We start from the raw sequence: 57,671 nt of genomic DNA on the forward strand, positions 1-57,671 counted from the left end.
CCGTATCAGAAAGATTGATGATGTTATGAGTATAACCGGGAAGCATGATGACAGACTGTATTTTCTCTCCGCTCACCTCATAGTTAAGCACTTCGTCTGTTCCTTCCTTACGGAGTTGAATAAGACCACGCCCACTGACTACAATAAACTGTTCCCATTTGGTATTGTGCCAGTGTTCTCCCTTGGTTACACCCGGTTTGGAGATATTAATGCTTACTTGGCCGCAGTTCAAGGTATGTACTAGTTCTGTGAAACTGCCACGTTGATCTACATTCATTTTCAAGTCGAAGATCGCTTTTTCTTTTGGTAAGTAGCTCAAAAATGTACTGTACAGACGTTTGGCAAATGAATCAGCCGGAATTTCCGGAATCATCAGTGTCTTAGGCATTTCCGCGAATTGATGTAATAAACCCACGATTTCATCAAGCGTCACCTTATGGGTGACAGGACAATAGCAATATCTGCCGTCAGCCTCCGGATGTACATCAAGACCCTCGAACTCGCAATGATGCTCCTCTCCTTTCAGGGCATGAATCATTTCGTCCACAAGGTCATCAATGTAAAGCAGCTCAAGTTCTACACTCGGATCACTGACCTGTATAGGCAAGTCATTGGCAATGTTATTACAGAAAGTGGCTACAGCACTGTTATAGTTTGGACGGCACCACTTTCCGTAAAGGTTCGGAAAACGATAGACCAAAACTTTGACTCCTGTCTCTTTACCGTATTGTAGGAAAAGATCTTCACCCGCCTTTTTGCTACGTCCATATTCGCTGTTACCAAAACGACCGGTCAATGAGGCTTGCGCACTGGAGGAAAGCATAACGGGACAAGTGTTATGATATTTCTTCAAGGTATCAAACAATGTATTTGCAAAACCGAAGTTACCTTTCATGAATTCATCATTGTCTTTAGGGCGGTTTACCCCGGCAAGGTTGAATACGAAATCAGCTTCTTTGCACCAATTATCAAGTTGTTCCGGAGTAGAGTCAAGATCGTACTCAAATACGTCACTAATCTCCAGTTCACCATAACAACGAGCCTTACCGTCCTTGATGTTATTAAGTTGGGCGCAAAGATTCTTCCCTACAAAACCTTTGGCACCAGTTACTAATATCTTCATAATTTTATTACTGTACGAAGTTGCCCTCACCGCTCAACTCCTTCTTTATATAATCCAAAGCTGCAATCTTGGCTTTGGTTTCTTCCACGTTAAGAATTCGCGTATTGTTTGAATTGAACTCTGTAAGCGTGTTACGCTCTGTCTCACCCTCTTTGAAATACTTGTCGTAATTCAATCCGCGGTTATCTGCCGGTACACGATAGAAATTGCCCATATCCTCTGCTTTGGCGCATTCCTCATTGGTCAGCAATGTTTCATACATTTTCTCTCCATGACGAATGCCGATAACCTTAATATCTTCTTTCTTGCCGCCAAAGAGCTCACAGACAGCTTCCGCCTGAGTCCGGATGGTACAAGCCGGAGCTTTCTGAACGAGGATGTCACCATTCTGACCATGTTCGAAAGCAAACAATACGAGATCCACCGCTTCTTCCAATGACATGATGAAGCGCGTCATTTTAGGCTCAGTCAATGTTACAGGATTACCATTGCGGATCTGCTCTATCCAAAGAGGAATGACTGAACCACGAGAGCACATCACGTTGCCATAACGTGTACAACAAATCTTGGTCTTGCCGGAGTAACGGCTCTTTGCCACTGCTATCTTTTCCTCAACAGCTTTGGTGATACCCATAGCATTGATTGGATAGGCAGCCTTATCCGTGGAAAGGCAGATTACAGCACCAACACCCGCCTCAATAGCAGCCGTCAATACATTGTCAGTACCGATTACATTCGTCTTGACAGCTTCCATTGGGAAAAATTCGCAACTCGGAACCTGCTTCAAGGCAGCAGCATGGAAGATATAGTCTACTCCCGGCATAGCGTTCCTACAAGACTGGAGGTTGCGTACATCACCGATAAAGAATTTTATTTTATTTGCCACATCAGGATACTTAACCTGATATTCGTGGCGCATATCGTCCTGTTTCTTCTCGTCACGTGAAAATATACGAATTTCACCGATATCGGTACGAAGGAAACGATTCAAGACTGCATTACCGAAAGAACCTGTTCCACCGGTAATCATTAGGGTTTTACCCGCAAAAATGCTCATAGTTTTATTGTTTTATTTCTCCGTATTATAAAACTTTACATACCACTCTGCAAAGTTTCTTAGGCCATCTCTCAAACTTGTACCCGGTTTAAAAGCAAAATCCTGTTCCAATGAAGTAGTATCAGCATAAGTTACAGGCACATCACCCGGTTGCATAGGCACAAGTTCTTTATGGGAATCAAAATCATAATCTTTCGGAAGCACACCGGCACGGAGCAATTCTTCCTGAAGAATAGTAACAAATTCAAGCAGGTTCTCCGGATGACTGTTACCAATATTATATACTTTGTATGGTGGAATTGGAAGTCCGTCTTCCCCATTCTCTTTTTCCGGAGCGTGTTGTATAACACGTACTACTCCCTCCACAATATCATCCACATAGGTAAAATCACGTTTACAATTACCATAATTGAATATCTTGATAGTTTCGCCTTTTACAAGCTTGTTGGTAAACCCGAAATACGCCATATCCGGACGACCTGCAGGACCATAAACCGTAAAGAAACGCAAGCCTGTGGATGGAATATTATAAAGTTTTGAGTATGCGTGAGCCATCAACTCGTTACTCTTCTTTGTTGCTGCATAAAGGCTGACCGGGTTGTCAACCTTGTCATCAGTTGAATACGGAACTTTCTTGTTACTGCCATAGACTGATGATGAAGAAGCATAAACCAAGTGCTCCACCTCATAATGACGGCAGGCTTCAAGGATATTATAGAAACCGATAAGATTACTTTGGACATAGGCATCAGGATTGGTGATACTGTAACGGACACCTGCCTGGGCCGCAAAATTTACGACAACGGAAATTTTGTTTTCAGAGAAAATTCTTTCTATCGCATCCTTATCGGCAATCGAGGCACGGACAAAAGTCCAGTCACGGTCTAACGACTCTATTTCCTTGAGACGCTCATATTTGATATTGACATCGTAATAATCGGTGATGGAATCAATACCGATTACCCTGATATTTCGGAAATCATGGAAAAGGCGCATGACAAGGTTGCTCCCAATAAAACCGGCAACACCCGTTACAAGCACAGTCTTTCCGTCCAACTCTACATTATATGGCAACATGGTCAGTCCCTTCTAAAAATGTCACGTGTATAAACCTTGGCTTCCACATCTTCCAGACTGTTGTCAAAACGGTTGGCTATGATAGCCTTGCTCTGCACCTTGAATCCAGCAAGATCGTTAACAACCCTGCTGCCGAAAAATGTAGTCCCGTCCTCAAGCGTGGGTTCATAGATGATCACTTCCGCACCCTTCGCCTTGATACGTTTCATTATACCTTGAATGGCGGACTGGCGGAAATTGTCAGAGTTCGATTTCATGGTCAGGCGGTATACACCGATGACGCAAGTATGTTCCTTGGATGCGTCCCATTGTCCATTTCCTGTATAATAGCCTGCCTTGCGGAGCACTGCATCAGCTATATAATCCTTACGGGTTTTGTTTGATTCCACGATTGCGGACATCATGTTCTGAGGAACATCCTGATAGTTGGCAAGGAGTTGTTTGGTATCTTTCGGCAGGCAGTAACCGCCATAACCGAATGAAGGATTATTATAATGTGTCCCAATACGGGGGTCAAGGCCTACGCCCTCAATGATCGCTTTGCTGTCCAATCCCTTTATTTCAGCGTATGTATCAAGTTCGTTAAAGTAGCTGACACGGAGAGCCAGATAGGTGTTGGCGAAGAGCTTGACTGCTTCCGCTTCTTTTATGCCCATAAAGAGCGTGTCGATGTTTTCTTTGACAGCCCCTTCCTGCAAAAGGGCAGCAAATGTCCTAGCTGCTTCCTGTAACATAGTGACATCCGTGACAGACCGGATCGCCTTGTTTTCTTCAGCAAACTCCGGACCGTCAATGATCTTCGGATAACCTACGATGATACGGCTCGGATAGAGATTGTCATAAAGGGCCTTGCTTTCACGAAGGAACTCCGGTGAAAACAGCAGGTTGAACTTCTTGACTCCTTTCTGGGCATATTTTACATAAAGGTTACGGGTATAGCCCACCGGAATTGTCGATTTGATGACCATTACGGCATCGGGATTCACTTCAAGCACAAGATTGATAACTTCCTCCACACGACTCGTATCGAAATAATTCTTCACAGGATCGTAGTTTGTAGGAGCGGCTATTACCACAAAGTCGGCATCAGCATAGGCTGACCTCCCGTCCAAAGTGGCAACAAGATCAAGCGGCTTTTCAGCCAGATACTTCTCGATATAATCATCCTGGATAGGGGAAACCTTATTGTTCAGTTTCTCCACCTTTTCCGGGATTACATCCACGGCAGTTACATGATGATGTTGTGATAGCAGTGTTGCTATGCTCAGTCCCACATAGCCAGTTCCGGCTACTGCGACCCGAATCTCTTTGAAATCACGCATATTATGTTTGATTTGGTTTTATCAATAGCAGTTTATTTATCCTCCCGACTTATATGCTTCTCTCCATAACCATAGCCATAACCATAACGCTTGCCATAGCCATAATACTTGCCGTATTTACCATAACCATAATAATAGCCGTACTTCTTTTTCTGAAGATCCAAGCCGTTAATGGCGATACAGAGGTTAGGCAGTTTGTTGTTTTCCATAAGCTCATTGATCAAAGTAAACTCTGCCTTACGGGTATAATCAGCACGGCATACGTATACCGACAAATCAGCTGTGCGACCTATCAGCAAGGTATCAGTTACCATACCCACGGGGGCCGTATCCAGAATCACATAGTCAAAATTAGCCTTCAACGTTTCGATGGCTTTTTCCAAGCCGTCACGGGCCAATAATTCCGTTGGATTGGGAGGAACTGATCCGCCCGGAAGAATAAACAGATTCTTGTTTATATCGGAAGGCTGTACTAAATCCATCAGATTCTTTGTCGGATTGGTCAGAAACTGGGTAATACCATGTTCCTTTTGGGAAATATTAAAAACCTTATTCAATCCCGGTTTACGAATGTCAAGACCTACTATCACAACCTTTTTCCCTAACAAAGAAAGACTAATAGCCAAATTAGATGATACAAAAGACTTACCTTCACCACTGATGGTAGAAGTCACCAGAATCACATTCTTGCCATTTTCAAGCATAAACTGAAGATTGGTACGTACATTACGGAATGTCTCGCTCATCAAATTATTATGATTCTCAAATACAGCTATAGAACCGGACTTTTCATCCGCCAACGGGATATCGCCAATAACAGGAAGAGAAGTTAGTTTTTCAACATCAGCACGGCCCTCAATCTTGAATTTGGTCAAGCCAATCAGATAAATAATACCTACCGGAAATCCTACTCCTAATACCAAGGCGGCAAGATAGACCATCATCCTCTTAGGAGAAACCGGATTGTCGTCCGCTAACGCTTCATCAATAATCTTGGCATTATTTGCTGTAGCTGCCAAAGTGATGGCATTCTCTTCACGTTTTTGAAGTAACATCAAATAAAGACCGGCCTTAATTTCCTGCTGCCGGGCGATACTTACGAACTGGCGTTCCTGGGTCGGAGCGTCATTAATACGACGAGAATAGCGGTTCGCCTCACGGGCAAGGTCTTCTTTGGTTATCTGCAATCCTTTCAATGTAGCATCCAGCGTAGCCTGTACATTGCTCCGCATCGCACGGATACTAGTATCCAAATTTATGATCGTCGGATTATTCTCGGTTGATGTACGGAGCAAGCGCTTTCTTTCAACCAACATCTCATTATATCTGTCTATTGCACCAGCTGATGCTGCATCCTGTAATCCAATATTACTTGGCAAGACCTCATATTCATTACCTTGCATATAGCGTTGCAAATCCATCACCAAATTGATTTGAGTCTGGTTTTCCACACGTTTCTTTTCATATTCAGCATTACCGGTTAAGGCTATTTGCGCCTCACTGCTCAAATCTGTAATTCCGGCGCTACGCTTGAAGTTCTCCAAGTCTTGTTCGGTACTTCCAAGTTCCTTGGAAATAATGCCGATACGTTCGTCGATGAATTCTGCGGTTTTTTGGGCTACCTCATTCTTGTCATTATTGGCATTGATATTGTACATCTCAAGGAGTTTGTTGATGAAGTCCTTGCCACGCCGGGTATTTGAGTTCTTTAACGAAAGAACAGCTACAGAAGTAGTTTTTGATGTAGGGGCTATCGACAAAGATTTGATATATCCTTTGGCCACAGACATCGGCCGGTTTATAAAAGCTTTTATATGACGCTCCTTACTTTCCTCCTTAGCCTGATTGGTCGTCAATGTATCCTTGCTTTCAAAAAAGGCGACCGTCCCCTCATCGGTCGGAAAAACAGCAGGTAATTTATCGAATTGTTTCCGGTACTCTTTGTCTTTCACTGTTATCAACGCATCCATCCCACCATTAGGAAATAAAGTCATCTCCACTTCCATTGGTGCAGACAGTTTTTCCGCCTCCTGTGGAGTCAAGCTCACCACTACGGGCGAGGTACGGTAAAGTTCCCTATTAGGAAACTCATCTTCATCCTTATAAGTCACAAACAGTCCCAGATTATTGACCACTTCACGGGCAAGAGACTTTGATTTCAGCACCTCGATTTCATTGTCTACATTGTTCGACGAGGAAACGAAGCCGTCCAGTCCCATCTTTTCCAGTTCGGAGGACATGCTCGCACCACCGCCCTTCTTATCATCCTTGATTAAGACTGTGGCAGTTATATCATAGACAGGAGTGGCCAAACGCAGGTAGCCCCATGCGCAGGCGATACAGATTATTACAGAAACCACAAACCAAGGCCAATGGATCAGGTAACGGAAAAGGATTTCCTGAATATCCACCTGCTCTTCCGGTTGCTCACCCCGGTTCTCTCTTTTTTCCCCAATCATATCTATATTACTATTTGAAAATTGTTACTAATAAACTTGCCAATGATACCAGAATAGAAGTAGCGGAGAACCACAAGCTGGTACTGTTACCTATATCGGAGTTACGAGCTTTTGCTTTATTAGGAGTCACATAGACTATATCATTCTGCTGTAACCAATAATAAGGAGAAAGAATTGTCTCCGCCTTGTTTAAATCCAATGTCACAATTTCCTGTTTGCCATCAGCACCTTCACGAATCAGTTTTACATTGTCACGAACTCCCCAGACCGTCATGTCACCGGCCATGGCAAGAGCTTCCAACAAGTTGACTTTCTCATTGTTGATAGTAAATGTACCTGGACGGGCAACCTCACCTAATACAGAAATTTTATAGTTTACCATACGGACAGTAACTATCGGAGTCTCCTTTATGTAAGGTTTCAGTTTGTCTATTATCAGTTGTTCAGCTTCTCTTTTCGTCAGTCCACCTATTTTTAATTCACCCAGAACAGGAAAATTGATCTTGCCTTCATTATCTACCAGATAAGGTTGTAAAACAGGCTGGGTAGTCAATTGGGTGCTGGCAGTAGCCACATTGGCAGGAGTTGCCACCGTCAAGTTAAACGGAACTGCAAGTTCCGGACTAGTACATGACACTATGATAGTAAGTAAATCTTTAGGCATTATCTTGGCATCATATAAATTTTCCTGTTGATTGATATCCTTTACAACTCCCGCATCCTGCAAATAAGGTACTTTCTTATAAGACTGACAGGAAGCAAGCAGAAATGCCGCTATCAGGCAAGAAAACAGACTTTCATACAAGCTTCGTACATTCAAATGCGTGCGCAATGATTTATTCATATTAAATGATAATTTATTTATAGAATCTTTTGTTGATTATTTCCTATTTATTCTTTATCCAGTACTTCAAATCGCGGAGAATTTTTTGATTTGAACTCCGGAACTATTTTCTTCATCAACCGCACGGTATCCATGATCTTTACCGCACGCGACAACCTTTCAAACTCTGCATAAGTATCAAGAATATCAGTATATTCATACCGACGAACTTTGGCGATCATGATTTTCTTATTCTCTGTTGGGATCGTATTTTCTTTATCGCTCAAGACCTCTTCATAAAGCTTCTCACCCGGACGTAATCCCGTGAATTCTATTTTGATGTCTTCACCCGGACGATAGCCAGCCAATTCGATCATACGAGTCGCCAGATCAACGATCTTGACTGCTTTTCCCATCTCAAAAACAAAGATCTCATTGCCCTCACCCATTGTGGCGGCCTCCATTACCAAACGGCAAGCTTCGGGAATGGTCATGAAGAAACGAATAATATCGGGGTGAGTAACAGTCACCGGCCCACCATTCTCTATCTGTTCTTTAAAACGAGGAATGACAGAACCGTTACTACCCAATACATTACCAAAGCGGGTGGTGATAAATTTGGTATGACCTTTCACTTTTCCTTCACGGATAGCACATCCCAAACTTTGAACATAGATTTCAGCTAAACGCTTGGAACAGCCCATTACATTAGTAGGATTTACAGCTTTATCCGTAGACACCATAATCATCTTTTCAGCACCATATTCCACAGCCATATCAGCCACCTGACGAGAACCGGTCACATTGACAAGTACAGCTTCACAAGGATTTTCTTCCATCAAAGGCACATGTTTATAAGCAGCGGCATGAAAAACAATTTGAGGATGATACAATTCGAATACCATACGAACGCGTTCCTTCACACGCACATCACCAATCACCGGAACAAAATCTATATTTGGATATTTTTTCTCAAACTCAAGACGGACATTATGCAGAGGTGTTTCTGCAGAGTCGAACATGATAAGTTTCTGAATTCCCATCTGCACTAATTGACGGCAAAGTTCACTACCAATACTGCCTGCCGCACCAGTCACCAACACCACTTTTCCCCTGAATTCTTCTGCAACCTGACGAAGGTTGATATTAATTTCGGCACGACCCAACAAATCCTCAATCTTAATAGGACGTACCCACTGATGAAAGTTTCCATCAGAATCCGCTTCACTGATAGTAGGAGCTATCAATGTTTTAAGTTCATTGTTTTTACAATATTCCAAAAGTCGTTTTTCTTCCAGGCGGGTATCTTCATAACGGGCAAACAGAATCCCCTTAATTCCGCGCTTCCGCATGATATAATCAACATCCGATTCATTTTCAAAGTAATAAACGGGAAGATCTGCCAATCGGCGTCGGCTGTTATTTTTACCATATACATAAAAACCGGTTACTTTATAATGTGCACTATCCCTAAGACGTAACTTCAAGGCTACACTCTCTTCATTAGTACCATAAATAAGAATACGTGTGTTCTTTTTATTCACCCAATCCAATAAAAAATCATAGACGATTATCAATGATACACGGAAGGTCGTCAAGATCACTAAAGTCAATAAACCATCAAATAGAAGATAGGATATTTTATAATTATATGGCAATTGGGTCTCATATATAACTCCAAAAGAAATAATGACCAAACAGGCAATTTTAAATAAAACGGCACACATGATACGCCAAAGTTCACGTGCCTGTGAGAAACGAATTGTATTACGATAAGTATGGAATAATAAAGAGCCCGCAACACTTGCCACCAAAGAAACGCAAGCAAATTTACAAAGCATCCAGTCGGTCATTGGAACATGCGCCATATAATGAATTACCGCATAAGCGACCAACGAACATAATACAGAAATTGCCGTGTCAATACCTAAAATAACCCAATAACTGAAATAATTTTTGCGGGCATATTGCACTATGCCCTTCAATGTTTTTTCCATTATAGTATAAATGAATAAAATAATATTTCGAAATTTGATTTATCTGATTGATTATGATCAGTACAAGGACTATGACTACGATTTCCATGTTGGTGTAGCCCAACAGAGAATCCCTTCATCTTTCGATACGGACATACATTTCTACACTATATCTTTTGTAAAGATATAATTCATAATACTTTATGGATTTTTATTTTTGAGAGAGGTCATCGATAAATATATCCACTGTTTGGTTACCGATGTCAGATAGACTGCCTGCTATTTTACAGACTTTCATTACATTTTTGCAGTAAAATCCCCATACCCCTATAAAATAGATTGATTACTCAATCACGTAAATCCCCATTTTCAGATACCGGCTCTACACACCCAGCCGGTATATCTACACATGCACACCCTAACATTGTCAATCGAACAGCAACTTTCGATTTCCCATTCACATGTACTAATTCCCCTTCCAATCCTGCCAATGGTCCCTTGATTACCCGTATTTTCTCTCCCGGAGCCAATGGCGATGTACTCATGCTAATCGTCTCATCCGAGTAATCGAGCATAAACTTAAATCGCAACATTTGTTGATCAGGAATAACAGCCGGAGTACTCTCCCCACGTAATACCATGTAACGGCTGATAGAAGATAAAGTCAGGACTTCTTTTTGTTCTTGCAGATCAACGTGAACGAAAATCATCATCGGAAGCAGTACCCGGTCGACAATTTTACGGCGGTCGCTCCATTGATGGACTTCTTGTTGAATTGGAAGGAAATTTTCGATCCCCATTTTCGTAAGCCGCTCACCCGTTTTTTTCTCGTGACAAATACGTACGATTGCCACCAACCAACGTTTTGAGCGCGCTACGCTGCTGCCAATCACATCTGTTGGCAGAAGATTTCGATCGTCATTTTTCTTAATGATCATGTATTTTTACCCCTCATTTTTCCATACCCCTTAGGCAATGGATTGAATTCGGTGACAAAGATAGATAAAATTATAAATAGTAAACAAGAAAAAACGCTTTCTTTTTTTACATACAAATAGAAATATACAGTTAAGACTATCTTGGACGTGAAAAATCCGCTATCACATTGGTTCTATTTTACCACCCATATTTTGTACAACATCCCTAAACAAATCAGGCGCGGAAATTCCGCGCCTGATTTCTATTCTTTCGATTTACTTACCACTTATAATTGATACCGAAGCTAAGCAATTCTTTCAACTGGAAGAAGCTGTCTCCTTCAGTCGGTTTCGAGCTATCGTCAAAACGGGTATGTATATAGAGCTTGGTAGAAAGATAACGGTTCAAAACGAAGTTGAATGTATTTTCCCATTCTACACGTGCCCAATGATAGTTGGTCAGATAATTGAGACGAGACTCTAAAGTTACTGCAGAGATGATGGTCCAGTTCAATGTGGATTGCAACTGGGAACCAAAGTCGTTTTTAGAGCATTTTCCTTTGTCTAAGCCAAACTTTGTTTCGTCTACTTCAGAATTACCGATATAACGCAAGTTATAAGTCAACGGCGCCATAAACACAGAAAGATTAAATTTCTTCTTACTCAATTTATAATCCATACCGACACTGACCGCCAAATCTGCCGGAGACATGAAAGATGAAACCAATTCTTCGCTGTTAGCTTTATATCCGTTGAAAAACTGTGTCTTAAACTCGGACGAAATGGTATAATACCAATTCTTGAAAGCTCTCAAACCTAATTTATTATACAAACGAAATTGGTCTGTATTGAACAGATATTTATGGTATTCATCTGACGGAGTGGAAGTCATACCTACTTTAGCTTCCAGCTGGTTCTCAAACAGCACCTTTTCATTGTCATTATAGTTGGCAAAAATCTGAAAAGTGGCTAATCCGGAGAAGTTACTTTCACCTCCCTTATACCAGTTATCCGAAAGGTGGTTCTGGCTAATCTGCAACGATCCGTTACCTCCGGTCACCCACCAGTTCGGCCGACTAATCTTCATATTGGCTTTCCCTACATTATCATCCATATTTTCCGGTTGAAACAGATGAATAACGTTTGCTTTGGGAGATATTTTCGGCTTCACATCGTGACGGAATACATCACGACTCATGATGCGGTCTTCTGTAGTGACAACCAAGTTCGGACGTTCCAAATAAAGATCCATCAATGCACTGTTCACTATTTTCTCGGCACGCTGGGTTTTGGTAAATGCCAGGGTATCATAAGGCAGAAGTTCCGCTGTCAGTTGAGGAGTGGTGTCCCATTGCATAGGCTTCCATTCCAATTTCGAATATTGTGCCATCGGAGCATAATAATATGCCAATGGTGTGAACAGACGAAAATAATCGGGATCAGACGGAATATAACGTGGCGGCACAGACAGGTCGTTCAAATAATCTAATTGCGCGACATACTTATTATATAAATAAGAAACGGTATCCAGTTTCGGAGTCGGCCCCGACATATTCAGTTTGAGCATCAAATATTTCTGAAGCTCCGCCGAAAGCGTATCTGCTTTCACAACTCTGGCTTTTGCCACAACTGTTGAAGATTTAACCGTTTTGGCAGGTTTAATCACTTCAGGAGCAGGCTGCAGAGAGTCAGTCGGAAGTGGAGAGGGATCGACAGATTCCTGTGCAAAAAGCGATAACGATAAGATTGACAGAATAAACGCTGAACATAAAGTAGTAATTCTCATCATATTTGTCTATGGTTTAGGGTGCAAAGCTACATTATTTTGTTCAGAAATCATAGGATTCTTTCAAAATTGCATTTTTTAATAAAATTGTGGAGACGAAAGACTGTAATCTTCCTCTTTTTTTTATAATTTTGCGGTTTTTAAGTTCGTAAGAATACTACTAAGTAAACAATTATTAAAACAGTTATAGCTGTGGGAGAAACAAAGTATATTTTCGTCACCGGTGGTGTTGCCTCTTCTTTAGGAAAAGGGATCATCTCATCATCCATCGGTAAGTTGCTGCAAGCAAGAGGTTATAATGTAACCATCCAGAAGTTTGACCCGTATATCAACATCGACCCGGGAACATTGAACCCTTATGAGCACGGAGAGTGCTATGTAACCGTAGACGGACACGAAGCCGACCTCGACTTGGGACACTATGAGCGATTCCTGGGTATACAAACGACAAAGGCGAACAACATTACTACGGGACGTATCTACAAGAGCGTCATTGACAAGGAACGTCGTGGAGATTATCTGGGTAAAACGATCCAGGTGATTCCTCACATCACAGACGAGATCAAACGGAATGTAAAACTGCTTGGTAATAAATACAAGTTTGATTTTGTGATTACTGAAATCGGTGGTACGGTAGGTGACATCGAATCACTCCCCTACCTCGAAAGTATCCGTCAGTTGAAATGGGAACTCGGTAAGAACGCTCTTTGCGTACACTTGACCTATGTGCCTTATCTTGCTGCTGCCGGAGAATTGAAAACAAAACCGACGCAACATTCTGTAAAGGAACTCCAAAGTGTGGGTATTCAGCCGGATGTACTGGTACTGCGTGCCGAGCATCCGCTAAGTGACGGACTGCGTAAGAAAGTGGCACAATTCTGTAATGTAGACGATAAAGCCGTTGTGCAATCTATTGATGCGGAAACAATTTACGAAGTACCTATCCTGATGCAAGCGCAAGGGCTGGACAGCACTATCCTCGAAAAGATGGGACTGCCGGTAGGAGAAACTCCAGGACTCGGTCCATGGCGTAAATTCCTGGAACGTCGTCACGCTGCAGAGACTAAAGAACCGATCAATATTGCACTGGTTGGAAAATACGATTTGCAGGATGCTTACAAATCTATCCGTGAAGCTTTATCGCAAGCGGGTACTTACAATGACCGCAAAGTGGAAGTTCATTTCGTAAACAGCGAGAAACTGACAGACGAAAATGTATGTGAAGCTCTGAAAGGTATGGCGGGCGTAATGATTGGTCCGGGATTCGGTCAACGGGGTATCGACGGCAAGTTTGTCGCTATCAAATATACACGTACACATGACATCCCGACTTTCGGTATTTGTCTGGGTATGCAATGTATTGCTATTGAGTTTGCACGCAACGTACTGGGATACGCAGATGCCAACTCACGTGAAATGGATGAAAAGACTCCGCACAACGTGATTGATATCATGGAAGAGCAGAAAGCAATCACCAATATGGGTGGTACGATGCGTCTGGGCGCTTACGAATGTGTATTGCAGAAAGGTTCGAAAGCATATCAGGCTTACGGACAGGAACATATTCAGGAACGTCACCGCCATCGCTATGAGTTCAACAATGATTATAAAGACCGATATGAAGCTGCCGGCATGAAATGTGTAGGTATCAACCCGGAATCGGATCTGGTAGAAATCGTTGAAATCCCGACTTTGAAATGGTTTGTCGGTACACAGTTCCATCCGGAATATGGCAGTACGGTACTGAACCCTCATCCGTTGTTCGTTGCATTTGTGAAAGCTGCCATCGAAAACGAAAAAGCAACGGTGAACGGCTAACGATAAACGATACGTGGTAAACAACCGGTAGTTTGTAATTTATATAATTTGTAATTAAAATAAGAATGGATAAAAACACCATCACAGGTCTCGTTCTGATAGGTATATTATTGGTAGGATTCAGTTTTTTGAGCCGTCCAAGCGAGGAACAGATAGCTGCGCAAAAAAAATACTACGATTCTATTGCCGTGGTACAGCAGCAGGAGGAAGCGTTGAAGGCTAAAACGGAAGCTGCACTGGCTAACAGTCAAAAAGAGGTGGCATCGGCTGCCGATTCTTCTGCTTTGTTTTTCAGTGCCTTGCATGGAACCGACTCTAAAATCAGCATCCAGAATAATGTAGCGGAAATCACTTTCACAACCAAAGGCGGACGTGTCTATTCAGCCATGCTGAAAGATTATATGGCACAAGACAAAAAGACGCCGGTCATGTTGTTCGACGGTGACGATGCTTCGATGAACTTCAACTTTTACAACAAGGCAGGAGCCATCCAGACCAAAGATTATTTCTTTGAAGCTGTGAACAAGACGGACAGTAGTGTTACAATGCGTCTGGCTGCGGATAGCGCAAGCTATATCGATTTCATCTATACGCTGAAACCGGATAGCTACCTGATGAACTTTGAAATCAAAGCGACAGGCATGGAAGACAAGTTGGCTAGTACTAAGTATGTGGACATCGACTGGTCACAACGTGCCCGCCAACTGGAAAAAGGATTCACTTATGAGAATCGTCTGTCGGAACTGACTTATAAAGTAACAGGTGACAATGTAGACAACTTGTCTGCTGCCAAAGATGACAGTCAGGATTTGCCGGGACGCATTGATTGGGTAGCTTTCAAGAATCAGTTCTTCTCGTCTGTATTTATCGCTGAACAGGATTTCGACAAGGTTTCCGTTAAGTCAAAAATGGAACAACAGGGAAGCGGATATATCAAAGATTATTCTGCTGAAATGAATACTTTCTTTGATCCGTCAGGCAAGGAACCGACAGAGATGTACTTCTACTTCGGTCCGAACCACTTCAAGACGTTGAAGGCGCTGGATAAAGGACGTGACGAGAAATGGGAGCTTCACCGACTGGTTTACCTGGGTTGGCCGCTGATTCGCTGGATTAACCAGTTTATCACAATCAACGTATTCGACTGGTTGTCTGGTTGGGGATTGAGCATGGGTATCGTACTGTTGATTCTGACCATTATGGTGAAAGTGCTGGTTTATCCGGCTACCTGGAAAACGTACATGTCTTCTGCCAAGATGCGTGTATTGAAACCGAAAATTGACGAAATCAACAAGAAATATCCGAAACAGGAAGATGCAATGAAGAAACAGCAGGAGGTGATGGGCCTTTACAGCCAGTACGGGGTAAGCCCGATGGGCGGCTGTCTGCCGATGTTATTGCAGTTTCCTATCCTGATGGCTTTGTTTATGTTCGTGCCGAGTGCTATCGAGCTGCGTCAACAGAGTTTCTTGTGGGCGGACGACCTTTCTACTTATGATGCGTTCATCACATTCCCATTCCATATTCCGTTCCTGGGTAACCATCTTAGCTTGTTCTGCTTGCTGATGACAGTAACCAATATTCTGAACACAAAGTACACAATGTCTATGCAGGATACCGGAGCGCAGCCACAAATGGCGGCTATGAAATGGATGATGTATCTGATGCCGATTATGTTCTTGTTCGTCTTGAACGATTATCCGTCAGGTTTGAACTATTACTACTTCGTGTCAACGCTGATTAGTGTGGGTACTATGATTCTGCTTCGTAGAACGACTGACGAAACTAAATTGTTGGCTATTCTTGAAGCGAAAAAGAAAGACCCGAAACAAATGAAAAAGACCGGATTTGCTGCTCGCCTGGAGGCGATGCAAAAGCAACAAGAGCAATTGCAGCAGCAAAGACAGAATAAAAAATAAGGAGTAATTCCTGAATCATATTCTAAGAAAGCCGGACATCCTATTTTGGTTGCCCGGCTTTCTTTCTCTAAAAAATAAAATAAGATGAAAACTAAATATTCTTATAAACAAATCTGGACAATCTCCTACCCTATCCTAATCAGTCTGATTATGGAACAGATGATTGGTATGACGGACACTGCTTTTCTGGGACGTGTCGGAGAAATCGAATTAGGTGCTTCCGCCATTGCAGGTGTATATTACCTTGCCATTTTCATGATGGCATTCGGTTTCAGCATCGGTGCCCAGATATTAATTGCGCGTCGCAATGGAGAAGGAAACTACAAGGAAATCGGACCCATTTTTTATCAGGGCATATATTTCCTGCTTGCCATGGCAGTGATTTTATTCACGTTCTCCATCGTATTCTCACCATATATCCTCAAGAATATCATTTCGTCTCCTCACATTTACGATGCAGCCGAGAGTTATATTCACTGGCGTGTGTACGGGTTCTTCTTCTCTTTTATCATGGTCATGTTCCGCGCCTTCTTTGTAGGTACGACACAAACCAAGACGCTGACTTTGAACTCTATTGTGATGGTACTTTCGAATGTGGTATTCAATTATATCCTGATTTTCGGTAAATTCGGTCTCCCGCAATTGGGAATTGCCGGTGCTGCTATCGGCTCTTCGCTGGCTGAAATGGTATCGGTGATTTTCTTTATCATCTATACCTGGAAACGGATTGACTGCAGGAAGTATGCATTGAATATACTGCCTAAGTTCCAAGGGAAAACACTGAAACGAATACTGAATGTTTCTGTGTGGACAATGATTCAGAACTTCGTTTCTTTGTCTACCTGGTTTATGTTCTTTCTATTTGTGGAACATTTGGGAGAGCGCTCTTTGGCAATCGCGAACATTATCCGAAACGTGTCGGGAATCCCGTTTATGATTGCAATGGCATTTGCATCCACCTGTGGTTCATTGGTCAGCAATCTGATCGGTGCAGGTGAACAGGATTGTGTACGGGGTACTATCAGGCAGCACATTCGCATTGGATATATATTTGTATTGCCAATTCTGATATTCTTCTGTCTATTTCCGGATCTGATCCTACGTATTTATACAGATATGCCGGATTTGAGAGCAGCATCCGTGCCTTCACTGTGGGTATTGTGTTCTGCCTATCTGGTACTGGTGCCTGCCAATGTTTATTTCCAATCGGTATCAGGTACAGGGAATACGCGGACTGCACTGGCTATGGAACTTTGTGTATTGGCTATCTACGTCACATACTCTGCATATTTCATCATGTACCTGCGGATGGACGTCGCATTTGCCTGGACAACGGAATGCGTATATGGTATTTTCACCCTGATGTTCTGCTACTGGTATATGAAGAAAGGAAACTGGCAGAAAAAGAAGATTTAAATCCTTTTTTCACTATCTTCGCAAGAAAATAAACATTTTATAAAATATATGAGACAAGCTAATTTAATTATGATGTCGGCGGCAATGTTGTTAGCTGCCTGCGGAGGAACCAAAGACGCAGGCAAGACAGATCAGGTGCTTATCGAGAAATCGGATATTAAGATCGAAGGGAAGCGCATGACTCCCGAAGCACTTTGGGCTATGGGACGTATCGGCGGATTCGCTGTATCGCCCGACGGAAAGAAAATTGCGTATACGGTAGCGTATTACAGCGTACCGGAAAACAAAAGTAACCGCGAAGTTTTCGTAATGAACGCAGATGGAAGCGAAAATCAACAAATCACTCATACCCCGTATCAGGAAAATGAGGTGACTTGGATTAAGGGAGGCACCAAACTGGCATTCTTAAGTAATGACAACGGAAGCAGCCAGCTTTATGAAATGAATCCGGATGGTAGCGGGCGCAAGCAGCTGACCAACTACGACGGAGATATTGAAGGATATTCCATCTCACCGGATGGCAAAAAACTGCTGTTTATTTCACAAGTAAAGACGAAAGAAAGCACTGCTGATAAGTATCCGGACCTGCCGAAAGCTACCGGTATCATCGTTACCGACCTGATGTATAAACATTGGGATGAATGGGTGACGACCGCTCCGCATCCTTTTGTTGCCGACTTTGATGGTAACGGCATTTCCAATATCGTGGATATTCTGAACGACGAACCGTATGAAAGTCCGATGAAGCCTTGGGGTGGCATTGAGCAACTTGCCTGGAATATGACTTCGGACAAAGTGGCTTACACTTGCCGTAAAAAGACAGGACTGGAATATGCGATTTCTACCAACTCTGATATTTATATCTATGACTTGAATACTAAGAAAACAGAAAATATTACTGAAGAGAACAAAGGATATGATACCAACCCGCAATACTCACCGGACGGCAAGTATATTGCCTGGCAGAGCATGGAACGTGACGGATACGAAGCGGATTTGAACCGTCTGTTCATCATGAACCTGGAAACTGGCGAGAAGCGTTTTGTGAGTAAGACATTCGAATCGAATGTGGATGCTTTTGTCTGGGGAGCAGATGCTAAAGTGATCTATTTCACAGGTGTATGGCATGGAGAATCACAAATTTATGCGCTTGACCTGGCAAATGATTCGGTAAAGGCTATTACTTCAGGAATGTATGATTACGAAGGGGTAGCTCTTTTCGGAGATAAGCTGATTGCGAAACGTCATTCAATGAGTATGGGTGATGAGATTTACTCTGTGGCACTGGATGGTTCTACCACTCAACTGACACAGGAGAACAAACAAATCTATGACCAGTTGGAAATGGGTAAAGTGGAAGGTCGCTGGATGAAAACAACAGATGGTAAACAGATGTTGACATGGGTGATTTATCCTCCACAGTTTGATCCGAACAAGAAATATCCGACTTTGCTGTTCTGTGAAGGAGGTCCGCAAAGTCCGGTAAGCCAGTTCTGGTCTTATCGCTGGAACTTCCAGATTATGGCAGCTAATGATTATATCATCGTTGCTCCGAACCGTCGCGGTTTGCCGGGATTCGGTGTGGAATGGAACGAACAGATTAGCGGTGATTACGGTGGCCAGTGTATGAAGGATTACTTCACTGCGATCGATGAAATGGCAAAAGAGCCGTATGTGGACAAAGATCGTCTGGGATGCGTAGGTGCCAGCTTCGGAGGATTCTCCGTATATTGGTTGGCCGGACATCACGACAAACGGTTCAAAGCGTTCATTGCTCATGATGGTATCTTCAACATGGAAATGCAGTATCTGGAAACTGAAGAAAAATGGTTTGCCAACTGGGATATGGGAGGCGCATACTGGGAAAAACAGAATCCGGTGGCACAGCGTACGTTTGCCAACTCTCCTCACCTATTCGTAGAGAAATGGGATACTCCTATTCTCTGTATTCATGGAGAAAAAGACTACCGTATTCTGGCTAATCAGGCAATGGCTGCTTTTGATGCTGCCGTGATGCGTGGTGTTCCTGCAGAGTTGCTGATTTATCCGGATGAAAACCACTGGGTATTGAAGCCACAGAATGGAGTGTTATGGCAACGCACATTCTTTGAATGGTTGGATAAATGGGTAAAGAAAGCGCCGTCCAAATAAAAACGGTGCATATTCCTATAAAGTAAAAAGAAGGCTCTGTTCTCAATCTACTTGAGTTCAGAGCCTTCTCCATTACATTCAACCAAATCCGCTAATTTTTACCTCGAATAAATATTTTCAATTTCTACAATATACATCTTATGGAAACCTCCATGAGCACCACCATACCACTTTTCTATTGATTCTTTATCCAGAAAACATTCCGGTTTGATAGCGTCAGCATAAAGTTTCTTACATTCCAGGCTCAAACGTGCCTGCTCGAACAGGACATTACCTCTTTCTGTAAATACAGGTTTCAATCCGGTTTCTTTTACTTTATCTATATTACGTCCCGACTTGGAACCACAAACAGCGTGAATCTTCTTATTTTCTTCTCCTAAGAAAGAAAGTGTCAGGTGATCGTTCTCCTCCACAAACTCGTATGTATACCGTTCGGGACGGATAAAAACGAAAGCAACCGGTTTATTCCACAACCAGCCAATGCCACCCCAACTTGCTGTCATGGTGTTAAACTTCTCTTTTGTTCCCGCCGTTACGAGCATCCACTCTTTTCCGATTGCTTCGAAAAAGTTTTCTTTCAGGTCTTTTACTTCTAATTTCTTCATCTCTTTATTCGTATCTAAGTATTCTTATTTCTGTTTCCTCAATTTCACAATCTCTCCCAAATAAGGAATTTCCACAGAGATCTTCCGTTTCTTTGCCTCTGTTGCAAAGACTTTCGGGGGATCATGCAAAGGCTCGTCAGACAAATCGAATGTGCCATAATGCATGGGGATAGTAAGTCCTGCATGCATTTCTTCGGCAGCAGTCAAAGACTCGTGAGGCGATATATGATTGGGACGCATAAACCAGCGAGGTTTATATGCCCCGATACCCAACAAAGCGTAATCCGGTGCTCCGAACAGATCGGGAATCTCACGAAAGTGACTGGAATAACCTGTGTCACCACTGTAATAAAGGGAGATTCCATCTCCTTGCAGCATGAAGGCTCCCCACAATCGCTGGCCGCCATCGCGTACGGAACGTTTGCTCCAGTGTTGTGCCGGTAGAAAAGTAATCTTCAATCCCTCATCTTCCATTTGTTGATACCATCCGGCTTCAATCACCTTCATTTCAGGAAACCATCCCTGAATCAGTTCACCGGTTCCCAATCCACAAAAGAGTTTCATTTGCGGGTTATTCTTCAATAGGCGTGCTATACTCTGCTTGTCCAGATGATCGAAATGGTCATGGCTGACAAGTAGATAATCAATCCCTGTAAATATGTCAGGATTAGCGGGAAACTCGCTCTGTCTCTTCACAAAAGGAATACTGCCGAACACAGGATCGAACATGATTCGTTTACCTGCTAATTGCAGAAAGAAAGAATTATGTCCGAGCCATATCAGGGAATCTCCTACCACCGCATCCAATGAACGGAGATAACAAACTTTCGGATCCCATTTCACCGTTTTCTTCTCCTTGCGTTGGGGATTGGGCGAAAGACGCCATTTCAGTACACTCCCCATCCCCGGACGGAAGCGATGCTGCCGATTAAAAAAACGCCCGCGCACCATCGGATTTCCTCTCCAATAAGGGTTGACTGTCGCTAAACGTTCGTTTCTCCTAAAACATATATGTTCACCCATTTTTATTTCCTGAATACGTATTTACAAACTTACTAAAAATTTCTCGATTTACGATGAATTAGAGTAAACAAAAAATGTACCCCGGACACACTATCGGGGTACATTTACTTATAAAAGAATAAATATTATCCTTTTTTAATAGAATGAGACTTCGTTAAGAGCAGTGCAAGCCATACAAAGGCAGTTGCCAGCCAAGAGCTGAAAGATTAATAATCATGATGACTGCACCCAATATCCATAGAATCAATAGCGACCATTTCAAGCCTGTTCCCATCGGTGACCAATGGAATAATTGCCGCAAGATAGTATACAAGAAAGCTCCTAACGGAATACCGATGAGGGCAACTCCCGCAATCGTACCTAGCAGTGTCATCATTGGAGATACGGAAGCAACCGGCATCCAGTCGATGGCAGGCAGCATCTCGTAAAGCAGTGCTCCTCCGCTAACTGCCACGGCAATTGCTGCAAACACCAGTGCTACCAGTACAACGGCCAGTACGAACAAGACAGGGCAGCAGAGAATGACAAGAGCTACCAGAAATATTTTAAAGAGAACAGCAGCAATGGAAACAAATACATCGCCTATCTTTTGAAGAAAGGTACGAGGTTTGCCGGAATTCATATAGTTATTGACTCCGTCCGCTACGCGTTCGAAACCGTCTGTCACTGTTTTACCAATATTCTCAATGGTCACTGCCTCTCCACGCATACTCAATTTTTCTGCGGCAGTACGGGCTTCCGGAATAACAAGCCATCCAATAATATAAAGTATAATCATCGGGCAATAAGGAACAAATACCAGGATAATCATCAATATACGTACCAATGTGATGTCCCAACCGAAGTAAGCTGCCAATCCTGCCGCTACACCTCCCAACAATTTATTATCCGGATCACGGAACCAGCGGCGTTGAGCAGAGGTTTGTGTACTGCCTTGATTAGCGGATGATGTTTGTTCCGTTCTTTTCTGTGAGTCCATATCCTCATCAGCAATTCCAAAGTCTTCCGGTTTGCCGACGCGGGCGATGATTTCTTCTACATCCGAAACTGTGATGACCTGTTTCCCTTCATTTACTTTCTCGGCAAACAGTTCGGCAATACGCATTTCAATATCGTTTACGATCTCTTCCGCACCCTCCTGTTTACGAAAGTAATGTTTGAGGTTAGACAGATAATTGTCTAACAATCGGTAGGCATCATCATCTATATGATAGACAATTCCTCCTAAATTTATGGTCAATGTCTTTTTCATTTTTATTTCTTCTTTTTCGGATTATCTATTGGCAATATGATTCACTGTTTCATTGAGTTCTTTCCAGGAAATTTCAAGTTCTCCCAAAAAGACTTCTCCCTGTTCGGTCAATTTATAGTATTTGCGGGGAGGTCCTTGGGTAGATTCTACCCATTCATAACTTAGCAGGTCGTCATTTTTCAGACGGGTAAGCAATGGATACAAGGTGCCTTCCACTACGATCAGTTGGGCTTCTTTCAATTTTTGAATGATATCAGAAGCATAAGAGGGTTCCTTGTGTAGCAAAAGCATGATGCAATATTCAAGCATGCCTTTCCTCATCTGTGATTTTACATTGTCTACTTTCATTATTCACTTCTTTTAGATGCACAAATATATGCATTACTTTAGTACCTTGCATTGCAAAGTACTATAAATTAATAATAATTAAAACATTAGAGACTCTCCACCTTATTATAAAAAGAAATAATGGCTATATTTGTGCCCATTAAACCAAGAATAGATAATAGATATGTTTACAATTCGAAAAGCAACAGTAGCCGATTGCGAGCTTATTCATAAGATGGCAAAGGAGGTATTCCCCGCCACCTACAAGGAAATTTTATCTCCCGAACAATTGGATTATATGATGGACTGGATGTATGCTCCTTCCAATGTGCGCAAACAAATGGAGGAAGAAGGACATGTGTACTCCATTGCTTATAAGGAGAATGAACCATGCGGATACGTTTCCATTCAACAACAGGAAAAGGATGTATTCCATCTTCAGAAGATATATGTTCTCCCCCGTTTTCAGGGCACGCATTGCGGCAGTTTTTTATTCAAGGAAGCAATCAGGTGTATCAAAGAAATACACCCGGAACCTTGCTTGATGGAGCTCAACGTAAATCGTAATAATAAGGCTTTGCAGTTTTACGAGCACATGGGAATGAGAAAGTTGCGGGAAGGTGATTTCCCGATTGGTAACGGGTATTATATGAATGATTATATTATGGGACTGGATATTTGATATACAAAAATGCCCCGGAACATTTATGATACTTGTTCCGGGGCATTTTGTTTATTTAGTTAATGACAAGATTTTATTTCGCTACACGTTCCAGCCATTTCAACATGAAAATCATTGTAAACATTGAAATTGTACAAGCTACAACAAACACAGTCCATGTCATCCAAATAGGAATTGATTCGTACAGGATAGCACCAATCACTAGCAACTGATTACCCAGTGCTGTTGCTCCCAGCCATCCTCCTTGCATAATACCTTGATATTTAGGAGGAGCAACCTTAGATACAAATGAAATTCCCAATGGAGAGATATACAGTTCAGCTACTGTCAAGATCAGATAGGTCAGCATTAATAAAAATGGAGTAACTTTCACTGGTGAAGTTCCAACAGCTACAATATCCTCATGCAACGGCAAATTAGCAAAATAAGATCCGACTGCCATTACAATAAATGCCAATGCAGCAATTCCCATACCGATGGCAATCTTTTTAGGAGTAGAAGGCTCTTTACCACGTCTACGCTGACTTGCAAAAATAGCCATAATCACCGGAGTCAGGAACACTACAAAAAATGGATTTAACGATTGGAAGAGCTCTGCTGAAATAGGCATACCAAACAGATTCAGATCAGTATATTCTTTCGCAAAATAAGTCAAAGTCAGACCATTTTGATGGAATGAAAACCAAAAGAAAATAACAACACCAAATACAGCAAACAGAGCATACATACGTTGTTTTACTTCCTGTGCGCTCATTTCTACAACTGTAGAAGATGCTGAAGAAGCAACGGTCTTTTTGCTGGGATCCGGGAAGTTTTTCTTATTCAGCCAATAAATGGTTAAAGAAATAGCCATAGCAATAATAGCTACCCCGAATGCATAATGGAATCCAGTAGTAAAGACATTCAAATAATCTGAAGCGAAAGCCGTATAGTCTTGTACAGGAGCAGTAGAAGCTTTGGTAACTAAGGTATGATAAGTTTCAGTAGCTTCAGGCGACAAAGTACCTGCCAATTGACCATGACACAAAGCAGGAAGATCAGCATCATAATTATAACCGAAAGTAGATAACCACCAGTTACGCACGCCTACAGCTGCAAACGGAGCAAAAATAGCACCGATATTAATAAACATATAAAATAAAGAGAAACCGGAGTCACGCATGTTGGCATATTGAGGATTGTCATACATCTGTCCTACCAATGCCTGCAAATTTCCTTTAAATAATCCGTTTCCAAATGCAATAACAAACAAACTAGCACAAGTAATAACCAGATAGAGCATCTTGTTATCTACCGGAGTCTTAGATGGAATAGCCAATAATAAATAACCAACTGCCATTAACACAATTCCTGTGAAAATAGTTCCTTTGTAGTTCCTCGTCTTATCGGCAATAATACCTCCGACCAACGCCAAAATGTAAATAGAAAAATAAAAAGTTGAGTAAATAAATCCTGCTTCTTTTCCATTCATTCCAAACTTGGCTTGCAAGAAAAGCACAAGGATAGCCATCATAGTATAAAAGCCAAAACGCTCACCTAGATTGGCTAAAGCGGCTGCTATCAGTCCTTTAGGGTGTTTGTTAAACATAGAATATAAATTATTAAATTAATGATTTAATGGTCGATACCACATATATTTTGCAAATATATACTTTTTCTCGAGTTTTTGCACAATGATTTGTTAAACTACTCCTCAAATAAACGACAAATTTCCGCCCTGGATTCACGAATCAAATCTTCCGGAGCTATTTTTATCTGAAGTCCCCGTACACCGGCACTTACATAAATATACGGAAATTGTTGGCTGGTTTCATGAATATAAGTAGGAAAATGCTTTTTCATACCGATCGGCGAACAACCTCCCCGGATATATCCGGTAAGTGGCAGAAGTTCTTTTACGGGAATCAACTCACACTTCTTGTTACCCGAGGCTTTAGCTGCCAGTTTCAAATCAACTTCATGTTCTCCCGGAATGACACAGACAAAATATCCGCTTTTATCGCCGTGCAGAACAAGCGTTTTAAATACCTGCTCGATGTTCTCTCCTAAACTTGCTGCCACATGAACAGCACTCAAGTCGTTTTCATCTACTTCGTAGGGAATTAATTCATAGGCTATCTTAGCCTTATCTAACAGCCGTGCGGCATTTGTTTTATTGATTTTCATTTTCGTTGTATTTATAAGTTCTGTATCTGATAAATAAAGAATATGATATGATAAGTGCCAACTCATCGAAGATTGTCCGATAAGTTGGCACTCTATGATTTAAATTAGAGACCCAGCTCTTCGCGAAGAAACTTAGGTGTATATCCTTTAGGGCTCTTCGCAACTTCTTCCGGTGTTCCGTAACTAAGGAGTTCTCCCCCGCCCTTACCACCTTCAGGGCCCATATCGATAATATAATCCGCCATTTTAATCACATCCAGATTGTGCTCGATGACGATAACAGTATTACCTTTATCTACCAGCTTATTCAATACTCCCATCAATACACGGATATCTTCAAAATGAAGTCCGGTAGTCGGTTCGTCAAGGATATAAAGAGTTTTGCCCGTATCTCTTTTCGATAGCTCCGTTGCCAGTTTCACACGCTGGCTTTCTCCACCGGAAAGAGTGGTAGAAGATTGCCCCAGCTTTATATATCCGAGTCCGACATCCTGCAAGACTTTAATCTTATTCAAGATTTGCGGCACATTTTCAAAGAATTCCACAGCACGGTTGATCGTCATATCAAGTACATCGGCAATTGATTTTCCCTTGAAACGTACTTCCAGTGTTTCCCGGTTATAACGTTTACCGTGACAAACCTCACAAGGCACATATACATCAGGAAGGAAATTCATTTCAATCGTCTTATAACCATTTCCCGTACATGCTTCACAACGCCCACCTGCAACATTAAAGGAGAAACGTCCCGGTTTATAACCGCGAATCTTAGCTTCCGGCAGACCTACAAACAGGTTACGAATATCAGAAAACACACCGGTATAAGTCGCAGGATTGGAGCGTGGCGTACGTCCCAAAGGTGATTGATCCACATCTACTACCTTATCTATATTTTCCAACCCTTCAATCGAATCGTATTCCAAAGGATCTTGTAAAGAACGATAGAACTTCTGTGAAAGAATCGGTTGCAAAGTTTCGTTAATCAAGGTAGATTTTCCACTTCCTGATACACCAGTTACGCAAATCAGTTTACCTAACGGAAATTCAACATCTACATTCTTCAGGTTATTCCCCTTCGCTCCTTTCAGCCAGATAGATTTCCCATTTCCTTTTCTACGCTTGGCAGGGATTTCTATCTTCATCTTGCCATTCAGATATTGCGAAGTCATTGTATCTGTATTCAGCATTTCCTGCGGGGTTCCGGCAAAAACGACTTCGCCTCCGAGACGTCCGGCTTTCGGACCCATATCGATGACATAGTCGGCAGCCAGCATCATATCCTTATCATGTTCCACTACAATCACGGAGTTCCCCATGTCGCGGAGTTCTTTCAACGAGTTGATAAGACGCAGATTATCACGCTGATGCAGACCGATACTCGGCTCGTCGAGAATATAAAGTACATTCACTAATTGCGAACCAATCTGTGTAGCCAAGCGGATGCGCTGACTCTCACCACCGGAAAGACTAACAGAGCTACGATTCAATGCCAGATAATCCAGACCCACGTCCAGCAAGAACTTCAAACGTGTGCGAATCTCTTTCAGAATCTCCACCGATATTTTCTTCTGCTTATCGGACAGGAACTCATCCACCTTCATCAACCAGTCGTACAACTCGTTGATATCCATATTCGCCAACTCATTGATATTCTTATCATGGATACGAAAATGCAAAGCTTCTTTATTCAAACGAGCCCCTTTACATTCGGGACAAACCGTTGTTTTGGCAAATTGTTCCGCCCATTTCTGTGCTGTTGCAGAAGCATCCTTTTCCTGCAACATCTGAATATACTTCACCACTCCTTCGTAAGTAACAAAGTAATCGGAGGAAGTACCGATCAGCGAACTCTTGATTTTAATCCGTTCATCAGAACCGTACAAGACTTCATCAATCGCATCGTCCGGCAACTCCTTTATCGGAGTTTTCAGTGTTGCGTCGTACTTTTCAAGCAAAGCACCGATTTGCCAGAAAATCATCGCATTCTTATATTTTCCCAAAGGTGCTATCGCTCCTTCATAAATGGAAAGTTCACGATCGGGAATCACTTTGTCCACATCAATCTGATTGACTACTCCCAATCCCTTACACTTCGGACATGCCCCTTGCGGTGAATTGAATGAGAAGTTATGCGGAGCCGGTTCACGATAAGACAATCCGGTGACAGGACACATGAGCCGTTTACTATAATGACGGATACTTTCAGACTGGGCATCCAGAATCATCATCAACCCATCTCCCTGGCGCATAGCAGTTGCCACACTCTGTTTCAAGCGCCGGTCATCTTTCTCCGCTACCACTAATTTATCAATAACCACTTCTACATCGTGATTTTTATAGCGGTCGAGTTTCATGCCATGCGTTATTTCACGCACTTCACCATCCACCCGTACATACAGGTATCCTTTTTTACGTATTTGTTCGAAAAGTTCCCTGTAATGTCCCTTACGTGAACGAACTAGCGGAGCCAGCAGATATATTTTCTTTCCTTTATAATCTTTCAGAATCAAGTCCAGAATCTGCTCTTCGGTATATTTCACCATCTCCTCACCCGACAGATACGAATAAGCCACTCCCGCACGGGCATACAGCAAACGGAGATAATCATATATCTCCGTAGTCGTTCCTACGGTAGAACGGGGATTTTTATTCGTTGTTTTCTGTTCAATGGAGATAACCGGACTCAAACCAGTTATCTTATCGACATCCGGACGTTCCAGATTACCCAAGAAGTTACGGGCATACGCTGAAAAAGTTTCGATATAACGACGCTGTCCTTCGGCAAAAATCGTATCGAAGGCTAAAGAAGATTTTCCACTACCGCTCAATCCGGTGATAACAGTCAAACTGTTACGGGGAATTTCGGCATCAATATCCTTTAAATTGTGCACGCGCGCACCGTACACATTAATATATTCTGTTTCCTGCATATTCATATCCTTCCATAAATGTTGCAAAATTAATGTTTCCGCCCGAAATATGCTCCTAAAAAAGCACAATATTATTTTCTTAACTCAAATCTTATGAAGATATAGGGCATTATTTGTACCTTTGTTCCTTGATTTCAAGAACCAATAGTTATAATTTGATGAAACCGATAAACCGTATATTCTTATTTTTGCTTTTTATAAGCGTTTCATATGCTATCAGTTATGCACAAGAAAACCAATCATATTTCTTGCATACCATCGAAAAAGGACAAAGTTTATACTCCATCTCCAAGATGTATAATGTCACTACATCAGACATCATACGTCTGAATCCGGGCTGTGACGAAAAGATCTATGCCGGACAGACAATCAAAATTCCTACGGGAAAAGAGAGCCAGAAGGGAGAAACATTCCATACGATTCAAGCCGGAGAAACACTATACAAACTGACAACCATGTATAATGTATCCGCCAAAGATATTTGTGAAGCAAACCCCGGTTTGAGTGCCGAGAATTTCCGTATCGGACAGGTTATCCTGATTCCGCAGAAAAAAGAAGAGCAAACTGCTACTGCAACTCAAACGCCTACCGAACAGACCACCATTCAAGGTCCTGTTGTTCCGAAATGCAAGGATATGCATAAGGTAAAACGCAAAGAGACTATTTTTAGCGTGAGCCGTGAATATGGAATCAGCGAGCAGGAGTTAATTGCAGCTAACCCGGAACTGAAAAAAGGCATGAAAAAGGGACAATTCCTTTGCATCCCTTACCCGGCAGCAACAACCGTGCAACCTACGCAGAAAGAAGATCCTTATGCTATTCTTCCCAGCAATAGCGAGCTTTTCCGTAAAAGTAAAGAGACTCCCCAAAAGCTGTCTACCATTAAAGCTGCTTTATTGTTGCCTTTCCAGGAAGACAAACGCATGGTGGAATACTACGAAGGTTTCCTGATGGCAGTAGACAGTCTGAAACGTACAGGTATTTCTCTTGATCTATATGTATATGATTGCGGAAAAGACGTTTCTACATTAAATACAATTCTTACCAAGAACGAGATGAAAAGTATGAATATCATCTTCGGTCCGATGCATCAGAATCAAATAAAACCATTGTCCGACTTCGCAGAGAAGAACGACATACGCCTGGTGATTCCTTTCTCTCAAAAGGGAGAAGAGGTATTCAATAATCCTTCCGTCTATCAGATCAACACACCTCAATCTTACTTATATTCAGAAGTTTACGAACACTTCACCCGTCAATTTCCCAATGCAAACGTTATCTTCATAGAACCGGCGAGCGTTGATAAGGAGAAAGCGGAATTTATCAGTGGCTTAAAACAAGAGTTGAAAAGCAAAGGCATCTCTATGAAAACTGTTGGCGAAAGCGCAACGAAAGAAACGTTGAAAGCAGCACTCCGCAGTGATAAAGAAAACATCTTTATTCCGACATCAGGCAACAACATCTTACTGATTAAAATACTTCCTCAACTGACGCTGTTAGTCAGAGAGAACCCTGCAGAGAATATCCATCTGTTCGGCTATCCGGAATGGCAGACCTATACCAGAGATCATCTGGAAAACTTCTTTGAGTTGGATGTATATTTCTATTCTTCATTCTATACGAATACGTTGTTCCCGGCAGCTGTACAGTTTACCAATGCTTACCATAAATGGTATAGTAAAGACTTGGCAAGCAAATATCCTAATTATGCAATGCTGGGTTTTGACACCGGTTTCTTCTTCCTGAAAGGATTATCGCTTTATGGCTCGGAACTGGAAAACAATCTGCCTAAAATGAACCTGACTCCTATCCAGACGGGATTCAAATTCGAGCGCGTAAACAACTGGGGAGGATTTATTAATAAAAAGGTGTTCTTCATACGTTTCACTAAGAATTTTGAATTAGTAAAACTTGACTTCGAATAATACGAAAATGATAAAGATAAAACCATTTTTGATCGCAACACTCCTACTTACAGGATTTACCCTTCCTGCTGTCGCTCAAATCGGAGAAGCACGAAGCAATTTATCGGTAGGTATCAATGGAGGTGTCAATTTAAACAGTGCTTCTTTTACTCCCACCATCAAGCAAAATAGCCTGATGGGAATCACCGGAGGTTTGACAGCACGTTATATATCCGAGAAGTATTTTGCCATGATTTGTGGCGCACAGGTCGAGTTGAATGTCTCGCAACGAGGCTGGGATCAATTATTTGAAACGGTATCACTGGACGCTAACGGATATGAAGTCACTTCGAAGGACCCTACTAAAACGTACACCCGCAAAATGACCTATATAGATATTCCTTTCCTCGCTCACCTCGCTTTCGGACGAGACAGAGGATTGCAATTCTTTGTTCATGCAGGTCCTCAAATCAGCTTTCTAATCAGTGAATCGGAAACAATAAAAGGCATTGATATGAATAGCTTATCTAATACACAGAAAGCCCTGTACGGAGTTAAGATTCAAAATAAATTTGACTATGGTATTGCCGGTGGCGGTGGTGTAGAACTTAGAACAAAGAAAGCCGGTAGCTTCATCGTTGAAGGCCGTTATTACTTTGCCTTATCTGATTTTTACAGTACTACAAAGAAAGATTATTTCGCCCGTGCAGCGCATGGAACCATTACCATAAAGCTCACATATTTATTTGATTTGAAGAAATAAACCCTTTTTCAAGGAGGAAGAGATTAAAACCTCTTAATTTATAAACAGAATCCCATTCATAATGAACTAAAAAAGAATGTGTGTCAAAACGCAGATTAACGCAAATTATCGCAGATTATTTCAATTATATTGAAATATCAATCAACGACTTATAAAATTATTTCTGCGATAATTTGCGTTAATCTGCGTTTTGACACACATTCTTTCTATTTCCGGGGACTTTAGTGTCCTTTTTTTATCGTAATCTATCCGCAGCCTTCACCATCACCTCATCCCGTCCGATAGCACGGATAGCCAGTATATTCAGGATGATAGAAACAAGCGGCAAACACAATGCCCAACCTATACGGAACATATTTTCATCATTCTTCAATGCAAAATAAAACGCAAGGGCAGCAATGTAATAACCTACCAATAATAAGCTATTGAAAATTGTCATGCGAATTTGCAACATACGGTTCTTATACAAAAAGATAGTAGCCACAGCCACGATGGTGCTAACCATCAGAATCCCGAATAAGCCCCATGTAGACTGAACAGCATCGTTTACTTCCAATCCTAACGCCTTAAAAGAATGTTCCCCCATTGTATCAATGAAGTAGCCCATCGGCAAACACATGGCTGCAATCAGCAATCCTGCAACAATCAATAAATAAACAGTTTGAATTCGTTGAATCATAAGTATTCTAAATAGTAGTTGAGTTAAACAATAATAGCCAAGCAATAAGGAGCAGGGATCATCATCCCACTTACTACTTGACTATCAAATTCTTCGTCAGAAAATAAATTACTGAAGTTTTTCTTTCTCCTTAGCCGGATTTCTATAATATATTTTCCCTTCGATGTATTCTTGCGTAGCAATCAAGTCCGGTTTCGGCAATTTCTCATAATAACGAGAAATTTCGATTTGCTCTCTATTTTCAAACACTTCTTCCATGTTGTCAGTATATGAAGCAAACTCTGCCAACTTCTTGGAAAGATCGTTTTTAATCTCTACACTGATCTGATTAGCACGCTTACCAATAATGGCAACAGTTTCATAAACATTACCTGTATCAGCACAGAGTTCCATCATGTCACGGGTTACTGTTGTAACAGGAGCATTCGTTTTTTTGTAGTCCATAAATCTATTTAAATTTAGTCTTTAATTACTTTTTGTGATTCATTGAATATTTTCTCGGCTTCTTTCAAATATTTACTTTCAGGAAATTCATTCTTAAAAGCGTAATATTCATCAATCGTTTCGCGGTAACGATCCATCTTTTTGTCTTCAACGCTATAGATAGCCATTTCGTGTCTTGCACGCAGAACCAAAATGGAAAGTTCCTCACGATAATCAGTATAAGGATAATCCTTCAATGCATTTTGAGCTGTAATTACACAAGACTCATAGTTATTGCCCAAATAATTACCCAGATTATAATATAGCTTTGCTGAATAAAGCTCTTTCAAAACCAGTTTATCCTGTAAAGCAAAAATCATATCCTGTGCTTCCTGTTTCTTTGTGCTGTTCGGGAAGTATTCCATGAACATCTGCAATTGCTGGATAGCCTGATAAGTGCTTGACTGATCCAAACGTGGTTCCGGAGTATCCAGGAATAAAGCCTTACCTGCATGGAAACGTGCCAGTTCAGTAAAAGTACCACGAGGATATGTATTGAAATAGGTGATAAATGTCTGGGCAGCTGTCTGATAATCTTTCTGATTATAGTAGCTCATTCCCAACATATACAAAGATTCTTCCGCCTTATCGGTTCCTTTCAGAATGGTTATCAACTCATTCAGCAACGTAGCTGAACGATTATACTGTCCCTTCGCAAAATAGTTTTTGGCGGCTTCGTACTTGTATTCGTAATCGGTGCTTTTCAGCAATTTATTATACTCTCCACATGAGGTAAGAGTAGCCGCTGCAAGCAAAGTTATAATGATATTTTTCTTCATCCTATTTAAAAATAATGCGCAAAGTTACTTATTCGCTGGGAATTTAGCAATTAATCTGTGTTTTTTAATACATAAAAGGCGTTAAACATCGACAAAAGGAGAGAAAATGACGTCGAATTGCAAACGACAAACTATAAACAGCAGATTATAAACGACTCGCAATAGTGACGGTATGTGTTCAGGATAGTGACGGTATCGTTGGCATATACCGTCGCTATCTTCACCGGATAGCGTCACTATATTTATAGTAAAAACGGTAAGCAATTGCGTTGTCCTTGAATTGGATAACACAACTGTTTACCGTTCATTATTTATTGCTCACTGTTATATTTACAGTTTATACAAGTCACTTGCAGCCAGTAAATCGACTTTCTTTTCTTTCAATACCTCGATACACTTATCCAGATTGCTGGGGCGAATCACTACATTTGCAATATGGTTATTGGCAAACGAATACATATATTCAATAAATACACCCTCTTCTGATAAATATCCCAGCACTTTTGCCAAAGCACCCGGCACATTTGGACAGCTTATACCTACTACATCAGTCACATTCACTGCAAAATGATTATCTTTTAAAGCTTTGTATGCTCTATCCGGATCGGATACAATTCCACGCAAAATACCAAAATCAGCATTTTCGGCAATGCACAAGGCAGAAAGATTGATATTTTCTTTCGCTAGCACTTCAGTCACTTCCGTCAAACGGCCTGACTTATTTTCCAAAAAAATAGAAAGTTGTTTTGCTACCATATTTATTAAAGTATTAAGTAATAAGTATTAAGTATTAGGTAACAAGCATTAGGTATTAGGTAACAAGTATTACCGTAGTTCCAAGATCACCCGCATGGTCAATACTTAATACTTAATACCTAATACTTATTTACATTTTTCTGTTATCAATTACACGTTTCGCTTTACCTACGCTGCGTTCAATGCTGCGAGGCTCTACCAGTTTCACGTTGACTCCCAGTCCGAGTACGCTTTGCAAACGTCCTCCCAGTTTCTTCTTCAAAGCCAGCATTTTGTTGATCTCATCCGAATAGAATTCCGGACGTACTTCAACCTGGAGTTCCATTGTATCGGTATTGTTTTCACGACCTACTATCAACAAATAATGCGGTTCAAACTCTTCCATTTCAAGAATGACTGATTCAATCTGCGTCGGGAATACATTCACACCGCGGATAATCAACATATCATCACTACGTCCCAAAATACGATCCATACGTACCAATGTACGCCCACAGGAACATTTATCATGATGCAAGGCCGTCAAATCACGCGTACGGTAACGAAGCAACGGCATACCCTCTTTGGTTAAATGAGTAAATACCAGTTCGCCCGTTTGACCGGATTCCACCGGTTGCAATGTATTCGGGTCGATGATTTCCGGGAAGTAATGGTCTTCATTCAAGTGAGTCCCGTGCTGACATTCGCACTCGTACCCGACACCCGGTCCGGCAATCTCACTCAATCCATAAATATCGTATGCTTTGATTCCCAGCTTTTCTTCTATCTCATGACGCATATTTTCCGTCCAGGGTTCTGCACCGAAAGCACCGACTTTCAGTTTGAATTCTTCACGTGGCAAACCGGAATCTTTGATTGCATCTGCCAGATAAAGCGCATAGGAAGGAGTACAACAAAGCACTGTCGATCCAAAATCATGCATCAAGGTTATCTGCTTTTCCGTGTTACCACTGGACATCGGAATAACAGAAGCACCGATATTTTCGGCTCCTGCATGTGCTCCTAATCCGCCCGTGAACAGTCCGTATCCATAAGATACCTGAAAAACATCAGAACGCCCCGCTCCATAAGCGGTAAAAGCACGTGATATACATTCCGCCCATGTAGACAAGTCCTTACGGGTATATCCGACAACCGTCGGTTTTCCGGTTGTTCCGGAAGAAGCATGAATACGTACAATTTGGCTCATCGGCACGGCACAAAGTCCGAACGGATAATTATCTCTTAAATCATGTTTCGTGGTAAACGGCAGTTTTACAATATCATCAATACTATTGATGTCATCGGGAGTAATCCCCATTTCCTGCATCTTCTTTCGATAGAAAGGCGTGTTGTGATAAACGTAATCTACAATTTTCTTGAGTCGTATGCTTTGAATCTTGCGAAGACTTTCGCGGTCCATACACTCAATGCTCTCATTCCAAATCATGTGTTTCTGGTATTACTAGTTGTATGAATCTGTTTTTTGATATTAATATGTTGCAAAGTAAAGGATTTATTTGGAAAAATGATTTGTTATCTCGATTATTTTACCGAATATTGCTCCACTTTTTAGGATTTAACTATGAATTATGAACTAACATCAGCTTATAAACCTACCGGAGATCAGCCGGAAGCTATAGCACAACTTACTGAAGGGGTACTTCAGGGAGTTCCCGCACAGACTTTATTGGGAGTGACCGGGTCGGGAAAAACATTTACCATTGCCAATGTGATCGCCAATATCAATAAACCCACCTTGATTTTGAGCCATAACAAAACACTGGCTGCCCAGCTCTACAGTGAGTTTAAAGGATTTTTCCCCAATAATGCGGTAGAATATTACGTTTCTTACTATGACTATTACCAGCCGGAAGCCTATCTGCCGAACAGTGATACATATATAGAGAAGGATCTCGCCATCAATGACGAAATCGACAAGCTCCGGCTCTCTGCCACTTCCGCCCTACTCTCCGGGCGAAAAGACGTGGTAGTGGTTTCTTCCGTATCTTGTATCTACGGTATGGGAAATCCTTCGGACTTCTACAAAAATGTCATCGAAATAGAACGGGGACGGATGATGGACCGCAATGTGTTTCTACGTCGTTTGGTAGACAGTTTGTATGTCCGCAATGATATCGACTTGAACCGTGGCAATTTCCGGGTCAAGGGCGACACGGTGGATATTTATCTGGCTTATACCGACAACCTGCTCCGCGTCACCTTCTGGGGGGATGAGATTGACGGCATCGAAGAGGTAGACCCTATCACAGGAGTCACTATCGCACCATTTGACGCCTATAAGATTTATCCGGCCAACCTGTTCATGACTACCAAAGAGGCTACTCTCCGCGCTATTCATGAAATAGAGGATGATTTGACCAAGCAAGTAGCTTTCTTCGAATCTATCGGCAAGGAATACGAGGCCAAACGATTGTATGAGCGAGTAACTTACGATATGGAAATGATTCGGGAATTGGGACATTGTTCCGGAATTGAGAATTATTCCCGTTATTTCGACGGCCGTGCTGCCGGTACCCGCCCCTATTGTTTGCTCGATTTCTTTCCGGATGATTTCCTGATCGTTATCGACGAAAGCCACGTAAGCGTACCCCAAATCCGTGCAATGTACGGAGGAGACCGTGCGCGAAAAATCAATCTTGTGGAATATGGTTTCCGATTGCCTGCCGCTATGGACAACCGCCCGTTGAAATTTGAAGAGTTTCAGGAGATGGCAAAACAAGTAATCTACGTCAGTGCTACACCGGCGGATTATGAATTGATTCAGTCGGAAGGAATCGTCGTGGAACAGGTGATTCGTCCTACCGGTCTGCTTGATCCTATCATCGAAGTGCGTCCGAGTCTCAATCAGATTGACGATTTAATGGAAGAAATCCAGCTCCGTATTGAAAAGGAAGAACGCGTACTCGTCACTACACTAACCAAACGAATGGCAGAAGAACTGGCAGAATATCTTCTTAATAATAATGTGAGATGTACCTATATCCATAGTGATGTCGACACACTGGAACGTGTGAAGATTATGGATGATCTCCGGCAAGGAGTTTATGACGTACTTATCGGGGTGAACCTGCTTCGTGAGGGTCTCGACCTTCCGGAAGTGTCTCTCGTCGCTATTCTCGATGCAGACAAAGAAGGGTTCCTCCGCTCCCACCGTTCGTTGACACAAACTGCGGGACGTGCCGCGCGTAATGTGAACGGTAAGGTAATCATGTATGCTGATAAGATGACGGATAGTATGAAACTGACGATTGATGAAACGAACCGTCGTCGCGAAAAACAGTTGGCATATAATGAGGCAAACGGAATTACCCCGCAACAGATTAAAAAGGCCAGAAACTTGTCTGTATTCGGCAATGCAAAAGAAGCCGATGAACTGTTGAAAGAAAGACATGCTTATGTAGAACCTTCTACTCCGAATATCGCAGCAGATCCGATAGTGCAGTATATGAGTAAAGCGCAAATGGAAAAGAGTATCGAGCGTACCCACAAACTGATGCAGGAAGTAGCCAAGAAACTCGAATTTATCGAAGCCGCACAATATCGTGACGAATTATTGAAACTGGAGGACTTGATGAAAGAGAAATGGGGATAAAATTTCCCCATTGTTCACCTATTACAGCCTGATTGCTAAGGGTTGAAACTCTTAACAAACCTGTAACTTCGTATTTGGTCTATTAATTAGTGTTATAAAAACACCAATTAAGGGCTGATAATTTGCAAAGTTACCGGAATCCCGTATCTTTGCACTGTGTTTTTCATAGTATTAGATTTAAGGTTAACAAAGGTTGGAGCAAGGCGTTGCTCCTTTTTTTATGTCTATACGTCACCTTCAATGAAAAATATAAAATTGAAAAGACATAATGTACCACTCTCTAAAGCATAAATTAAGGAGGATTGCAGATATAGACTGATCGTTCATTACGACTGAATCTATTCATGCAATCCTCCCATTTCTTATAGTTGGATTATTCCTACTTCAAGCGATGATAAATCAAAGAGCCTTCTCTATGGCATTTTTAATCAACGGTTCCATAATATCATATCCCTCGCTCGTCGGATGAACTCCATCTTTAGTATATTGAGGATTCAAGGCCTGGTTTTCGTCAACCACCATTGCCTTGTAATAATTGACAAACGGAATTTTATTTGCTTTTGCATAAGCCTCTATCCGGTCATTTAAAGATTTAATTTTCTGCGGAACATCTTTTATTTCCATTCTCCACTTAAATGCAGCAGCAGGCAACACGGAAGTCAAAATTACTTTTATTTTATTTGCTTTTGCCAGTTCCGCCATAGAAACGATGTTTCCGAATGTATAATCTTCATTATAAGCTTGTGTATTTTCAGCGACATCATTTGTTCCGGCATTAATCACCACTAAAGCAGGAGAAAGATTAATCACATCTTCCCGAAAACGTAACAAGAATTGATAGGAAGTCTGCCCACTGATTCCACGGCCAATGTAACCATTTGATTTGAAAAAATCCGGATGAGTCCTTACCCATCCTTCCGTAATGGAATTTCCCATAAAAATAACCCGTTTGTCTTTCTTTGTCGCTTGTGGAAGTGCAGCATTTTCTTTTGAATAACGACGTAGATTAGCAAAATCATTTTTCTGTGCATAGCTTTCTCCTATCGAGAAACTCAAGCAAACAACAGCCAATAATATCCATTGGCCCCATCTTCTTTTATCCATGTTTATTAAGTATTAGTAATATTATATTTCGTGCAAAGATAAAAAAATTCTATACATAGGTATTCAAAATACCGAATAACTATATACGGAAGTAGCAACCTCATTTCTTGGGAGAGAAAATCATTATTGGAAATAATAAATGACTAATGAATAAATCAATCGTTTCCATACTAACCATATCCAAAGTCATTCCCATGATTATGCCTGCATCTTTCGATATTCTGCCGGGGTGTATCCCACGCTCCGCTTGAATACGCGATTGAAGTGCTGGGAGTATTGAAATCCTATGTTGAACGCAATTTCGCTGATCGTTTTGTTTGTTCCTAAGATCTGCTCTTTGGCGACATCTATGATTTTATCCTGAATATACTCCTGCGCTGTCTTACCTGATTCTTTTTTTACCAAATCCCCGAAATAATTGGGCGACAGACAAACCTTGTCCGCAAAATATTTGACTGACGGCAATCCGTTTTGCCGCAAGCGTTCATCTTTGAAATATTCGTCCATCAGACGCTCAAACCGTACCAGTATATCGTGGTTTACCGTTGAACGGGTCTCGAACTGCCGGTCATAGAATCGCATACAATAATCAAGCAGCAATTCAATATTGGTTGCAATCAAACGTTTGGAGTGCTTGTCGATGGAGTGTTCCAACTCAAGACCAATTTTATCGAGGCAGTCCGTGAAAATAGTGCGTTCCCGCTCGGAAAGATGGAGTGCTTCGTTCGAGTCGTAGGAAAAAAACGAATATTGTTTGATGTCGCGTCCTAAAACCGTTCCCCTAATCAGATCGGGATGAAAAAGCAATCCCAATCCCGAAGGTTTCATACCCCGTTCCATATCGACATTGGCTATTTGTCCGGGAGCAAAAGCGATAACACTTCCCTCCTGATAGTCGTAAGTCTGGCGTCCATAACGAATCGTCCCGCACTTTGCATCTTTCAGATAAATACAATAAACACCATAATTGAACCGGAAATGTTCCGGCCATACCGGAGCTTTCGATAAATCGACAACGGCAACCAAAGGGTGCAAGGTCTCCAACCCGAATAACTTATTATATTGATCGATAGTATCGACCTTTATTACTTCTTCCATAGCAATTATCATTTTGTTTTGTGCAAAAATAAGGATTCCGTATGAATCTACGACACCTTCCGATGTGAAAACCGGAATACGGTTACAAATATCCGTAATATATATACAGCCATTCTCCAAAACGTGCGGTATCTTTGCAATGTATTCAAAAACAGAAATATGAAAAAGAATGTCGGGTCGGTATTGGCCCTTTATCCCACACCGGCAGTCGTTGTGGGGACGATGATAGAAAATAAACCCGCATGGCTGCTGGCCGGCCATGTCGGAATTATCGGTCATGACCGCATCATGGTAAGTTTGCACAAGGCGCATCATACCAATCAAGGAGTGAAAACGACCGGACGTCTTTCGGTGAATGTCGTGGACGAGGCTTTGCTCCCTCGTGCGGATTATGTAGGAATCACAAGCGGAGCAAAGGTCGATAAATCGCAGGTTTTCGCGTGGCATTCCGGCGAGGCGGGTGCTCCCGTGATTGAGGACAGTCCGCTGGCAATGGAGTGCAAAGTCGTGGACAATTACGAAACGGAGACGTTCGACAACTTCATTTGCAAAATCTCCAACACGTATGTGGAGGAGGCCATGCTCAACGAGAACAATAAGGTGGACTACAACAAACTGAAACCCGTTCTCTTCGAGATGCCTACCTATTCTTACCTGAAAACAGGCGAAATGATTGGTAAATGTACCCTGCCCGGTAAGAAATACCGTGAGGAACAAGTTAAACAAGTAACGATTACAGACAAGTAAAAATTAAGTCGAACAAATAAAATCAGAAAAATCATGCCGTCGATAACAATGGAATTGGTAAAAATGAGCAAGAAAAAGAAAGCTCAATTAGTGAAAGAAGTTACGGAATCGACTTCCCGTATTACCGGACTGCCCCAGCAGGCCATCTTTGTATTCATCAAAGAGAACGAACCGGAGAATGTAGGCGTCGGAGGTGTTCTTTTGCCTGACAGAAACAAATAGCAGGGAGGAGTGATGGATACGCTTAAAGTATTATTGGTAAACGGCAGCCCGCACAAGGACGGGTGTGTATCTACCGCCTTATCGGAAATTGCTGATACGCTGAAGAGTGAAGGCATAGATTCCACCCCATTCTGGGTCGGCAACCAGCCCGTAGCCGGATGTATCGGATGCGGGGCGTGTGTGGGAAAACGGAGTTGTTTCCGAAATGACAAGGTCAATGAGTTCGTGAAAATGATAGACGACTATGACGGGTTCGTGTTCGGTACTCCCGTCCATTATGCGGCGGCGAGCGGTGCGATGACTTCGTTTCTGGATCGGGCCTTTTTCATCAACGAGTTCAACGGCGACCACTTTGCCGGCAAACCTGCCGCAGCGATAGCTACCTGTCGCCGCAGCGGTGCGACCGCGGCACTCGACCAGATGAACAAATACATGACGGACTGCAATATGCCCATCGTACCGTCGCAGCATTGGAATGTAGTACACGGGAATACACCGGAGGAGATTCACCGGGATACGGAGGGGCTGCAAACCATGCGCACCCTTGCGCGGAACATGGCATGGCTGCTGAAATGTATCGCGCTGGGTCGTGAACATGGAATCGAGTTTCCTGCCCACGAGCAGCATACGATGACAAACTTCATACGTTAAATCAACCAAAATAACAATTAAAATCAAAGGAGAAATATAAAATGAAAAATCAACCGTCAATAGCATTAGGAACATGGGCGTGGGGCGCAGGATTCGCAGGAGGCGACCAAGTATTCGGGAACAATCTCGGAGTGGAAGAACTGAAACCCGTATTCGACGAGGCGATGGCAAACGGGCTTAATTTATGGGATTCCGCCGTGGTGTACGGCATGGGAGCTTCGGAAACACTGCTTTCGACATTTACGAGGAACTGCAAGCGGGAGGATGTACTTATCTCGACCAAGTTCACACCGCAGATCGCGGACGATTCGGAAAATCCAGTAGCCGATATGCTGGCAGGAAGCCTCGGACGCTTCGCCACCGATTACATCGACATCTATTGGATACACAACCCGGCTGACGTGGAGAAATGGACGCCTTATCTTATCCCGTTGGTAAAAAGCGGCAAGGTAAAACGGATTGGTGTCTCCAATCATAACCTCGTGCAAATCAAGCGAGCAGAGGAAATTCTCTCGAAAGAAGGGGTGCATATCTCTGCCGTGCAGAACCATTACAGCCTGCTCTACCGCTCGTCGGAAAAGGCTGGTATTCTGGACTATTGCAAAGAACACAATATAGACTTCTGGGCCTACATGGTGTTGGAGCAAGGAGCGTTGAGCGGGAAATACGATACCACGCACCCGCTGCCCGCCGATAGCCAGCGTGGAGAAACCTACAATCCGTTGTTGCCGCAAATCGAGAAACTCGTTGCCGTGATGCGTACTGTCGGCGATAAGTACGGTATCACGCCGGCACAAGTCGCTCTGGCATGGGCGATAGCGAAAGACACGACACCGATTATCGGTGTAACGAAACCCTCGCAAGTGCAGGATGCCTTGCAAGCGACAAAAGTTTCCTTGACTGCCGACGAAATACAAAGTTTGGAAAATGCAGCCGAAAATACCGGTGTCGATACGAGAGGCTCGTGGGAAATGCCGATGATTTGACACGCTCACATGAAAAAGGATATGGATAGTCGAAAAATTTTGGTCGCCTATTTCTCTTGTAGCGGTACGACGAGAAAGGCTGCCGGGGAACTGGCAGCAGCGACACATGCAGAGTGGCTCGCAAATATAAACGACGAAAAGTAACGGGGATGGGAAAGGGATTTATTCTGTATATCGCCATGTCCATACTCTTTATGGGTCAGGCTGGGGCACAACAGAGTATCGATGTGCATTGCCATAACATATTGCCCGGCTATATGGCAGTGTTGGAAAAACACGATGCCACAATGGAAGAGACCTTTCCGCTTCCTGCGTGGGATGTGGAATCGCATATCGCTTTCATGCGCAAAGCGGGAATCGAATATTCCGTCTTGACGATGCCCGCTCCGCAACCGTGGTTCGGAGATACGCAGGAGAGCCGACGGATTATTCGGGAGTACAATGAATATTGTGCCCGACTGAAAGAAACCTATCCGGGGAAATTCAAATTTTGCGCGGCATTGCCATTGCCCGATGTGGACGCGGCTATCGAAGAGGCGATTTATGCACTCGATACACTTGGGGCAGATGGCATCAAGCTGGCCTCGAACAGCCGGGGGCAATATATCGGGGATGAAGCGCTCGACCCGTTGATGGAGGTCTTGAACCGCAGGAATGTTGTCGTAATCATTCACCCGCACAAGCCCACGCCGGTCAATGACGGCATTATAGCCACCGCCCCGCTTGCAGTCTATGAATATCCGGCTGAAACGACCCGTGCCGTTGTCAATATGATTTCCCGCAATGTATTGGTGCGCTATCCGAACATCAAGATGATTGTTCCTCATTGCGGATCGTTTTTGCCGATGGCTATCCCCCGCATGAAGGCTATCCATCCGGCTATGCAGGCAAAGGGATTTATGGGTTCGATTGACTGGGACAGCAATCTATCCCGTCTGCACTATGACCTTGCCGGAGGAGCAAGTCCCGAAATCGTGAAAATGATGCTGACAATCACTACACCGGAGCATATTCTCTACGGCTCGGATTATCCTTATATGCCGGACGGTGTATTACTTGGAAACCTGCAACGAATGCATGAACAATTTACTGCGGACAAGGAACTATCGCCCTATTCGGAACAGTTCTTCTCGGAAAATGCCCGTAATTTATTCAACAAATAATATTTGAAAACAATGAAGAAAGTATTTCTCGGCTTATTGCTGATCGTCGTTTCGTTCTCGGCAAAAGCCCAAACAACCGAAAAAATGGATGATATGGATAGAATAGAACTATGCAAAAAGAATTATACCGCCTTGTTTGGCGGCGAAGCCCTCAATGGAGAAGGAACCGACCCGGAAATCATGGACATACTCCAGAAATATATTTTCGGCGAAGTGTTCCGCACGGGAGATCTGGATATCAAAACCCGTGAAATGATTACCTGCGTGTGTCTTGCCACCATGCAGCAGTTGCCCCAACTGAAGGGCCATGCAGGGGCGGCACTCAATGTCGGTGTAACGCCGATTGAATTGCGCGAAGCGATTTACCAGTGTTCTCCGATTATCGGATTCCCGAAAGTGCTGAATGCGTTGGGAGCCGTGAACGAGGCTTTTAAGGAACGGGGCATCAAAGTGCCATTGGAATCACAAGCTACCGTAACCGAAGAAAACCGTTACGAGAAAGGACGTGAAATCCAATACTCGCTTTATGGCGACCGGACGAAAGAGGCATTGAAAGATGTACCGAAAGGTATGGGTGAAAAAGTCGCACGTTTTCTTACGGAGGTACATTTCGGCGACTTCCAGACTCGCAGCGGTCTCGACACACCGACCCGCGAACTGTTGACCTATTGCGTGCTGACTGTTATCGGAGCAGAACCGCAGCTCCATTCTCATCTGCTCGCTAATTTGAAGGCTGGTAACAGCCCGGAAAAAATTACGGCAGCCGTTATTCAGTGTATGCCTTACATCGGCTTTCCTGCCGCATTGAAGGCTTTGACGATCATAAAAGACAAAGCTATCCAATAAGATATTATTATTTACCTGTATAAGAGCGCTTTGTGTGCAAAAACGCATTCAATATTCGTCTCGATGCGCGAAGTCTTTACGACGCTTATACCGACATCAAACACCGCAAGGGCGAGAGCCGTACCTATTTTCTCGACAAATTGTGCGAATGGCGGTTGCGGCTCTAAATAGTATTAATAACCTTTCTTTGGGGAAGCAAAAATTAGAGGCTTCATTTGCCTGAAACGAAGCCTCTGAATGTAGCAAACGGAGGCTCTGCCGCATGGGTTTAGAGCCTCTATTCTGGGGATAAAAAGACGTCTTTTTGCCGAACGCATAGTGGAACAGTCTCTGGAAACAGTTGAGCTATATTATATCCCCAATATTATTCTCATGAAATGCGACCACACATTTTCTATACTGTTTGCACTAACACGATTATTTATGCAGAAGATGTAATCTGTTCTACTGCATCTATTACTAATTCTCCCTTATCCTTTAGCTGATTCATCCGCATGAGCTAACCTGTTGTAGTTGGACAACCAGCCAACTACACTTATGTAATAATAAAGTTGCACTTGTCTATTCTAGCAGTTACTCAACTGCAAACAAACATCAATCATCTAAAAGAGACTGTAATGAGTATACCTTATAAAACAACTCGCTTTGGAATACCTTTACCGGCAACAAAGAAACGGATACACCGAAGCTGAAACGTGCCGAAAAGGCTGAAAAGGATATTCAAAGTAGTGAATTTCAAATGATTGAAAAGAAAATGCAGTTTTTCTTTCCCGAAAAGCAAAAACTCTATATACATTTTCTGTAAACTTCTCTTATTTATGCATGTTTTTAGAGACAAGTCATTGATTATAAGCTCTGCCACATTTTTGTTTTTCCCCGTATAATACTTAAATAAAAGGCAAAAATGTGGCAGAGAGTTATAGTTCTTATCGGTTCAAATCTGTGCAGTTTTACTCTAATTCAACTGTTGATTCGCATAAATTAAAAAAGTTGATGAAGAAAGAAGAATGGAAGCATCCACATTTGTCTATCGCCCAAAACATCGAATAACCGTTAAGGCGAAGGTGTTTTTTCTTAATCTATGTTATATAACATGCGTTTTTTCTTGGATTATTTGCTAATTCCATAACAGTCCGTATCTTTGCACTGTGTTTTTCATAGTATTAGATTTAAGGTTAACAAAGGTTGGAGCAAGGCGTTGCTCCTTTTTTTATGTCTATATGCTTGATTTCCTAAAAAAGAATGGTATTTTTGTGAAGTCACAATTATTATCCGAAACATGAAACGCAAACTGCTTTATACCACTCTAATAATTGCTATCCTGTGTGTAATCAGCATAGTTGTATGTAACAGGACGATCAAGAAACACACAGTCTCCAAACTATATACGGAAGTAAATACCATCCCTTCCAACAATGTAGGATTACTTCTCGGAACTTCTCCCAAGTTGAAAAGTGGAAATAACAATTTATACTTCGATTATCGGATTCTTGCAACAGTGGAGTTATATAAAGCCGGAAAAATTAAATATATCCTCATCAGCGGCGATAACCGTAAAGAGGATTACAATGAACCGGAAGAAATGAAGAAAGCACTCATGCAAAAAGGTATTCCTGAAAAATCCATTTATTTAGATTATGCCGGATTCCGGACTCTCGACTCTGTTGTACGTGCCAAAGAAGTGTTTGGACAAAATCGTCTGACCATCATCTCCCAACGTTTCCATAACGAACGAGCGATCTATCTTGCAGAGAAAAATGGAATAGACGCCATCGGGTACAACGCCCCAAATGTAAATGCTTATGCCGGACTGAAAACTAACATCCGGGAATTACTTGCAAGAGTCAAAATGTTTATAGATTTAGGTATAGATAAACAACCTCATTTCTTGGGAGAGAAAATAATAATTGAATAAGCGAGATACCTCCGATGCATGGAAGTGAGTTTAACATATTCTGAATAAAAAGTGATATACGTTTCTTTATTCCCAAATATAGCTCTACCTTTACTGAAAAATCAGAATATGGCAAAGATTACAGTTCAGAAAACAGATGTTACTATCCTAAAAATCAACGATACAGATTACATTTCCTTAACCGACATAGCTAAATACAAGACGACAGATGCCAATGCTGTTATTGCCAACTGGCTACGTAATAGAATGACCATTGAATATTTAGGATTATGGGAGATATTGTACAACCCCCATTTTAAACCCCTCGAATTCGAGGGGTTTAAAAAAGAAGCAGGACTAAATGCGTTTACTCTTTCCCCTCAAAAATGGATAGAAACCACCTGTGCTATTGGAATTATATCCAAATCAGGACGATATGGGGGCACTTTTGCTCACAAAGACATTGCATTCAAATTTGCAAGTTGGATTTCCGTTGAATTTGAATTATACATAGTAAAAGAATTCCAACGTCTCAAAGAGCAAGAGCAAGCTCAACTTGGTTGGTCGGCAAAGCGAGAATTATCTAAAATTAATTACCATATTCATACTGATGCAATCAAACAACATCTTATCCCTCAAGAAATCACTTCACAGCAAACATCTATGATTTATGCCAGCGAAGCTGATGTCCTTAATGTAGCCATGTTTGGAATGACAGCCTTAGAATGGCGGGATACACACCCTGATTTAAAAGGAAATATCCGCGATTATGCCTCAATCAACGAACTTATCTGCTTATCAAATATGGAAAACTAAAATGCAGTTTTCATAAACGAAGGTTTGGCACAAAAGGATAGACTCATCAAATTAAATCAAATAGCAATTCAACAAATGAACATATTAGAAGATATTAAAAATAAAAAGTTATTGAAATAATTTATGGAACAACAAATTCAACTCAACGATCACAACAAGCAGGAATACCCTCCTATGCATACAGCAGAGCATTTACTCAATGCAACCATGGTGAAAACCTTTGGCTGCCCACGTTCTCGCAATGCCCACATCGAAAGAAAAAAAAGCAAATGTGACTATATACTTTCGTCATGTCCGACAGCGGAACAAATCCAGTCTATTGAAGATAGAGTGAACGAGGTAATCAGTCAGAACCTACCTGTGACTGTTGAGTTTATGACTCATGAACAGGCCAAAGATATTGTAGATTTAAGTAAGCTACCTGCCGATGCAAGCGAAACTCTTCGCATTGTCCGCATTGGAAATTATGATGCCTGCGCCTGCATCGGATTGCATGTATCCCATACTTCTGAAGTGGGTACCTTCAAAATCATTAGTTATGATTATGACGAAGAAAGGCAAACACTAAGAATAAGGTTCAAACTGATCGAGAAGAAGTAAACAGGTTATCAAATTAATATCTATCTTATATAAAATAAATAAAAACAGGATACATTTTGTCATTTATATTGCAAAAATGACATTATAAAAATGACAAATAGACAATTTTAGTCTCTAAAATCTCTTGGCATAAGGTTTGCATTTATAGAAGCGAACAACGGTTCGAGAGCGGACGATGGAAGGCGGGATAACCGATACCATCGGAAGTGAAAATGCCGAAGTTCTAAATTTATTAATTGAATGTTTAACTTAAAGATAGGAGACTAAAATTATGATGCCTGTTAGAAGAACTCAAAGTTGGTTACCAAGTATCTTTAATGATTTCTTTGATAACGATTGGATGGTAAAAGCAAATGCTACTGCACCTGCAATTAATGTTTTGGAAACAGAAAAAGAGTACAAAGTGGAATTGGCTGCTCCTGGTATGACGAAGGATGATTTCAATGTTCGCATTGATGAAGACAACAACCTCGTTATCAGCATGGAGAAGAAGACTGAAAACAAGGAGGAAAAGAAAGACGGTCGCTATCTGCGTCGCGAATTCTCATACTCTAAGTTCCAGCAAACAATGATTCTACCGGACAATGTGGACAAAGAAAAAATTGCTGCATCCGTAGAACATGGTGTTTTAAACATCGAACTTCCGAAACTCTCTGAAGAAGAAGTGAAGAAGCCCAATCGGCAAATCGAAATAAAGTAATACGGTAACCACTTGCTGTTCACCGGAAACGGTGATAAGAAGTAATCAAACAGCTCTTTCCCTGAAAAGGAAACGAGCTGTTTTTATATTATTATCCTTAGTTATTCTTCCGATAACTAATCACTGCCCAACTATTAAACACTACTGCAAAAAACAACAATACTCCAAACTGTGGCAGTAAATCAAAGAAACCACTCCCCTTTAAATACACCATTCGCATCACTTCCATAAAATACCTCAAAGGATTGAGCCTGGTAATTAGTTGAGCCCATTCCGGCATACTGCTAATGGGAGTAAACAAACCACTCATCAAAATTACAACCAACAAACAGAACCACATAACAAACATAGACTGTTGCATCGTTGCCGAGTAGTTGGAAATAACAAGTCCGAAACCGGACATTACCAGAACGAAAAGAACTGCGAAAAAGTAAATCAATAGAAAATGACCGACCGGCACTATGCCATAAATTAACCAAGCTAATATGAAACATACAGTCAGCACCACAAAACCAATCAACCAGTAAGGCAAGAGCTTTGCCAAAATAAAGATAAACTTCGGAACCGGCGTCACATTGATTTGCTCAATCGTTCCTACTTCCTTCTCGCTAACTATATTCAATGCAGGCAAGAAACCACAAATCAAAGTTAATAACATGACCATCAATGCCGGAATCATATAGAGTTTATAGTTCAGATTCGGATTAAACAACCCCTGTGTATCAATACCTATCGAAGGGAAAGCACCGGAGACTGTAGCAGTTGCAGGATATTCCGAACGCAGCTCGGCTGCATAATCATTAATAATAGAAGATAGATAAGAACTCCCCAGCCCTCCTTTTGTCCCATTCACAGCATTGGCTGCTATTAGTATGTGGGTATCTTCTCCATTCATCCAATCCCGTTCCAGATGCCGCGGAATTTCCATCACAATATCCGCCGTTCCAATTTCAATATTCCGTAGGCCTTCTTCATACGAAGCCGGCACTTCCACCAGACGGAAATAGGTAGAGGCGGCAATCTTATTGACTAAACGTTGTGAAATAGCCGAATGGTCATTATCCACAATATTCAGCTGTATATTCTTGATTTCCAGGTTTACCGCCCAAGGCATCAACAGCATAATCATGCATGGAAATACAAGAATCAATTTCGGAAGAAACGAATTGCGAAGCAATTGTTTAAACTCTTTTTCTATCAGGAACTTTATCATAAATAATTCTTCCATTTATCAATCTGCCCATTAGCACACTGTATAGTATTCATACAGCCAATTGGCATATCGACATATTATTCCAATCTATACTTAAATTTCTTGATACTGATCGTAATAAGTACCGTCGCCATCAATAACAAGATACCAATCTCTTTATACACCAATGCAACTGGTACTCCTTCAATCATCAGTTTACGCACAGCCTGTATATACCAACGTGCCGGAAGTATATCCGAGATCCATTGAAGTATCACCGGCATACTCTCTATAGGGAAAATCATGCCCGATAAAAGCATTGTGGGCATCATCAGCATCAATCCGGAAACCAGCATGGCCGCAACCTGTGTACGTGTGACTGATGAAATCAATAAGCCCAATGCCAATGATACGAAGATAAACAGCAAAGATACCGTGATTAACCAGAACAAACTTCCTACCACCGGAACATCCAACACAAAGACCGAAAGCAAAAGGATCGTTATCAGATTGACGAACGACAGCACAAAATAAGGTACAGCCTTTGCCAAAATAATAAATAGCGGCTTCACAGGTGAAACCAATAATACTTCCATCGTGCCTGTTTCTTTCTCACGAACAATGGAAATCGAGGTCATCATGGCGCAAATCAGCATCAGGATCAAGCCCATCACTCCCGGAACAAAGTTATAAGCACTCTTCATCTGCGGGTTGTAGAGCAATTTGATATCAGGAGTCAGGCGGGCAGCCGACATATTCGGGGGAATCATCTCCTGGCCTACCATAGAAACGATTCCTGTCGCATAATTAACTTGCGAAGTCGACATATTGGGATCTGTTGCATCTACTATCAGCTGTACACGAGCATCACCCGTATAGAGATCATCCGCAAACCGTTCGCTAAAGACAATCGCCATATCAACTTCATTCTTTAGGAAAGCAGCTTCCATTTCCTGGGGCGAATGAAAACGTGCAGTAACGGTGAAATACTCACTGGCATCCAAACGATCAATTATTTTTCGCGTTACCACATCATTAGAAGGATCGAGCACCGCCAACCGAACATTCTTCACTTCCGTGCTGATAGCAAAACCGAATAGAATAATTTGCACGACAGGCATCCCCAACAAAATCAGCATGGTTCGCCGGTCACGGAAAATATGATAAAACTCTTTCTTTATAAAAGCTATAAACTGTCTCATAATCAATCTGCTTTGCGCACCGCACCGCGGGCTAATTTCTGAAAAACGTCATCCATCGTTTCCGCACTGAATTGTTGTTTCAGACGGGCAGGTGTATCAAGTGCTTTTATCTGACCGTCCACCATGATAGATATCCGGTTGCAATATTCTGCTTCATCCATATAATGGGTAGTGACAAACACGGTAACACCCTGATCGGCTGCCTGATAGATCAATTCCCAGAACTGTCTTCTCGTAGCAGGATCTACTCCACCGGTCGGCTCATCCAGAAAAACGATTCTCGGTTCATGGAATATTGATACTGAAAAAGCCAATTTCTGTTTCCATCCCACCGGAAGGCTCTTCACCAGAGTATCCCGTTCGGCAGTAAGCTCCAAACGATCCAACAATTCTTCCGTCTTCCGTTCTATGTCTTGTTCCTTCATGCCATAAATTCCGGCAAACAGACGGATATTCTCCCACACTTTCAGGTCTTCATATAGCGAAAACTTTTGGCTCATATATCCGATATGTTTCTTAACTTGTTCGGCCTCCCGGTAAATATCATATCCTGCCACCTTTCCGATGCCTGATGTCGGTTTACTTAATCCGCAAAGCATACGCATAGCTGTCGTCTTTCCTGCTCCATTAGCACCCAGAAAGCCAAATATCTCGCCTCGGTTCACCTGAAAGGAGATATGATCTACTGCAGTAAAATCTCCAAAACACTTTGTCAACTGTTCCACTTCAATGACCGGAGCTACTTCATGCTTCACTTCCTCCCGCTCCAAAGAAGGAGGGCAAAGAATAGACGCAAATTGATGAAGAATACGTTCCGGGGTATCAATGCCATGAATCTGTCCATGATTGATGAAAGCAATCCGGTCACATTGCCGGGCCTCATCCATGATGGGAGTAGAAACAACAATGGTAATACCCTGTTCCCGTAAGTTTCGGAGCATTTGCCAGAATTCCTTACGCGACACGGGGTCTACTCCGGTAGTGGGTTCATCCAGAAATAAAATATCCGGTTTATGAATCAAAGCGCAGCTCAATGCCAGTTTCTGCTTCATACCACCTGACAAAGCCCCTGCCCTTCTTTTCCTGAACGGTTCTATCTGTTGGTAGATATCTTTAATTAAATCATAATTCTCCTGAACTGTCGTATGGAACACGGTAGCAAAAAACTCCAGATTCTCTTCTACCGAAAGATCCTGGTAAAGTGAAAAACGACCGGGCATATATCCCACTTTCGTACGAATCTGTTTATAATCCGTTACCACATCCAGCCCGGCAACCATGGCCGTTCCTTTATCCGCCAGCAACAAAGTAGTCAGAATACGGAATAAGGAACTCTTACCGGCACCATCAGGCCCTATCAGACCAAAGATTTCTCCTCGTTCCACAACGAAAGAAACGTCTTTCAGCGCCTCCACTGTTCCATAGTTCTTGCCGACTTCTTTCACAACCACTATGGGTTCTCCCTTTGCCATTCCCTTGCGTTTAATTTTTAATCTTCAATTTTTAATTTTTCAATGTCACTCCTCCGTACATACCAATCTTCAATGCTCCGTCATTCTTCACGGCAATTTTCACTGCATATACCAAATTAGCACGTTCGTTTTTCGTCAAAATCGTTTTGGGAGTGAACTCCGAACGGTCGGAAATCCATGTCACTACCCCCGGATAAGCTTTCTGCTCCGAGTTTCCATAATCAGCATACACAGTTACCTCATCTCCCAGTTTCACTTGCGACAACTGTTCGGAGGTGATGTAAGCCCTCAAATACATGCGATCCACTTCAGCCACTTTAAACAGCGGTTTACCTATCGCCGCCAATTCACCGGCTTCTGCATATTTTGCCAATACTGTACCTTCGATAGGCGACTGGACATGACATTTAGCTAACTGATCCTCCATCTGTGCAACCTGTATGGCAACCGAATTTCCTTGTTCTATCAGGCTATTTGTACTATTCTGCAATGATGATTCCTGTGCGACAAGCTGCCTTTCAAGCAATTTGACTTGTGCATCCCAGTCGTCCAACTGTTTCTGATTCGCCGCTCCAGCAGCAAGCAGGTTTTCCACGCGTTTCTTTTCACGTTCAGCTGTTGCTATTTGCTGTTTGGTAGCAGCTATCTGTTTAGCAAGATCCGGACGTTGGCTTTCCACAGATTTCATACTGGCCTCCAGTTGTAATTTCTTCAAATACAATTGCACCGTATCCACCAGTCCAATCTCCTCACCTGCTTTCAGTCTTGTCCCCTCTTCTACCTCCAGTCGCAACAACTTTCCGGCAGCTTCGGCAGAGACTATCACTTCTGTGGCTTCAAACGTGCCGGTTGCATCATAGCTGGGTATTCCCTTACCACAAGCAGCCAACATTATCAATGCCACTCCAACCATTCCTATCTTTGTCATTCGTTCCATATCTAAAGAAGTTATATTAATCATTCGTAGTATATTTCAATTGATAAATTCCCATTAACCGTTGAATTTCATGCAGCGCTTTCGACTGACGTGCCAAACTCTCATTGGTCAATTCCCGAAGCATCTCGGTCACCGTCAATGTTCCATTCGCCACTTTGGCCTCTGCCGATTTGCGAATATTGGTACGCAAACGGATAATCTCATCATCATCCTGCATTTGCTTTTCCAATGATTGGATGGCCTGATCTTGTTGTGTCATCTCCAATCTTGTATTAAACAGAAACACATCCCGGTTATTATCCAATTGCCGGCGTTTATTTTCAATTACCTTCCGGTCATTCTTCAAGGTATACAAACTACCAAAATTCCATGAAAGGCGAACACCCGCAATATAGTAGGGAGAAAATTCATTTTTCAGCATATTCAATCCGGGGTTTCCATAAGCTCCCTGCACGAATAATCCGAACTGTGGAAGATGACGCACATTCAAAGCTTTCTCCTGTACTTGCAATCCTACTCCTTGCGCATTGAACAAAGATAATTCCGGACGACGAATCTCACCGACAGCCGAAATGTCATCTTGAGGAACAGGTTTCTCCAAAACCGTTTCCTGCGACAATTTCTCTCCTACCAAAAGTGAAAGCATCTTCAAATACGCCATACGCGATGAAACCAGTTCAACTCTTTTCTGCTTTGTGTTCAACTGCTCCACTTTCACAGCATCCAAATCGGCCTGATTGGCAATGCCATTTTCTACGTAAGCAGTAATCTGGCGATAATTTCTCTCCAGTTCATCTTGCAACAATGCATTCTGTTTCAGTTGCTCGTCCAACAAAAGAATCCCAAAATAAAGGTCATTTACACGACTATTTAGCGCATACATATCCACATTCAGTTTTTCTTTCTCTATCTCCGCTTCCGCAGTCGTTTGTTTCTTCTGCATCCGGATTCCTCCACCATCCCAGATTTTCTGTTGTAACTCCAACATCACCTGATACTGATCTTTCGGCACTCCTTTCAAATCCACTCCGGGAAGCTTCACCGGAATTTCCGTTACCTCACTCTGATAAGAAGCTTTAGCCGAAAGGGCAAACTGTGGCAAATATCCTTTTGCCGCATTCTCAAGATTATATTCCTTTGTTTTCTCCACCAAGCCATACTGATGTACCAACGGATAATTTTCCTGCGTCTTCCGTTGACATTCTTCCAACGTTATCTGCGCATTTATTCCCGATACAAACAATAAAAAGGAGAAACTGAAAACCATTCTTTTCATACACATCATTTCTTTAATTTCTTCAAAAGACAAAGATAGAGGTTTCAAAGATACGTTCACATTCCGATAGTTAGTAAAAATGTTCCAATAGTTCGATAAAGAGAAAGAATAAAAGGCTATTTGCTGATTTTTATTATCTTTGGCGGAAAAAACAGATAAAGATGGAAAAGAAAATACCATTAAATATAGGTCTCGAAATCTTAGAAAATCCGGATATCGTCCGATTTAACGAATTTCGTTTCATATCTCCGCATTTCGGATTCGTAAACAGCTTCGCCAAAATAGAATCCAATCTTATCACAATAGATCAACCTTATCGTATCAAAGAGGGACGTATCGCAGTTATCAAACAGGGATATGCACGCGTATTAATCAACCTGATAGAAGAAACTTTTCAGCCGGACAAGCTACTATTAATTGTTCCGAATTCCATTCTTCAGATTATAGAAGTCTCTCCGGATTTTGATATGCAGATGGTAGGCATGGACGCAGAATTTCTTTCTATAGCCGGAAAAGACAATTTCTTCACTCATCTTTCACAGTTACAGAAAAACCTCATATTATCTCTGACCTCACATGAATACGGCTTGTTTAAGAGCTACTTTGCTTTAATATGGAATATATTACAAGAACCAACGTTCCGACGGGAAGCTATTCAATATCTACTAATCAGTCTTTTGTGCAATATAGAGTATCTTGTCAAAAACAACAATCAAAAAGAACAGAGTTGTCAGACACATCAGGAAGAGATTTTCCAGCGTTTCATTTCTTTAGTCAATGCTTATAGTAAGAGAGAACGTAATGTTAGTTTTTATGCGGATAAGCTATGTCTCACTCCTCGTTATCTTAATACTATCATCCGCCAAACCAGTCAACAAACAGTAATGGACTGGATAAACCAGTCCATTATATTAGAAGCTAAAGTATTGCTAAAACATAGCAATCTGCTTGTTTATCAAATTTCTGATGAGTTGAACTTCCCTAATCCTTCTTTTTTCTCGAAGTTCTTTAAGCGAATGACAGGAATGACACCACATGAATATCAATTCTCGAAATAAAATTTATTTCGAGAATTCCTTAATTCTTTGCTCTTCTTCCAATTTGCAGATCAATAATGTGTTATCTTTCTCTGCAATGATATATCCATCCAAGCCTTGAATGACTACTCGTTTTTCTTCGCTGGCATGCACAATACAATTTTTGCTTTCGTACAAACGGATATCGGTTCCTACGGTTGCATTTCCAGACTTATCCTGTGGAAGCAAACCGCGAAGTGCTCCCCATGTACCCAGATCTGACCAGCCAAAAGAAGCGGGAAGTACATAAATCTCCTGTGCTTTCTCCATCACTGCATAGTCGATAGAAATGCTTTCGCAAGTAGGGAATAACTTCTTGATTGTTTCATTTTCTTTCTCTGTATAGAAATCGGGGAAAATGCGATCGAAAATTTGTGCGATGCCCGGAGCATATACACGCATCACGGAAGTAATAGTACGCACATTCCATACAAAGATTCCCGCATTCCAGAAGAAATTGCCTTCTGCCAGATACTTTTCGGCAGTCTCTTTATCCGGTTTTTCCTTAAATGCATCTACGGTGTAAATTTCTTTATCTGTCTGGAGCTGATCGGCAGCAGCAATATATCCGTATCCGGTTTCCGGACGAGTTGGCCGGATACCTATCGTTACAATGGCGCTGCCATCATCTGTGAAACGAAGGGCTTTCTCCATCACTCTACGGAATTCTCCCGTATCAATGACTAATGCATCCGAAGGAGTTACTACAATGTTAGCATTCGGATGTTTTTTCTTGATCTTCCAGCAAGCAAAAGCAATGCAGGGCGCAGTATTGCGCGCACAAGGCTCCGCCAAAATATTACTTTCCGGAATTTCCGGCAACTGCTCCCGAACAATATCAATGTATTTTTCAGAAGTTACGACCCACATATTTTCCCTAGGGCAAACACCGTCGAAACGGTCTGCCGTCAACTGAATCAGCGACCGGCCACATCCCATTACATCAATAAATTGTTTAGGACATTCCGGAGTGCTCATCGGCCAAAAGCGGCTCCCTATGCCACCAGCCATTATTACAACATGATTATCCATACCTGTTATTCTCCTGTTAAAAAAATATTCTTTGAAATAGGTGTGCAAGGTACTTCAAAATGTCGAAATCTACAAGAAAAACAGAACACTTTTGTCATAATTCGGTAGAATCTAGCATCCTGGCAGCCCCCTCTTCCACTTTTGTCTGCCTTCCTCTGCTTTTCTGATTCACATTACTTCTCCGGTTTCCAACTGAAATGCAGGCTTTCGGTTCGTGCCTTCATTGCTAATATTCGCAATTCTTCCACTTTTTGAGGATTCTCTTTCAATAAATCATGTTGCTCCCCTATGTCATCCGGAAGATAATATAACTCTTCTTTCAACTTTTCCGATTTCGACATATTTAATCGAACCAGTTTCCACCCATCTTTCAGAATCGACTGCTTTCCTCCCTGTTCATAAAACTCATAGTATATATATTCATGGCTACGAGATACTTCACCGTTTCCTGTCAACAAAGGCAAATAAGAGATACCATCAATCCCTTTCACCATATCAGCTCCGACAAGTTCGGTTACAGTCCTACAACAACAAAGGCCGCTCCCGAATAACAGGAACGGCCTTACCATTTTCATTTCAATGTGATGTCAGCCTCTTTTCAAAAAGATGACATTCTGCTTATTTATACTCTGCCCAGCTCTTGATGGCTATATCATCCACACTCATCGTACAGAAGGCATTGATAAATGCACTAGCCAGACGGGCATTCGTAATCAACGGTATATTCAAGTCAATGGCAGCACGACGGATTTTATACCCATTACTTAATTCTCCGGCTGTCAGATTCTTCGGGATATTGACTACCATGTCGATCTCCTTGCGATGAAGCATCTCCAATGCTTGCGGATGTCCCTCCTCACTCGGCCAAT

General features: G+C 42.0%; 49 protein-coding genes and 2 pseudogenes (2 of these 51 running past the window's edge). 20 read left to right on the forward strand and 31 right to left on the reverse strand.

What is annotated here, in order from left to right; genetic code table 11:
• The 9 genes from DXB58_RS09985 to DXB58_RS10025 all read right to left on the reverse strand — a co-directional run.
• Positions 1-1,123 carry the 5' portion of an NAD-dependent epimerase/dehydratase family protein gene (locus tag DXB58_RS09985; RefSeq protein WP_118029688.1) on the reverse strand. It extends 83 nt beyond the left edge of the window, so only the first 1,123 of its 1,206 coding nucleotides appear in the window; it begins with the start codon at positions 1,121-1,123; its stop codon lies off the left edge, out of view.
• A gap of 7 nt (positions 1,124-1,130) precedes the next feature.
• The gene (locus tag DXB58_RS09990; RefSeq protein WP_004309247.1) at positions 1,131-2,180 is read right to left on the reverse strand and encodes a polysaccharide biosynthesis protein; all 1,050 of its coding nucleotides are present in this window, start codon (positions 2,178-2,180) and stop codon (positions 1,131-1,133) included.
• A gap of 12 nt (positions 2,181-2,192) precedes the next feature.
• Positions 2,193-3,257 carry an NAD-dependent epimerase/dehydratase family protein gene (locus DXB58_RS09995; RefSeq protein ID WP_118029689.1) on the reverse strand — a complete coding sequence of 355 codons (1,065 nt, stop codon included), beginning with the start codon at positions 3,255-3,257 and terminating at the stop codon, positions 2,193-2,195.
• Positions 3,258-3,259: 2 nt separating this feature from the next.
• A complete protein-coding gene (locus tag DXB58_RS10000; RefSeq protein ID WP_118029690.1) occupies positions 3,260-4,579 on the reverse strand; it encodes a UDP binding domain-containing protein in 1,320 nt (439 codons plus the stop codon).
• 32 nt (positions 4,580-4,611) lie between these two features.
• The gene (locus tag DXB58_RS10005; RefSeq protein WP_122136669.1) at positions 4,612-7,038 is read right to left on the reverse strand and encodes a polysaccharide biosynthesis tyrosine autokinase; all 2,427 of its coding nucleotides are present in this window, start codon (positions 7,036-7,038) and stop codon (positions 4,612-4,614) included.
• A gap of 10 nt (positions 7,039-7,048) precedes the next feature.
• On the reverse strand, positions 7,049-7,882 hold the full coding sequence (locus tag DXB58_RS10010; RefSeq protein ID WP_118023975.1) for a polysaccharide biosynthesis/export family protein: 834 nt from the start codon (positions 7,880-7,882) through the stop codon (positions 7,049-7,051).
• A gap of 47 nt (positions 7,883-7,929) precedes the next feature.
• On the reverse strand, positions 7,930-9,858 hold the full coding sequence (locus DXB58_RS10015; RefSeq protein ID WP_118029781.1) for a nucleoside-diphosphate sugar epimerase/dehydratase: 1,929 nt from the start codon (positions 9,856-9,858) through the stop codon (positions 7,930-7,932).
• A 326-nt stretch (positions 9,859-10,184) separates the two neighbouring features.
• The gene (locus tag DXB58_RS10020; protein WP_004299971.1) at positions 10,185-10,775 is read right to left on the reverse strand and encodes a UpxY family transcription antiterminator; all 591 of its coding nucleotides are present in this window, start codon (positions 10,773-10,775) and stop codon (positions 10,185-10,187) included.
• A gap of 259 nt (positions 10,776-11,034) precedes the next feature.
• On the reverse strand, positions 11,035-12,543 hold the full coding sequence (locus DXB58_RS10025) for a DUF3078 domain-containing protein (RefSeq protein ID WP_118029782.1): 1,509 nt from the start codon (positions 12,541-12,543) through the stop codon (positions 11,035-11,037).
• Between the two features lie 189 nt (positions 12,544-12,732).
• Between DXB58_RS10025 and DXB58_RS10030 the strand changes: the two genes are divergently transcribed.
• The 4 genes from DXB58_RS10030 (at position 12,733) to DXB58_RS10045 (ending at position 19,844) form a co-directional block, all read left to right on the forward strand.
• Positions 12,733-14,358: a CTP synthase gene (locus DXB58_RS10030; RefSeq protein ID WP_117610616.1), complete on the forward strand. Its 1,626-nt coding sequence runs from the start codon at positions 12,733-12,735 to the stop codon at positions 14,356-14,358.
• Positions 14,359-14,423: 65 nt separating this feature from the next.
• On the forward strand, positions 14,424-16,277 hold the full coding sequence (gene yidC / locus DXB58_RS10035) for a membrane protein insertase YidC (RefSeq protein WP_118029783.1): 1,854 nt from the start codon (positions 14,424-14,426) through the stop codon (positions 16,275-16,277).
• An 84-nt stretch (positions 16,278-16,361) separates the two neighbouring features.
• Positions 16,362-17,693, forward strand: a complete 1,332-nt coding sequence (gene bexA / locus DXB58_RS10040; protein ID WP_118029784.1) for a multidrug efflux MATE transporter BexA — start codon at positions 16,362-16,364, stop codon at positions 17,691-17,693.
• 48 nt (positions 17,694-17,741) lie between these two features.
• Positions 17,742-19,844 carry a S9 family peptidase gene (locus DXB58_RS10045; protein WP_117513134.1) on the forward strand — a complete coding sequence of 701 codons (2,103 nt, stop codon included), beginning with the start codon at positions 17,742-17,744 and terminating at the stop codon, positions 19,842-19,844.
• 98 nt (positions 19,845-19,942) lie between these two features.
• On the opposite strand, the gene DXB58_RS10050 is transcribed toward DXB58_RS10045, so the two are convergent.
• From DXB58_RS10050 to DXB58_RS10065, 4 genes are all read right to left on the reverse strand, one after another.
• A complete protein-coding gene (locus DXB58_RS10050; RefSeq protein ID WP_122136670.1) occupies positions 19,943-20,449 on the reverse strand; it encodes a flavin reductase family protein in 507 nt (168 codons plus the stop codon).
• A 24-nt stretch (positions 20,450-20,473) separates the two neighbouring features.
• Positions 20,474-21,472 (reverse strand): MBL fold metallo-hydrolase, encoded by a 999-nt coding sequence (locus DXB58_RS10055; protein WP_117937174.1) that lies wholly within the window; start codon positions 21,470-21,472, stop codon positions 20,474-20,476.
• Between the two features lie 154 nt (positions 21,473-21,626).
• On the reverse strand, positions 21,627-22,724 hold the full coding sequence (locus tag DXB58_RS10060; RefSeq protein ID WP_007761216.1) for a PspC domain-containing protein: 1,098 nt from the start codon (positions 22,722-22,724) through the stop codon (positions 21,627-21,629).
• A 21-nt stretch (positions 22,725-22,745) separates the two neighbouring features.
• Positions 22,746-23,072: a PadR family transcriptional regulator gene (locus DXB58_RS10065; RefSeq protein ID WP_007752390.1), complete on the reverse strand. Its 327-nt coding sequence runs from the start codon at positions 23,070-23,072 to the stop codon at positions 22,746-22,748.
• A 163-nt stretch (positions 23,073-23,235) separates the two neighbouring features.
• Here DXB58_RS10065 and DXB58_RS10070 point away from each other — a divergent pair, with 163 nt between their 5' ends.
• Positions 23,236-23,733, forward strand: a complete 498-nt coding sequence (locus DXB58_RS10070) for a GNAT family N-acetyltransferase (protein ID WP_120490037.1) — start codon at positions 23,236-23,238, stop codon at positions 23,731-23,733.
• A gap of 73 nt (positions 23,734-23,806) precedes the next feature.
• Here DXB58_RS10070 and DXB58_RS10075 read toward each other — a convergent pair whose 3' ends face one another.
• From DXB58_RS10075 to uvrA, 3 genes are all read right to left on the reverse strand, one after another.
• A complete protein-coding gene (locus DXB58_RS10075) occupies positions 23,807-25,321 on the reverse strand; it encodes a peptide MFS transporter (protein WP_004299982.1) in 1,515 nt (504 codons plus the stop codon).
• A 98-nt stretch (positions 25,322-25,419) separates the two neighbouring features.
• Positions 25,420-25,899 carry a Cys-tRNA(Pro) deacylase gene (gene ybaK, locus DXB58_RS10080; protein ID WP_004309260.1) on the reverse strand — a complete coding sequence of 160 codons (480 nt, stop codon included), beginning with the start codon at positions 25,897-25,899 and terminating at the stop codon, positions 25,420-25,422.
• A gap of 104 nt (positions 25,900-26,003) precedes the next feature.
• Positions 26,004-28,829 carry an excinuclease ABC subunit UvrA gene (uvrA, locus tag DXB58_RS10085; protein WP_004303626.1) on the reverse strand — a complete coding sequence of 942 codons (2,826 nt, stop codon included), beginning with the start codon at positions 28,827-28,829 and terminating at the stop codon, positions 26,004-26,006.
• Positions 28,830-28,987: 158 nt separating this feature from the next.
• Here uvrA and DXB58_RS10090 point away from each other — a divergent pair, with 158 nt between their 5' ends.
• Both DXB58_RS10090 and DXB58_RS10095 read left to right on the forward strand, forming a co-directional pair.
• Positions 28,988-30,754, forward strand: coding sequence for a LysM peptidoglycan-binding domain-containing protein (locus tag DXB58_RS10090; protein ID WP_122136671.1), 1,767 nt, complete (start codon positions 28,988-28,990; stop codon positions 30,752-30,754).
• 7 nt (positions 30,755-30,761) lie between these two features.
• Entirely contained in the window at positions 30,762-31,496 is a 735-nt protein-coding gene (locus tag DXB58_RS10095) for a porin family protein (protein ID WP_122136672.1), read from the forward strand.
• 235 nt (positions 31,497-31,731) lie between these two features.
• Here DXB58_RS10095 and DXB58_RS10100 read toward each other — a convergent pair whose 3' ends face one another.
• The 5 genes from DXB58_RS10100 to DXB58_RS10125 all read right to left on the reverse strand — a co-directional run bounded on the left by DXB58_RS10100 (position 31,732) and on the right by DXB58_RS10125 (position 35,622).
• Positions 31,732-32,175 carry a DUF4293 domain-containing protein gene (locus DXB58_RS10100; RefSeq protein ID WP_122136673.1) on the reverse strand — a complete coding sequence of 148 codons (444 nt, stop codon included), beginning with the start codon at positions 32,173-32,175 and terminating at the stop codon, positions 31,732-31,734.
• 108 nt (positions 32,176-32,283) lie between these two features.
• On the reverse strand, positions 32,284-32,619 hold the full coding sequence (locus DXB58_RS10105; RefSeq protein ID WP_122136674.1) for a DNA-directed RNA polymerase subunit omega: 336 nt from the start codon (positions 32,617-32,619) through the stop codon (positions 32,284-32,286).
• A gap of 14 nt (positions 32,620-32,633) precedes the next feature.
• Positions 32,634-33,437 carry an outer membrane protein assembly factor BamD gene (locus DXB58_RS10110; RefSeq protein ID WP_122136675.1) on the reverse strand — a complete coding sequence of 268 codons (804 nt, stop codon included), beginning with the start codon at positions 33,435-33,437 and terminating at the stop codon, positions 32,634-32,636.
• Between the two features lie 330 nt (positions 33,438-33,767).
• Positions 33,768-34,193 (reverse strand): amino acid-binding protein, encoded by a 426-nt coding sequence (locus tag DXB58_RS10120; protein WP_032847305.1) that lies wholly within the window; start codon positions 34,191-34,193, stop codon positions 33,768-33,770.
• Between the two features lie 130 nt (positions 34,194-34,323).
• The gene (locus DXB58_RS10125) at positions 34,324-35,622 is read right to left on the reverse strand and encodes a phenylacetate--CoA ligase family protein (protein ID WP_122136677.1); all 1,299 of its coding nucleotides are present in this window, start codon (positions 35,620-35,622) and stop codon (positions 34,324-34,326) included.
• Between the two features lie 135 nt (positions 35,623-35,757).
• Between DXB58_RS10125 and uvrB the strand changes: the two genes are divergently transcribed.
• Positions 35,758-37,788, forward strand: coding sequence for an excinuclease ABC subunit UvrB (uvrB, locus tag DXB58_RS10130; RefSeq protein ID WP_122136678.1), 2,031 nt, complete (start codon positions 35,758-35,760; stop codon positions 37,786-37,788).
• 399 nt (positions 37,789-38,187) lie between these two features.
• Here the strand turns inward: uvrB and DXB58_RS10135 are convergent, their stop codons facing one another.
• Positions 38,188-38,892 (reverse strand): SGNH/GDSL hydrolase family protein, encoded by a 705-nt coding sequence (locus DXB58_RS10135; RefSeq protein ID WP_004309262.1) that lies wholly within the window; start codon positions 38,890-38,892, stop codon positions 38,188-38,190.
• A gap of 198 nt (positions 38,893-39,090) precedes the next feature.
• Positions 39,091-39,990, reverse strand: a complete 900-nt coding sequence (locus DXB58_RS10140; RefSeq protein WP_122136694.1) for an AraC family transcriptional regulator — start codon at positions 39,988-39,990, stop codon at positions 39,091-39,093.
• Positions 39,991-40,149: 159 nt separating this feature from the next.
• Here DXB58_RS10140 and DXB58_RS10145 point away from each other — a divergent pair.
• From DXB58_RS10145 to DXB58_RS10195, 11 genes and pseudogenes are all read left to right on the forward strand, one after another.
• Positions 40,150-40,689: pseudogene (locus tag DXB58_RS10145) on the forward strand (flavin reductase family protein); the annotation flags it as partial.
• Positions 40,690-40,770: 81 nt separating this feature from the next.
• A complete protein-coding gene (gene dmpI, locus DXB58_RS10150; protein ID WP_122136680.1) occupies positions 40,771-40,959 on the forward strand; it encodes a 4-oxalocrotonate tautomerase DmpI in 189 nt (62 codons plus the stop codon).
• Between the two features lie 12 nt (positions 40,960-40,971).
• On the forward strand, positions 40,972-41,610 hold the full coding sequence (locus tag DXB58_RS10155) for a flavodoxin family protein (protein ID WP_122136681.1): 639 nt from the start codon (positions 40,972-40,974) through the stop codon (positions 41,608-41,610).
• 41 nt (positions 41,611-41,651) lie between these two features.
• Positions 41,652-42,596, forward strand: coding sequence for an aldo/keto reductase (locus DXB58_RS10160; protein ID WP_122136682.1), 945 nt, complete (start codon positions 41,652-41,654; stop codon positions 42,594-42,596).
• 21 nt (positions 42,597-42,617) lie between these two features.
• On the forward strand, positions 42,618-42,740 hold the full coding sequence (locus DXB58_RS10165) for a flavodoxin (protein ID WP_122136683.1): 123 nt from the start codon (positions 42,618-42,620) through the stop codon (positions 42,738-42,740).
• A gap of 5 nt (positions 42,741-42,745) precedes the next feature.
• Positions 42,746-43,759 (forward strand): amidohydrolase family protein, encoded by a 1,014-nt coding sequence (locus tag DXB58_RS10170; RefSeq protein ID WP_122136684.1) that lies wholly within the window; start codon positions 42,746-42,748, stop codon positions 43,757-43,759.
• Positions 43,760-43,771: 12 nt separating this feature from the next.
• Complete coding sequence (locus tag DXB58_RS10175) at positions 43,772-44,605, forward strand: carboxymuconolactone decarboxylase family protein (RefSeq protein WP_122136685.1); 834 nt, start codon at positions 43,772-43,774, stop codon at positions 44,603-44,605.
• 1,279 nt (positions 44,606-45,884) lie between these two features.
• Complete coding sequence (locus DXB58_RS10180) at positions 45,885-46,520, forward strand: vancomycin high temperature exclusion protein (protein WP_004300005.1); 636 nt, start codon at positions 45,885-45,887, stop codon at positions 46,518-46,520.
• A 108-nt stretch (positions 46,521-46,628) separates the two neighbouring features.
• Positions 46,629-47,435: pseudogene (locus tag DXB58_RS10185) on the forward strand (KilA-N domain-containing protein).
• A gap of 3 nt (positions 47,436-47,438) precedes the next feature.
• Positions 47,439-47,915 (forward strand): hypothetical protein, encoded by a 477-nt coding sequence (locus DXB58_RS10190; RefSeq protein ID WP_122136686.1) that lies wholly within the window; start codon positions 47,439-47,441, stop codon positions 47,913-47,915.
• Positions 47,916-48,186: 271 nt separating this feature from the next.
• The gene (locus DXB58_RS10195) at positions 48,187-48,615 is read left to right on the forward strand and encodes an Hsp20/alpha crystallin family protein (RefSeq protein WP_004300008.1); all 429 of its coding nucleotides are present in this window, start codon (positions 48,187-48,189) and stop codon (positions 48,613-48,615) included.
• 97 nt (positions 48,616-48,712) lie between these two features.
• Here the strand turns inward: DXB58_RS10195 and DXB58_RS10200 are convergent, their stop codons facing one another.
• The 5 genes from DXB58_RS10200 to DXB58_RS10220 form a co-directional block, all read right to left on the reverse strand.
• Positions 48,713-49,828, reverse strand: coding sequence for an ABC transporter permease (locus tag DXB58_RS10200; RefSeq protein ID WP_004303641.1), 1,116 nt, complete (start codon positions 49,826-49,828; stop codon positions 48,713-48,715).
• 77 nt (positions 49,829-49,905) lie between these two features.
• The gene (locus DXB58_RS10205) at positions 49,906-51,009 is read right to left on the reverse strand and encodes an ABC transporter permease (protein ID WP_004300010.1); all 1,104 of its coding nucleotides are present in this window, start codon (positions 51,007-51,009) and stop codon (positions 49,906-49,908) included.
• 2 nt (positions 51,010-51,011) lie between these two features.
• The gene (locus DXB58_RS10210) at positions 51,012-52,481 is read right to left on the reverse strand and encodes an ATP-binding cassette domain-containing protein (RefSeq protein ID WP_122136687.1); all 1,470 of its coding nucleotides are present in this window, start codon (positions 52,479-52,481) and stop codon (positions 51,012-51,014) included.
• A 31-nt stretch (positions 52,482-52,512) separates the two neighbouring features.
• Positions 52,513-53,418: an HlyD family secretion protein gene (locus DXB58_RS10215; RefSeq protein WP_004303643.1), complete on the reverse strand. Its 906-nt coding sequence runs from the start codon at positions 53,416-53,418 to the stop codon at positions 52,513-52,515.
• Positions 53,419-53,434: 16 nt separating this feature from the next.
• Positions 53,435-54,694: a TolC family protein gene (locus tag DXB58_RS10220; protein ID WP_004325719.1), complete on the reverse strand. Its 1,260-nt coding sequence runs from the start codon at positions 54,692-54,694 to the stop codon at positions 53,435-53,437.
• A 161-nt stretch (positions 54,695-54,855) separates the two neighbouring features.
• On the opposite strand from DXB58_RS10220, the gene DXB58_RS10225 reads away from it, so the two are divergent.
• Entirely contained in the window at positions 54,856-55,752 is an 897-nt protein-coding gene (locus DXB58_RS10225) for a helix-turn-helix domain-containing protein (protein ID WP_004325718.1), read from the forward strand.
• Between the two features lie 3 nt (positions 55,753-55,755).
• On the opposite strand, the gene DXB58_RS10230 is transcribed toward DXB58_RS10225, so the two are convergent.
• From DXB58_RS10230 to carB, 3 genes are all read right to left on the reverse strand, one after another.
• Complete coding sequence (locus DXB58_RS10230; protein ID WP_004325717.1) at positions 55,756-56,802, reverse strand: mannose-1-phosphate guanylyltransferase; 1,047 nt, start codon at positions 56,800-56,802, stop codon at positions 55,756-55,758.
• Positions 56,803-56,975: 173 nt separating this feature from the next.
• Positions 56,976-57,377 carry a hypothetical protein gene (locus tag DXB58_RS10235; protein ID WP_229128424.1) on the reverse strand — a complete coding sequence of 134 codons (402 nt, stop codon included), beginning with the start codon at positions 57,375-57,377 and terminating at the stop codon, positions 56,976-56,978.
• Positions 57,378-57,420: 43 nt separating this feature from the next.
• Positions 57,421-57,671, reverse strand: the 3' portion of a protein-coding gene (carB, locus tag DXB58_RS10240; RefSeq protein WP_122136688.1) for a carbamoyl-phosphate synthase (glutamine-hydrolyzing) large subunit. 2,977 nt of this gene lie beyond the right edge of the window; 251 of the gene's 3,228 nt are visible here — the last part of the coding sequence; its start codon lies off the right edge, out of view — the gene reads right to left on this strand; the stop codon is at positions 57,421-57,423.

The sequence above is a fragment of the Bacteroides sp. OM05-10AA genome (assembly GCF_003439055.1).
Taxonomy (GTDB): domain Bacteria; phylum Bacteroidota; class Bacteroidia; order Bacteroidales; family Bacteroidaceae; genus Bacteroides; species Bacteroides intestinigallinarum.

Bases quoted from the DNA above. Each gene is read 5' to 3' on its own strand.
- DXB58_RS10050 (WP_122136670.1), bottom strand. From the start codon at position 20,449: ATGAAGAAATTAGAAGTAAAAGACCTGAAAGAAAACTTTTTCGAAGCA.
- DXB58_RS10055 (WP_117937174.1), bottom strand. From the start codon at position 21,472: ATGGGTGAACATATATGTTTTAGGAGAAACGAACGTTTAGCGACAGTC.
- DXB58_RS10195 (WP_004300008.1), top strand. From the start codon at position 48,187: ATGATGCCTGTTAGAAGAACTCAAAGTTGGTTACCAAGTATCTTTAAT.
- uvrA (WP_004303626.1), bottom strand. From the start codon at position 28,829: ATGCAGGAAACAGAATATATTAATGTGTACGGTGCGCGCGTGCACAAT.
- DXB58_RS10235 (WP_229128424.1), bottom strand. From the start codon at position 57,377: ATGAAAATGGTAAGGCCGTTCCTGTTATTCGGGAGCGGCCTTTGTTGT.
- DXB58_RS10155 (WP_122136681.1), top strand. From the start codon at position 40,972: ATGGATACGCTTAAAGTATTATTGGTAAACGGCAGCCCGCACAAGGAC.
- DXB58_RS10005 (WP_122136669.1), bottom strand. From the start codon at position 7,038: ATGATTGGGGAAAAAAGAGAGAACCGGGGTGAGCAACCGGAAGAGCAG.
- DXB58_RS10075 (WP_004299982.1), bottom strand. From the start codon at position 25,321: ATGTTTAACAAACACCCTAAAGGACTGATAGCAGCCGCTTTAGCCAAT.
- dmpI (WP_122136680.1), top strand. From the start codon at position 40,771: ATGCCGTCGATAACAATGGAATTGGTAAAAATGAGCAAGAAAAAGAAA.
- DXB58_RS10225 (WP_004325718.1), top strand. From the start codon at position 54,856: ATGGAAAAGAAAATACCATTAAATATAGGTCTCGAAATCTTAGAAAAT.
- DXB58_RS10100 (WP_122136673.1), bottom strand. From the start codon at position 32,175: ATGATTCAACGAATTCAAACTGTTTATTTATTGATTGTTGCAGGATTG.
- DXB58_RS10190 (WP_122136686.1), top strand. From the start codon at position 47,439: ATGGAACAACAAATTCAACTCAACGATCACAACAAGCAGGAATACCCT.
- DXB58_RS09990 (WP_004309247.1), bottom strand. From the start codon at position 2,180: ATGAGCATTTTTGCGGGTAAAACCCTAATGATTACCGGTGGAACAGGT.
- DXB58_RS10120 (WP_032847305.1), bottom strand. From the start codon at position 34,193: ATGGTAGCAAAACAACTTTCTATTTTTTTGGAAAATAAGTCAGGCCGT.
- DXB58_RS10140 (WP_122136694.1), bottom strand. From the start codon at position 39,990: ATGGAAGAAGTAATAAAGGTCGATACTATCGATCAATATAATAAGTTA.
- DXB58_RS10010 (WP_118023975.1), bottom strand. From the start codon at position 7,882: ATGAATAAATCATTGCGCACGCATTTGAATGTACGAAGCTTGTATGAA.
- DXB58_RS10095 (WP_122136672.1), top strand. From the start codon at position 30,762: ATGATAAAGATAAAACCATTTTTGATCGCAACACTCCTACTTACAGGA.
- DXB58_RS10220 (WP_004325719.1), bottom strand. From the start codon at position 54,694: ATGAAAAGAATGGTTTTCAGTTTCTCCTTTTTATTGTTTGTATCGGGA.
- DXB58_RS10160 (WP_122136682.1), top strand. From the start codon at position 41,652: ATGAAAAATCAACCGTCAATAGCATTAGGAACATGGGCGTGGGGCGCA.
- DXB58_RS10110 (WP_122136675.1), bottom strand. From the start codon at position 33,437: ATGAAGAAAAATATCATTATAACTTTGCTTGCAGCGGCTACTCTTACC.
- DXB58_RS10215 (WP_004303643.1), bottom strand. From the start codon at position 53,418: ATGGAACGAATGACAAAGATAGGAATGGTTGGAGTGGCATTGATAATG.
- DXB58_RS10200 (WP_004303641.1), bottom strand. From the start codon at position 49,828: ATGATAAAGTTCCTGATAGAAAAAGAGTTTAAACAATTGCTTCGCAAT.
- DXB58_RS10165 (WP_122136683.1), top strand. From the start codon at position 42,618: ATGGATAGTCGAAAAATTTTGGTCGCCTATTTCTCTTGTAGCGGTACG.
- DXB58_RS10025 (WP_118029782.1), bottom strand. From the start codon at position 12,543: ATGATGAGAATTACTACTTTATGTTCAGCGTTTATTCTGTCAATCTTA.
- DXB58_RS10060 (WP_007761216.1), bottom strand. From the start codon at position 22,724: ATGAAAAAGACATTGACCATAAATTTAGGAGGAATTGTCTATCATATA.
- DXB58_RS10015 (WP_118029781.1), bottom strand. From the start codon at position 9,858: ATGGAAAAAACATTGAAGGGCATAGTGCAATATGCCCGCAAAAATTAT.
- DXB58_RS10230 (WP_004325717.1), bottom strand. From the start codon at position 56,802: ATGGATAATCATGTTGTAATAATGGCTGGTGGCATAGGGAGCCGCTTT.
- uvrB (WP_122136678.1), top strand. From the start codon at position 35,758: ATGAATTATGAACTAACATCAGCTTATAAACCTACCGGAGATCAGCCG.
- yidC (WP_118029783.1), top strand. From the start codon at position 14,424: ATGGATAAAAACACCATCACAGGTCTCGTTCTGATAGGTATATTATTG.
- DXB58_RS10105 (WP_122136674.1), bottom strand. From the start codon at position 32,619: ATGGACTACAAAAAAACGAATGCTCCTGTTACAACAGTAACCCGTGAC.
- DXB58_RS10090 (WP_122136671.1), top strand. From the start codon at position 28,988: ATGAAACCGATAAACCGTATATTCTTATTTTTGCTTTTTATAAGCGTT.
- bexA (WP_118029784.1), top strand. From the start codon at position 16,362: ATGAAAACTAAATATTCTTATAAACAAATCTGGACAATCTCCTACCCT.
- ybaK (WP_004309260.1), bottom strand. From the start codon at position 25,899: ATGAAAATCAATAAAACAAATGCCGCACGGCTGTTAGATAAGGCTAAG.
- DXB58_RS10175 (WP_122136685.1), top strand. From the start codon at position 43,772: ATGAAGAAAGTATTTCTCGGCTTATTGCTGATCGTCGTTTCGTTCTCG.
- DXB58_RS10170 (WP_122136684.1), top strand. From the start codon at position 42,746: ATGGGAAAGGGATTTATTCTGTATATCGCCATGTCCATACTCTTTATG.
- DXB58_RS10065 (WP_007752390.1), bottom strand. From the start codon at position 23,072: ATGAAAGTAGACAATGTAAAATCACAGATGAGGAAAGGCATGCTTGAA.
- DXB58_RS10125 (WP_122136677.1), bottom strand. From the start codon at position 35,622: ATGATTTGGAATGAGAGCATTGAGTGTATGGACCGCGAAAGTCTTCGC.
- DXB58_RS10210 (WP_122136687.1), bottom strand. From the start codon at position 52,481: ATGGCAAAGGGAGAACCCATAGTGGTTGTGAAAGAAGTCGGCAAGAAC.
- DXB58_RS10045 (WP_117513134.1), top strand. From the start codon at position 17,742: ATGAGACAAGCTAATTTAATTATGATGTCGGCGGCAATGTTGTTAGCT.
- DXB58_RS10000 (WP_118029690.1), bottom strand. From the start codon at position 4,579: ATGCGTGATTTCAAAGAGATTCGGGTCGCAGTAGCCGGAACTGGCTAT.
- DXB58_RS10205 (WP_004300010.1), bottom strand. From the start codon at position 51,009: ATGAGACAGTTTATAGCTTTTATAAAGAAAGAGTTTTATCATATTTTC.
- DXB58_RS10180 (WP_004300005.1), top strand. From the start codon at position 45,885: ATGAAACGCAAACTGCTTTATACCACTCTAATAATTGCTATCCTGTGT.
- DXB58_RS10135 (WP_004309262.1), bottom strand. From the start codon at position 38,892: ATGGATAAAAGAAGATGGGGCCAATGGATATTATTGGCTGTTGTTTGC.
- DXB58_RS10070 (WP_120490037.1), top strand. From the start codon at position 23,236: ATGTTTACAATTCGAAAAGCAACAGTAGCCGATTGCGAGCTTATTCAT.
- DXB58_RS09995 (WP_118029689.1), bottom strand. From the start codon at position 3,257: ATGTTGCCATATAATGTAGAGTTGGACGGAAAGACTGTGCTTGTAACG.
- DXB58_RS10020 (WP_004299971.1), bottom strand. From the start codon at position 10,775: ATGATCATTAAGAAAAATGACGATCGAAATCTTCTGCCAACAGATGTG.